This window comes from Flavobacterium hydatis (assembly GCF_000737695.1).
Lineage (GTDB): Bacteria > Bacteroidota > Bacteroidia > Flavobacteriales > Flavobacteriaceae > Flavobacterium > Flavobacterium hydatis.
In genome coordinates, this window is the sequence record NZ_JPRM01000006.1 from 346028 (window position 1) to 403698 (window position 57671).

At 33.0% G+C, this 57671-nt stretch carries 39 protein-coding genes, 1 pseudogene and 1 riboswitch (2 of these 41 running past the window's edge); of the genes and pseudogenes, 22 read left to right on the forward strand and 18 right to left on the reverse strand.

The window, feature by feature from the left end; translation table 11 throughout:
• The 6 genes from IW20_RS06040 to IW20_RS06070 form a co-directional block, all read right to left on the reverse strand.
• Positions 1-798: the 5' portion of an alpha/beta fold hydrolase gene (locus tag IW20_RS06040; protein WP_240478459.1), read on the reverse strand. It extends 165 nt beyond the left edge of the window; only the first 798 of its 963 coding nucleotides appear in the window; its start codon is at positions 796-798; its stop codon lies beyond the left edge, outside the window.
• A gap of 80 nt (positions 799-878) precedes the next feature.
• Positions 879-986: riboswitch (SAM riboswitch) on the reverse strand.
• 188 nt (positions 987-1174) lie between these two features.
• On the reverse strand, positions 1175-1378 hold the full coding sequence (locus IW20_RS06045; protein WP_035619830.1) for a hypothetical protein: 204 nt from the start codon (positions 1376-1378) through the stop codon (positions 1175-1177).
• Positions 1379-2023: 645 nt separating this feature from the next.
• Entirely contained in the window at positions 2024-3124 is a 1101-nt protein-coding gene (locus IW20_RS06055) for a homoserine dehydrogenase family protein (protein ID WP_035619833.1), read from the reverse strand.
• 127 nt (positions 3125-3251) lie between these two features.
• On the reverse strand, positions 3252-4544 hold the full coding sequence (locus IW20_RS06060; RefSeq protein WP_035619835.1) for an O-acetylhomoserine aminocarboxypropyltransferase/cysteine synthase family protein: 1293 nt from the start codon (positions 4542-4544) through the stop codon (positions 3252-3254).
• A gap of 61 nt (positions 4545-4605) precedes the next feature.
• Positions 4606-4794, reverse strand: a complete 189-nt coding sequence (locus tag IW20_RS06065; RefSeq protein ID WP_035619837.1) for a hypothetical protein — start codon at positions 4792-4794, stop codon at positions 4606-4608.
• A gap of 482 nt (positions 4795-5276) precedes the next feature.
• Positions 5277-8123 carry a TonB-dependent receptor plug domain-containing protein gene (locus IW20_RS06070; RefSeq protein ID WP_035619840.1) on the reverse strand — a complete coding sequence of 949 codons (2847 nt, stop codon included), beginning with the start codon at positions 8121-8123 and terminating at the stop codon, positions 5277-5279.
• 542 nt (positions 8124-8665) lie between these two features.
• On the opposite strand from IW20_RS06070, the gene metK reads away from it, so the two are divergent.
• Entirely contained in the window at positions 8666-9916 is a 1251-nt protein-coding gene (metK, locus tag IW20_RS06075; RefSeq protein WP_035619842.1) for a methionine adenosyltransferase, read from the forward strand.
• A gap of 142 nt (positions 9917-10058) precedes the next feature.
• Positions 10059-11834 (forward strand): DUF4153 domain-containing protein, encoded by a 1776-nt coding sequence (locus IW20_RS06080; RefSeq protein ID WP_035619958.1) that lies wholly within the window; start codon positions 10059-10061, stop codon positions 11832-11834.
• 327 nt (positions 11835-12161) lie between these two features.
• On the opposite strand, the gene IW20_RS06085 is transcribed toward IW20_RS06080, so the two are convergent.
• The 3 genes from IW20_RS06085 to IW20_RS06095 form a co-directional block, all read right to left on the reverse strand.
• Complete coding sequence (locus IW20_RS06085; RefSeq protein ID WP_035619844.1) at positions 12162-14381, reverse strand: hypothetical protein; 2220 nt, start codon at positions 14379-14381, stop codon at positions 12162-12164.
• Positions 14382-14463: 82 nt separating this feature from the next.
• A complete protein-coding gene (locus tag IW20_RS06090; RefSeq protein ID WP_051885600.1) occupies positions 14464-17151 on the reverse strand; it encodes a carboxypeptidase-like regulatory domain-containing protein in 2688 nt (895 codons plus the stop codon).
• 15 nt (positions 17152-17166) lie between these two features.
• Positions 17167-18075: a GLPGLI family protein gene (locus tag IW20_RS06095; RefSeq protein ID WP_035619846.1), complete on the reverse strand. Its 909-nt coding sequence runs from the start codon at positions 18073-18075 to the stop codon at positions 17167-17169.
• Between the two features lie 252 nt (positions 18076-18327).
• Here IW20_RS06095 and IW20_RS06100 point away from each other — a divergent pair, with 252 nt between their 5' ends.
• A complete protein-coding gene (locus IW20_RS06100) occupies positions 18328-19131 on the forward strand; it encodes a hypothetical protein (RefSeq protein WP_035619847.1) in 804 nt (267 codons plus the stop codon).
• Positions 19131-19745: a deoxynucleoside kinase gene (locus tag IW20_RS06105; RefSeq protein ID WP_035619849.1), complete on the forward strand. Its 615-nt coding sequence runs from the start codon at positions 19131-19133 to the stop codon at positions 19743-19745. The genes IW20_RS06100 and IW20_RS06105 overlap by 1 nt, the downstream gene beginning before the upstream one ends.
• Positions 19746-19847: 102 nt before the next feature.
• Here the strand turns inward: IW20_RS06105 and IW20_RS06110 are convergent, their stop codons facing one another.
• The 5 genes from IW20_RS06110 to IW20_RS06130 all read right to left on the reverse strand — a co-directional run bounded on the left by IW20_RS06110 (position 19848) and on the right by IW20_RS06130 (position 27719).
• Positions 19848-22403 (reverse strand): sodium-translocating pyrophosphatase, encoded by a 2556-nt coding sequence (locus tag IW20_RS06110; protein WP_035619850.1) that lies wholly within the window; start codon positions 22401-22403, stop codon positions 19848-19850.
• A gap of 112 nt (positions 22404-22515) precedes the next feature.
• Entirely contained in the window at positions 22516-23046 is a 531-nt protein-coding gene (locus IW20_RS06115) for an inorganic diphosphatase (protein WP_035619852.1), read from the reverse strand.
• A 110-nt stretch (positions 23047-23156) separates the two neighbouring features.
• A complete protein-coding gene (locus tag IW20_RS06120; RefSeq protein ID WP_035619853.1) occupies positions 23157-23756 on the reverse strand; it encodes a DNA-3-methyladenine glycosylase family protein in 600 nt (199 codons plus the stop codon).
• Between the two features lie 417 nt (positions 23757-24173).
• Complete coding sequence (locus IW20_RS06125; RefSeq protein ID WP_035619855.1) at positions 24174-26675, reverse strand: DUF5686 and carboxypeptidase-like regulatory domain-containing protein; 2502 nt, start codon at positions 26673-26675, stop codon at positions 24174-24176.
• Positions 26676-26738: 63 nt separating this feature from the next.
• Positions 26739-27719: a pyruvate dehydrogenase complex E1 component subunit beta gene (locus tag IW20_RS06130; RefSeq protein WP_035619857.1), complete on the reverse strand. Its 981-nt coding sequence runs from the start codon at positions 27717-27719 to the stop codon at positions 26739-26741.
• 474 nt (positions 27720-28193) lie between these two features.
• Between IW20_RS06130 and IW20_RS06135 the strand changes: the two genes are divergently transcribed.
• The 8 genes from IW20_RS06135 to IW20_RS06170 all read left to right on the forward strand — a co-directional run bounded on the left by IW20_RS06135 (position 28194) and on the right by IW20_RS06170 (position 41536).
• On the forward strand, positions 28194-28940 hold the full coding sequence (locus IW20_RS06135) for an electron transfer flavoprotein subunit beta/FixA family protein (RefSeq protein ID WP_035619859.1): 747 nt from the start codon (positions 28194-28196) through the stop codon (positions 28938-28940).
• Positions 28941-29720: 780 nt separating this feature from the next.
• Complete coding sequence (locus IW20_RS06140) at positions 29721-32843, forward strand: SusC/RagA family TonB-linked outer membrane protein (protein WP_035619861.1); 3123 nt, start codon at positions 29721-29723, stop codon at positions 32841-32843.
• Between the two features lie 15 nt (positions 32844-32858).
• Positions 32859-34331 carry a RagB/SusD family nutrient uptake outer membrane protein gene (locus tag IW20_RS06145; RefSeq protein ID WP_035619862.1) on the forward strand — a complete coding sequence of 491 codons (1473 nt, stop codon included), beginning with the start codon at positions 32859-32861 and terminating at the stop codon, positions 34329-34331.
• 25 nt (positions 34332-34356) lie between these two features.
• Positions 34357-36288 (forward strand): arylsulfatase, encoded by a 1932-nt coding sequence (locus tag IW20_RS06150; protein WP_035619864.1) that lies wholly within the window; start codon positions 34357-34359, stop codon positions 36286-36288.
• Between the two features lie 191 nt (positions 36289-36479).
• The gene (locus IW20_RS06155) at positions 36480-37553 is read left to right on the forward strand and encodes a sterol desaturase family protein (protein WP_035619866.1); all 1074 of its coding nucleotides are present in this window, start codon (positions 36480-36482) and stop codon (positions 37551-37553) included.
• A 4-nt stretch (positions 37554-37557) separates the two neighbouring features.
• On the forward strand, positions 37558-38268 hold the full coding sequence (locus IW20_RS06160) for a thioredoxin domain-containing protein (RefSeq protein ID WP_035619868.1): 711 nt from the start codon (positions 37558-37560) through the stop codon (positions 38266-38268).
• Positions 38269-38512: 244 nt separating this feature from the next.
• On the forward strand, positions 38513-39775 hold the full coding sequence (locus IW20_RS06165; protein WP_035619871.1) for a YeiH family protein: 1263 nt from the start codon (positions 38513-38515) through the stop codon (positions 39773-39775).
• Between the two features lie 117 nt (positions 39776-39892).
• Positions 39893-41536 carry an arylsulfatase gene (locus IW20_RS06170; RefSeq protein ID WP_035619873.1) on the forward strand — a complete coding sequence of 548 codons (1644 nt, stop codon included), beginning with the start codon at positions 39893-39895 and terminating at the stop codon, positions 41534-41536.
• Positions 41537-41704: 168 nt separating this feature from the next.
• Here the strand turns inward: IW20_RS06170 and rocD are convergent, their stop codons facing one another.
• Positions 41705-42958, reverse strand: a complete 1254-nt coding sequence (gene rocD / locus IW20_RS06175) for an ornithine--oxo-acid transaminase (protein ID WP_035619874.1) — start codon at positions 42956-42958, stop codon at positions 41705-41707.
• 148 nt (positions 42959-43106) lie between these two features.
• On the opposite strand from rocD, the gene IW20_RS06180 reads away from it, so the two are divergent.
• From IW20_RS06180 to IW20_RS06200, 5 genes and pseudogenes are all read left to right on the forward strand, one after another.
• The gene (locus tag IW20_RS06180; protein ID WP_035619876.1) at positions 43107-43559 is read left to right on the forward strand and encodes an Lrp/AsnC family transcriptional regulator; all 453 of its coding nucleotides are present in this window, start codon (positions 43107-43109) and stop codon (positions 43557-43559) included.
• Positions 43560-43601: 42 nt separating this feature from the next.
• Positions 43602-45803 (forward strand): penicillin acylase family protein, encoded by a 2202-nt coding sequence (locus IW20_RS06185; protein ID WP_035619878.1) that lies wholly within the window; start codon positions 43602-43604, stop codon positions 45801-45803.
• Positions 45804-45905: 102 nt separating this feature from the next.
• Positions 45906-46679 (forward strand): dienelactone hydrolase family protein, encoded by a 774-nt coding sequence (locus tag IW20_RS06190; protein WP_035619880.1) that lies wholly within the window; start codon positions 45906-45908, stop codon positions 46677-46679.
• A gap of 46 nt (positions 46680-46725) precedes the next feature.
• Positions 46726-47788 (forward strand): annotated as a pseudogene (locus IW20_RS06195) (DUF3667 domain-containing protein).
• A gap of 7 nt (positions 47789-47795) precedes the next feature.
• A complete protein-coding gene (locus IW20_RS06200; protein WP_035619882.1) occupies positions 47796-48812 on the forward strand; it encodes a M28 family metallopeptidase in 1017 nt (338 codons plus the stop codon).
• A gap of 356 nt (positions 48813-49168) precedes the next feature.
• On the opposite strand, the gene rho is transcribed toward IW20_RS06200, so the two are convergent.
• Complete coding sequence (rho, locus tag IW20_RS06205; protein ID WP_035619884.1) at positions 49169-51019, reverse strand: transcription termination factor Rho; 1851 nt, start codon at positions 51017-51019, stop codon at positions 49169-49171.
• A gap of 185 nt (positions 51020-51204) precedes the next feature.
• Here rho and IW20_RS06210 point away from each other — a divergent pair, with 185 nt between their 5' ends.
• A complete protein-coding gene (locus tag IW20_RS06210; RefSeq protein WP_035619886.1) occupies positions 51205-51618 on the forward strand; it encodes a DUF4293 domain-containing protein in 414 nt (137 codons plus the stop codon).
• A gap of 168 nt (positions 51619-51786) precedes the next feature.
• On the forward strand, positions 51787-52449 hold the full coding sequence (locus IW20_RS06215) for a response regulator (RefSeq protein ID WP_035619889.1): 663 nt from the start codon (positions 51787-51789) through the stop codon (positions 52447-52449).
• 97 nt (positions 52450-52546) lie between these two features.
• Here IW20_RS06215 and IW20_RS26190 read toward each other — a convergent pair whose 3' ends face one another.
• Positions 52547-52720 carry a hypothetical protein gene (locus IW20_RS26190; RefSeq protein WP_165571407.1) on the reverse strand — a complete coding sequence of 58 codons (174 nt, stop codon included), beginning with the start codon at positions 52718-52720 and terminating at the stop codon, positions 52547-52549.
• A 412-nt stretch (positions 52721-53132) separates the two neighbouring features.
• Here IW20_RS26190 and IW20_RS06220 point away from each other — a divergent pair, with 412 nt between their 5' ends.
• A complete protein-coding gene (locus IW20_RS06220; RefSeq protein WP_035619890.1) occupies positions 53133-54827 on the forward strand; it encodes a tetratricopeptide repeat-containing sensor histidine kinase in 1695 nt (564 codons plus the stop codon).
• Between the two features lie 177 nt (positions 54828-55004).
• On the forward strand, positions 55005-56708 hold the full coding sequence (locus tag IW20_RS06225) for a tetratricopeptide repeat-containing sensor histidine kinase (RefSeq protein WP_035619891.1): 1704 nt from the start codon (positions 55005-55007) through the stop codon (positions 56706-56708).
• Here IW20_RS06225 and IW20_RS06230 read toward each other — a convergent pair.
• Positions 56705-57202, reverse strand: coding sequence for a metallophosphoesterase family protein (locus IW20_RS06230; RefSeq protein ID WP_035619962.1), 498 nt, complete (start codon positions 57200-57202; stop codon positions 56705-56707). The genes IW20_RS06225 and IW20_RS06230 overlap by 4 nt on opposite strands.
• Before the next feature lie 468 nt (positions 57203-57670).
• On the opposite strand from IW20_RS06230, the gene truA reads away from it, so the two are divergent.
• Position 57671, forward strand: a 1-nt sliver of a protein-coding gene (gene truA, locus IW20_RS06235) for a tRNA pseudouridine(38-40) synthase TruA (protein WP_035619892.1). Its footprint extends 737 nt past the window's final position; just 1 of its 738 coding nucleotides falls inside the window; only part of the start codon is in view: it crosses the right edge, with 1 base visible at position 57671; its stop codon lies beyond the right edge, outside the window.

The window sequence follows — 57671 nt, forward strand, 5'->3', positions numbered from 1 at the left end:
AATTCCTATGATATGGATATCGGCAGTTGTTTTTGACATTAATGTTTCAAAATCGTCAGTATTCCTTGTAATATCAATTGTTTTAAGCAACTGATTCATTAATTTATATGATGAAATCTGATACCTCTTTTGAAGCTTTTTCCCATGATGACCCAACCAGCTTTCTACATTAAAAATAGCTAGTTCATCATTTTTAGTTCTCTGAAATTTTTCTTTAAAAGATTCTGGCGAGCGATAGCATAACATGGCATGTATTCGCGCATCTTCTATTGGATTTGAAGAATTGTTTAGGATTAGTTCTTGCAAATAGCAATTTGCAATTAACCAATCGGTAGATTTCCAATCGGTTGCAATAGGTATTAAATGTTTAGTGATTTGAGGTTCTAATGCCAGTATTTCCCACGCGATGCCACCTCCAACAGAACCACCTATAATTGCATATAATTGATTGATCTTAAGAAACTCAATCCCTTTTATGAAAATTCGGGCAATATCTCTGGCGGTAAAATCTGTATGGTTCTCAATCGAGATTCCGTTATGTCCATTTCCTGGAACATTAAAAGCTAGAATTGTATATTTTGTAGTATCAATGGTTTTATTCTCACCAATTAAATCATTCCACCAACCGTTCTCGCCTGTAACCTGAGCGTTTCCTGTTAATGCATGATTTACCAAAACTATAGGCGCAGTGTGTAGCGGTAAACCAAAAAGTTCATAACTTAGGTTAATCGCGTTATACGAAGCGCCACTTTCGGTGACAAAATTCTGTAATATAATCGGGATGGTTTTATTTTCCAATTTCAAATCTTTTGTAATTTTTGATTTGTACATGGAAATATTAAAAAGAAAAAACTAGAGCTATGCTAGAGAAATTCTTTGTGTTATCTTTCCACGTTGGGCGTGGTAGAATGCAGCACCTTCTTCGATTTACCGAAGGGTTGCTAAGGATTCATCGGGTCTAATCCCTCGTCCTTTCTTTATAACATTTCAATACGTTTTTGAACTTAATGGCACAAATTAACTACTATTTTCTTAAACGACCAAATTTTTTATTCATTTGATTTTGGTTCGTTTACAAAATAGTTCAAACAAAACAATCACGTACAAGCATCCGCTGGACACGTATATCCAGAAAATTCATATTATTAGCTTGTATTTTATTTAAAGTTTTAATTTAAATAAATAATGTTTCATTCTCTTTTGAATACATCAAGAAAAGCAAAGAATTAGGTGCTTTTTTTTGTGCAGTTTCATCTGTAGCTTCCATTCCAAATCTTGGATGTGCCAATTCATTTACAGTTTGGATTGTAGCTGTTTTCTTAGCTCTAAAAAATCTAAAGAATCCGAACCTTTTTGCGAAGTAGTTTTGTGTGCTCATAACGTGTGTGTTTTATAATTGTTTATTTGTTTTTGTTTTTATTAAATGAACTCGATGGCTAAAAAAAAACCCTTTTGGATAATTATACCAAAAGGGTTTAAGTCGTTTAAACTTATTATACTTTTGGAAATCAATGGACGCGTACGCAAATAAGCGCGACATTCTGCATCATCTTAAACTTCGAGTTTTTATTCATTTTAATAATATTATTTATCATTTTAAAAAATTTCAATATTTGTATAATCTAAAAAAAAAGCCCCCCAATAAAACTTGGGAGGCTTTGCTATATATTTTTTATAGATATAATTTTAAGCAATAGACTTCCCTACGGATTTCTCCGACATGACCTTATTAATTTTACAAATATTAAAATTCATTTTTGGTATCTTTTTGGTTTAACAAATATGCGACGTTTTTTCGACTTAACCAAGCCAGAATCCATATTTTAATGATAAAATCACGTTAAATTTGCATTTAAAAACAAAAAAACGATGAAATGTTACTTTTTTTCGACAAAATGCTCCGAATGAGCTATAAAATTAACACTCAACTCTTTAAAAAACTCCTTCACTAAACATAAATTTCAAAGAACATCTAACTTTAAATCAAAAAAAAATTGAATATAAAATTCAATTTCAAAAATTTCTAAGCCCAAATAGCTTCTTTATTTTTTATTTTTTCGGCAACTTTTAGAATATCTGTTATAACTCCTCTTGCTATAGCTTCTTTTCCTGCAGCGGCACTTTGAATAACTATCGGAATGTTTCCGTAAGATTGTGTGTAGATTTCAAAAATAGTATCTGATCCTTTTAATTGCCCGATTGCTGTTTTGGTAGATTCAGAAACTAATTTGACTTCTAATTTATTTTCTAAAACATTATACTCTCCTACATATCGTAGAACATGATTATCTGATTGAGTAATTTTTGCAATTTTAAAAGATTTGTCTAATAGTTCTTTATTAAGTACACGTTTTGATTTGGCATTTATCTCGTATTGATTGTGATCTAAAAGTGGGGTTATTTTTATGTCGGTAAACTCAAAATCTTTTCCTATTTCTCGAGTTAGAATAAGTAGTTTCTCGGCCGCATCATTACCAGATAAATCTTCTTCGTAATCGGATGTAATTAACTGTAGTTTTTCAGCATCTTTTATAATGGTTGAGAAACAAGTCTCTTCAGATGAAAATCGATTAAAGACATAACTTAACGAATCTGAGAAAACTCCTCGTATTTTAGTTATTTTTTCTCCCGAGTTGTATAAATCTCTAATGGTTTGCAAAACAGGAAATCCTGTATCTACTGAGGTTTCGTATAAAAACTCTTTATCGTGTTTTTTAAGGTTTTCTCTTAATTCTCTATAAAAGTCTATTGGCAATGTATTTGCCTTTTTATTTACTGCAACGATATTAAATCCATTTTGAACTAACGGAATATAATGATCTATTAATTCATCACTTGCAGTTGCATCTACAGCAATTAGGTTTTCGAAATCATTCTCTTTTGCAAAAGCAATAATATCATCTACTTTAAACGGAATTGCAAGATGTACAAAATTAGCTTCCCAGGCGTTCTCAGCTCCTTCTTTTTCAAAAAATGCCAATGTAGAATTGGTAATGATTGGAAATCGCAAATCAATGCTTTTATTTTCGCTAAAAAATGCTTGGCTCTCAATTATCTGATTTATTAAAGTGCTGCCAATATTTCCTATTCCAAAAAGGACGATATTTATTTTAAGCTTTGACATAATTTTTATTTTTATGATATTCTGAGGCAGGTTTATAATACATATTTTTTTGAAAATCACCTTTAACCCTGCTCACGTGGTTAAAGGCAATTTTTCTAACAAAAAACAAAAAAACCTAACTTTTTAATTATGCTAATTGAGCACTCTTTATATTTTTAAATACCGCTTTTAAGTCGGCAATCAAATCGTCTATATCTTCAATTCCTACCGAAAGTCGAATCAAATCTTTTGAAACTCCTGTCGAGAATTGTTCTTCTTCTGATAATTGTTGGTGTGTTGTACTTGCAGGATGAATAATCAATGATTTTGTATCACCAATATTGGCAAGAAGTGAGAATAACTTCGTTTCGTCAGCTACTTTTTTGGCAGCTTCAAAACCTCCTTTTAATCCAAAAGTTATGATTCCGCTTTGTCCTTTTGGTAAATATTCTTGTCCTAAGTCATAGTATTTATTCGATTTTAGTCCTGGGTAATTTACCCAAACAACCTCATCTTGCGCTTCTAACCATGATGCTAAGGCTAATGCATTTTCGCTATGTTTCTTGATACGAATTGGTAATGTCTCTAATCCTTGTATAATCTGAAAAGCATTAAATGGACTTAATGCCGAACCAAAATCACGTAATCCTTCTATTCGTGCTTTGGCAATAAATGCTGCATTTCCTAATGCTTCATGATATACTAATCCGTGATATCCTGCAGATTGCTCTGTAAATTCAGGGAATTTTCCGTTTGCCCAATCAAAAGTTCCTGCGTCGATAATTGCTCCTCCTAAAGAAGTTCCGTTTCCTGAGATATATTTTGTTAGGGAATGAATTACGATATTTGCTCCATATTCTATTGGGTTAAGCAAATACGGTGTCGGAACGGTATTATCTACAATAAATGGAACTTTAAATGCTTTGGCTGCAGCCGAAATTGCTTTTAGATCTAATACATCTAATTTTGGGTTTCCTAACGACTCTACAAAAAATACTCTTGTATTTTCCTTTGCTGCTTTGGTAAAGTTTTCGGCATCTGATGGATCTACAAATGTGGTTGTGATTCCTAATCTTGGCAAAGTAACTTTTAATAAGTTATAAGTTCCTCCGTATAAACTATTAGAAGCTACGATGTGATCTCCCGCTTTTAGCAATGTTAAAAAAGTTGTTGCGATTGCCGATGCGCCCGATGCGGTTACTACAGCTCCGATACCTCCCTCTAGCGCCGCCAGTCGTTGTTCCAGAACATCATTTGTAGGGTTGTTTAATCGTGTGTAAATAAAACCTGCTTCGGCTAGACCAAATAAATTGGCTGCATGGTCAGAATTATTAAAAACATATGATGATGTTTGGTAAATAGGCACTGCTCTTGTGCTACCGTTTTTAGTTACATCATGTCCTGCGTGTAGTGCGTTTGTTGCGAATTTTTGTGTGCTCATGGGTTCTATTTTTTTAATTAGTTAAATGATTGTGTGTTTATGTTTTTAATAATTTTTCTGTTTATATAAAAAGATCTTCGTCTTCGTGGGCATACATCTGAAACAATATTGAGTTTGATTCACTCGAATACAATTTTCCTTTTATCTCGTTTGTATTAATTCTTTTGGTTTGTATTACGCTCAAAATTCTTTTAACGTCTGTTTTCAATAAAGCTTGAATTGCTCTTGAAATTTTATAGAATGTTTTCATGATTTCTAAATTTTAATTATGGAATAAAAAAAAGCCCTTTCGGATGGCTACCAAAAGGGCTTATAGTTTTAACTATAACAAAGATTTTATCTTTCACTTTTGGCAATAGCAAATTGGGATGCACATACACATCATACAACACATCATCATTATTTTATTTGCTATTGTATTCATTTTATAAAATTTGTTTTTATCTGTTTTTATTAATTCTACTAATTCGATAGAGTAAATGTAGTAACTATATTTTTAACTACCAAACTTAAATTCAATTTTTTGTATAAAAAAGATTCTCTAACTACGTAAACCCCTATTATTGCTATTAAAGCATTATATTTTTTTTTAACCATATAAGTAATTTAAGCAGATATAAGTTTATCTAGATAAGTTACTTAAATGAACTTACATTACTTAAATGGTTAGTTTTAATAAAAATCGCTGGGTGCGTTTTCTTTAAATTTTCAAAATAACACCCAGCAATTAAATTATATTTTAAAACTTAAACGGGCAAAACCAAATCTTCCGTTTAATCCGAATTGTGATACTGCTCTTGAGTAAGCAAACTGATTTGCATTACTTAAATCTGTACTTGGTGCAGGAGACAATGTAGGTGTTGTGTTTGTAAAAGCTGGAGTTGATGGGTTATTTCTGTCAGGATAAACATCTCCTATATTATTAACTCCAAGTGTAACTCTTAAATGTTCGTTTATCTGATATCCTAAAGATAAATCGGTAACTAGTTTTGCGCTATATTCTGGGTGCTCATAAACTGAAGAGAAACCATCTAAGTTTACATCTGTCGCTCCTGGATCTGTAACTTTTCCGAAATAGCTATTTCTTAAATAAATATCTAGTTTTTTAATGCTGAAAGTAGTCATTAAATTAGCTTTCAATTTAGGGATTGCTTCTTCTAGATAAATTCTGCTTGACTCTGGGAAAAATGAATATATGTATGGATCTCCACCTGCATTAACAATAGATTGAGGAACATTTAATGCGCCAACTCTTTTTGTTGTATTGTAACTTAAAGCAAAATCATTTCTGATTGTAAAATCTTCGATAACATTATACTTTTGAGAAATCACTAAGTCGATTCCTTTTGTTTCTGAGTTAATTCCGTTTGTCCAGAATGAAGCTCTTTCTACACCTTTTAAATCAAAAGCTTGCTGAAACAATGTTAAGGCATCTTTTTGTTCTGGTGATGTTGCCCCATTTATTTGTGCATCTGTTGGTCTAGCATATTGCCCTGTTAAAACAATTCTGTCGTCGATTCTTGTAAAATAAGCATCTGTAGCAATTGTAATATTAGCAGCAGGAATTTTAAATGTAAATCCTGTACTTATACTTTTAGAAGTCTCTGGTTTTAGGTTCTCTACTCCGATACTTTTTGCAGCTTCTGAATCATTTGTAAAATAACCTACTTGGTATGGCGAACCATTGATAAATTGTGTAGAGCTGCTTTCAAAATATTTTTGTTGTAATGATGGCGCTCTAAAACCTGTTTGCCCAGAAATTCTCCAGTTGATGTTATCGTTCAATTTTAAAAGTGAAGCTAGTTTAAAAGTGACTGTACTACCAAAATCTGAATAGTTCTCGTAACGAGCAGCTCCATTTATTAACCAATCTTTGGTTGCATTTAATTCTAAATCTATATAAGCTGCACCACTTCTTCTGTCTTTTTCTTTAGCATCAGATGGTTGGAATCCTGAGAAACCTTGTGCTCCTGCTCCACGCTTGTTACCAAAAAAGTCAGTTACGATTAATGGTGAGTTGCTTGGCAAAATTCCTGATACTAGATTTCCGTTTACATCATATAAACCATAAGACTCTACATCTCCTTGTTTTATTTGATAATTTTCATATCTAAATTCTCCACCAAAAGCTACGTTTAATCCATTAAGAACATCGTACTTTTTACTTAAATCTAAATTGGTTGTACTTTGCAAAAACGAAACTTTACCTGCATAAAAACTAGAAGCTGAATTTGTTCCTAAAGTAGCATTAATAGTATTGTTCACATCATATTTAAAAGAATTTGATCCAAGGTTTGTACTAATATCAGTATCAAATCCGAATAATTGAGTTGTAAGTCCTACAGCCGATGAAGCATCAATAATATCTGATTCTATTTCTGGTAAAAATCCATTTGCATATACTTGAGTAAATGTTCCTGAACCATTAGGAAGTCTGTTAAATGCATAAGACTTTCCGTTTCTGTATGAAACTCCTCCAAAAGAGTACAAAGAAGTAATCTCTGTTAATGGATATTTAGTATTATAATATAATTGTCCCGAAGCTAGTTCTGACTGTCCAACGCTCATGTTGTAATCACTTCTTTCCTGTCCTCTAAAATTGATTTCATTGTTAGTTACATCAAAATTTAATGCAGTTTGCAACTGGCTAATATTTGTTGCGCCAGCAATTGCTGATTGTTGCGCCGCTGTAAAATAACCAACTTGTGGAGCATATTGTTGTAATGTACTTATAATCTGTCCTGAGTTTGGAGTTGTATTAATGTTACTAAACAAAGAGTTTACATTTACTCCGTTCTGAGCTGCTCTGTATTCGACAGCGTTATAAGCATTAAAAATAGCATTGCTTCTAATTCCAGCTCTACTTGTTGCTTGTCTCGTAACTGCACTACCTGTAACACTCAAGAAACTTCCTTCTTTACCCAAAGATGTTCCGTAATTTAAATCTACTTGTAAAGCCTGTCCATCAGTTCCTCCTTTAAAGTTGTTAGATCCCGAAGACATGTTTGCTCCATATTGTACATCTCCCGAAAGGAAATTGGCATTCTTTTTTAATACGATGTTAATTACTCCCGCAATAGCATCAGATCCATATTGTGCGGCTGCTCCATCTCTTAAAACTTCTATTCTTTCTATTGCAAATGATGGTATTGCATTTAAATCTGTTCCTACGGAACCTCTTCCTGGTGCTCCATTTATATTTACCAAAGAACTTGTGTGTCTTCTTTTACCATTTACAAGTATTAAAACTTGATCTGGTCCTAATCCTCTTAATTGTGCTGGATCGATATGATCCGTTCCATCTGCAGTAGAAGTTGGGTTACTGGTAAACGATGGTGCAACATAATTTAATATTTGGGTTACACTGGTTTGAGGTGCTCCTTTTGTTATTTCCGAGATATTAAAAATATCGATTGGAACTGGCACATCGGTCTTTACTCTGTTTTTACTTCTAGACCCAATTATTGTTACCTCTGATAATTCATTATTTTGTAAAGTGTCTTTCTCCTTTTTATTTTCCTGAGCATAAATACCTGAAAATGTCAAAAGACCTAAAACTAATGCTACATTTTTTTTCATTACTTTTTACTGATTTATTATTATTTTGGTTTAAAATGACATGCTGTTTTGTTTTCTCCTTTAAACAAAAAAACCTCTGCAATTTGCAGAGGCTCTATATATATTTTTGAAAAAAAACTACAATAGTATCTCTGCGGAATAATCCGGCATCTTACAAGACATCATATTGTTAACAGTGAATTTCATTTTTCTTTTTTGTTTTGTTGGGGCAAATTTGCGAACTATTTTTTAGTCTACCAAACAAAAGTCGATTTATTTTCTAAACTCTATAGAACAAGTCGAATATGTTAAATTTTTGTATATATAAATTAAAAAACCAAAAGTTTAATTTGCAATTCAAAATGGTTTTATACCTTTGCACCCGAATACAGAGGAAAAATTTGAACTGATTGCAACCTCTTCATAATGAAATCATTCATTATGGATGCTGAAAGATTTTCATTTCAGTATTAAAAAATGCTAAAGCAGGAATCCTCCTCTAGCATTTCCAGCAATTATTTTTTTTCCTCGCTTAATTTTATAATTTTAATTTAATAAATATTATGGCTTATTTATTTACGTCAGAATCTGTTAGCGAGGGACATCCAGACAAAGTTGCGGATCAAATCTCGGATGCTTTAATTGATAATTTTCTAGCATTTGATGCAGATTCTAAAGTGGCATGCGAAACTTTAGTAACAACTGGACAAGTAATATTGGCTGGTGAAGTAAAATCAAATACATATTTAGATGTACAACAAATCGCTCGTGATGTAATCAGAAAGATTGGTTATACAAAAAGTGAATATATGTTTGAGGCAAACTCTTGCGGAATTCTATCTGCTATTCACGAACAATCTGCAGACATCAATCAAGGTGTTGACAGAGCAAATCCTGAAGAACAAGGAGCTGGTGATCAAGGTATGATGTTTGGTTATGCAACTAACGAAACTGAAAACTACATGCCATTGGCACTTGATTTATCTCATAAATTATTGCAAGAATTAGCTATCTTAAGACGTGAAAATAAAGAAATCACTTATTTACGTCCTGATGCTAAATCTCAAGTTACATTAGAGTACAGTGATGACAATAAGCCAACACGTATCGATGCAATTGTAATATCTACTCAACATGATGATTTTGATGAAGAGGCTGTAATGCTTGCTAAAATCAAAAAGGATATTATCGAAATTCTTATCCCAAGAATTATTGCTAAAAACCCAACTCACGCACATTTATTCAACGATAAAATTCAATATCATATTAACCCAACAGGAAAATTCGTAATTGGAGGTCCTCACGGTGATACTGGATTAACAGGAAGAAAAATCATTGTAGATACTTACGGTGGTAAAGGTGCTCACGGTGGTGGTGCTTTCTCAGGAAAAGATCCAAGTAAAGTAGATAGAAGTGCTGCTTATGCTACACGTCATATCGCTAAAAACTTAGTTGCTGCTGGTATTGCTGATGAAATCTTGGTACAAGTTTCTTATGCTATTGGTGTTGCTAAACCAATGGGTATTTTCATTGAAACTTACGGAACATCTAAAGTAAACTTAACTAACGGTGAAATCGCTAAAAAAGTAGAAGCTATTTTTGATATGCGTCCTTACTTTATCGAACAACGTTTAAAATTAAGAAATCCTATTTATAGCGAAACTGCTGCTTACGGACACATGGGTCGTAAACCAGAAACTGTAACTAAAACTTTTTCTGCTCCAGGTGGAAACGAGAAAACAGTTACTGTAGAATTGTTTACTTGGGAAAAACTTGATTTTGTTGACCAAGTAAAAGCTGCATTTGGATTGTAATTTGAAATTCTTTTTAGAATCTTAAAAATAAATCTTAGTATATATTAAACCCCGAAATCTGCATTTGCAGACTTCGGGGTTTTTCTTTGGCAATTTGCTTCTATTTTCTTTTCTTCGTACAACAAAACCTACCAAAAAAAGCATGGCTAAATTCCCCTCTTTCCAGAACGTTTTAAGTACAACTCAAAAAACAGTTCTTAGATTTCCATTAGAAATTTTAATCTCAATTGCAGGAACTATTCTGGCAATTATTCTCAATGAAGCAGAGTATGATGACCCAAACAAGGAACTTTACGTAAAGGCTTTAATGAGTTGTTCTTTATGCTTGGTTTTATTCCTTTCTGTTAGTTTATTTTTTATAGCTGCAAAAAAGAATAATCTTCTGCGCTACTTAACCAGTATCATACTTGGTTCTTTAATCTTTCTTTTTGTTTTTAATTTTCATGAAAACATTACAGACATAGAAATACAACAATTTTTAGTCCTAAACATTGCTTTACACTTATTAGTTTCGTTTGCAGGATTCTTACCGAGAGCTTACAATCAGGATGAGTTTTGGGAATTTAACAAGCAACTTTTCCTTAGGATTTTAACAGCTGGTTTATATAGTATTGTGCTGTACGCTGGTTTAGCTTTGGCAATATTAGCTATTGACAAATTATTTCATGTAGAATTTTATGACCATGTTTATTTTCATATCTTCTTTGCCATCACAGGAATTTTTAATACTACTTTCTTTTTAAGTGGTGTTCCAGAAACTAATAATGAACAAGTTCCTTTAATTCTTAATTATCCAAAAGGTCTTAAAAACTTTACTCAATATGTTTTATTGCCTTTAATAAGTTTGTACTTGGTGATTTTGATATGTTATGAAGCAAAGATTCTTGTAACGCTATCTTTACCTGTTGGGTGGGTTTCTTATCTTGTTTTGGTGTTTGCTATTTTCGGGATTCTTTCTTTTTTATTGGTTCATCCTATTGCTACCGAAAAGGCCAATCTCTGGATAAGAACTTTTAATCGTTTATTTTACTTTCTATTAATTCCGCTATTGGGATTGCTTTTCTGGGCAATTTTATACCGAATAAATCTATACGGTTTCACGCACGAACGTTATTATGTTCTGTTATTATCAATATGGCTTACGATAGTTGTGGTTTATTTTTTAATCCAGAAACAACCTAAAATAAAGTTCATTCCGATAAGTCTGTGCTTAGCAGCTTTACTTTCGCTAGTTGGCCCTCAGAGTGCTAATTCTATTTCAAAATACAGTCAATTATCAAGATTTGAAATGTATCTGGAAAAGGGTAAGAAAGAAAAACTAACATTTGATCAAGAAAAGGATTTAAGTAGTATTGTTTCCTTTTTACAAGACAATTACGGTATAGAAGTTATGGTTCCTTATGCTAAAGCAAAATTAGAAGCTTTACTTAAAAAAGAAAAATCTCCTAGTGATACTGAAATAATGAATAGCTTGGGGTTTGAATATCGATATGAATATGATCAAAAAGATGATTTAAATAATAGCTTCTACTATTATTTTTATGAAAACGAAGATAATCAAGTAGCAAACATTCACGGGCAAGATTTTTTATTTACAATATCTTATAACAATAATCTTGAATGCGACAATTGTACTTCGATAGACGGAAAGAGTTATACCATAAAATCTAAGAAAACTGATTATGGAATTGCTTTACAAATTAATCAGGACATAATTCCTTTAAAAATAAATGACTTTGTAAACGCAAATTCCAACTTTAGAAAAAACAATCACTCAAATGAAAAAGTAATTCAAAAAGTAGAAAATCCCAAATATACTATCACTTTAGCTTATGTTAGTGCAAATGGCGACATTGTAAACGGAAAAAAAACCTTAACCAATTGTTTAATTAAAGTTATGGTTGGCATTAAAAAATAAAACAAAAAAACATTCATCATATCATTTACAATTATGTTAGGGATACCTATAATTGTTACAGATGAACTACGGATTATTTTTATCAATTAATTCAAGGATTTTTAAACCAAGTAAAATCATAAAAGTTCATTTATAATAACGAAAAACTAAAAAGTTATGAATGATGAACAAAAACAAAAATCATCGTAATTGGTTAGAGCTAATAATCAATGTTATAAAAGGAATCGCTTATATTTCTAAGATAATATATTATTGCATTAAAATACACCAAATACACTTTTAAAAACTAAAAAAGCCTTTGAAGCGAACTTCAAAGGCTTTTTTTATTTAATAGCTTCCGTTTTGCATTTTAACTAATGTTTCCTGCATTTCTGTCTTGGTTTCTTCCTCAACATCTTTAGATAATTCTACAGCTTGTTGTTGCGTTTTAATAGCCTTTTCTTTTTGTCCGTCTTTATAGTACAATTGTGCCAATGTATCTAGATAATAAGGATCATTCTTTTTAACAACCAAACTATATTCTGACCATTTAATGGCTTTCTTTATAAAAGTAGCATCGTTTGAATTTAATACTGTAAACCAAGCAACATCGTTACAAAGGTTTGTATGATATTCCTTAAACTCTTTCCATCCAAAATAAGAAGAAGAAACATCTGCACTATACATTTCGTCTAGCCTTTGGATTACATTTTCCTTCGTTACCAACATCTTATTAAAATAAGCATCAAACTCTTTCAAATACAAATTGTCAGGATCTCCATTTTTTGCTTTTTCTGTCAAATAGTATAAGTAACTTCTATAAGATTCGAAATTACCTTTTCCGCCAGAGATTAATTTCTGGTATGTTTCCATTACTCTTTTCTCATCAGATTTTTCTATAACTTCACCATCAACATACACAATGGTATTGTTTTGCAAAGCATTCGAGATTTCCGAGCTTATATTCCCTATTGCAACATTTGTATCACCTTTGGCATTGTATTCTTCTCTTTGAGCTTCGATGGCATCATAATGCTTAAGCAAATAATCTATCGATTTAAAATCGGTATCGTTTAAAACTTTATCTGTTTTAAAAATTACTTTATTAAATCCTATACTTTTAATTTCTGCCAGAATAGATTCTACAAGCATCAAATTAGGTTTTGTATCTTTCTGATGCGCTATAATAATCTTCTCCCAAGCTGACTCTACTTGCTTTTTATCAAAAGTAGATTTCGTAAATTTAAAATCGCTTTCATCTGACTCCTCGCTATAAGAATCATCTAAAATATCTGCAAATGGCGAAACAGCATTAAACGCTTTTATCAAATCAGCATCACTAGCCTTTTTATTGGTAATGACTCTATTGAAATCTGTCAAAGCACTCGCTTTTTTCAGCTTGTTATAAAGGCCATCATAATACATAAACTGGTATTGCTTATCGATTAAATTTGATTTTGCAGTCGCAAGTACATTACCATCTTTATCCAATATAATTATACTTGGTGAATCGGAAATTTTATTTTTCTTTAACCAGCTTTTATCATTTTTGTTAGTCAAATAATAATTATACACATCGAATTGAGGATCGTATCCATCATAAAAATTATATCCTATCGTCTCTTCCTGGCTTTTAATAAAGGCATCAAAATAGGCTTGAACCGATTTATTATCGATATCATTATAAACAATCAAAAACTTATTATCTGTGGCCTTAGTTGCTTTTATAGCATCTGCCAAAGAACTCTCTGCTTTAAGCTTAAAATCTATTTTTGATCCACCCCCAACAACAGTATCCGCACTATCTATTTCTACCTCCGAGCCATCAACAAAATCCCCTTCTTTTCCCGGATAGGTCCAAGCTGTAATACTTTTAATCTCCAGAGGAAGTACTTTTGTTTTTACTGCTTCCTGATTGATCTTTTTTATGTTTTGAAAAATCAACGGACTTTTACCCGATATTTCAAAAACTGTTAAGTCATTTGTCTTTTTATCAAAGAAACCTTTTAAATCTAGATTATCCGAATAAGGTTGGTGTTTTATAGTTACTCCTGTGGCATTATCTGGCACTGCAAATTTTAGTATTTTACTTGGTGTACCGCTACCATATCCTTCATAAACAAGATATAAAAACGATGCATGATCAATCTCAAAATTAAGACTTGAGTCTTCCGTTTCTCCATCTATTAATTCTATATCAGATATTCTTTGGTACTTAACAGGATCAGTTCCGTTCTGAGTACCAATGTAAAAACCATAATATAAAGATTCAATGAATTTTACTTTAAGTTTACCTACACTTACTGGTGTATTATAAGTATAATCAACATTAAAAATAACGCCATCTCTATTTTTACCTTTCAGCAATAATGAATCATTTTTCACTTCATAATTACCTTCCAGAAATACAAGTTCGTATTTATTATTATCTAGCAAGTTCAGTTTTAGATTCAATCCCTGATCATTATCTTTAGACAAATAAGATCCTTTCTCTATTGTTTGGTTTTGAGCAAATGAGAAAGATGTAATAAAAAAAAGTACCCAAGTACTCCACATAAAATATCGCATACAAATTATAAGTTAGTTACTAATTAGGAACGCAAATATATCCTCTTTTTTTTAGGCTGAAAAGAAATTAACACACAAAAAACTACAAATTATATTTCATAGAAAAAATTATATATCGAGGCTGAACTGTGTATTGCGAAACCCTTGTAGAGAACTGCGAAAAGCTATCATCGTTCAGGTATTTTGTGTTTAACAAATTAGTAGCCGACACTTTATATTCCCATTTACTATTTTCTTTTTGGTAAACCAAACTTGCATTTAAGAAATCATATTCGTTATCGATTGCTTTATTTTTACTGTAATAATGGTAAAATTCATAATCGGCAACAAATGAAAAACTTTCTAAAAAATAGTAATCCAGCTTAACAAAAGGCTTATCGGTATAATACGTAGAACCAATATATTCATTAACCAAAAAGGTATAACCAAATTCGAGATTAGGTAAATCTTTATAATTTGTTGCAGCCTTTACTGTATAGTTTTGACTAAAACTTTCGGTAATCGAAGGCGAATCATTTTGGATATTATTAAACTTAGACCAATTTAAACTCGCATTTACTGAAGCTTTATAATTCTTTAAAAACGATCGCCCATAATTTCCCATTCCCGAGAATGTTTCGTCTGCAAGATTTGAATTATAAGGCATCGAAGATTGATTTATCCCTGTAAAATCTGACTTTGTTTTTACAGCATCTACTTTTCTTGTATAGGTAGCATTGGCAAAAATATTCTCAAAATTGAACATATTGTATTTAAAATAATGTAATGAATGTACCTGTGAAGTCGCATTCTCTAAGAATCTATTTCCTTTAAATAAACTACTATAATTGGACAGAACATAACCCGAAGCTAGCTGATTTATATCGGTAAAATTATTAGTCAATGAGAAATTATACGTCAATGTTTCTGATTTTTTTATCTGATATAAAGCGAACAAATCTGGTAAAACTCTAAAAAATCCCTGTGAATAACCAGAACCTAATTGGTTATTATTCATCGCATACGAATGCACACTCACGCCTGGAGTAAAAGTAAATTTGCCTGTTAAGATTTTATAATGTAACCCTAAAAAAACATCATTAAAATTATAGTTTACCTGATTATTATTCTCCGCATCATCTAGATTATTGGTTGTACCATCATCCAGAATCTGAAATATATGAGAATTAAAATTTTGATGGGAATATGTGTTTCCAATCGTCACGTTTATATTACTCTTGGCCGTTACCATATAATAGTAATCGAATTTGGCATCGAGTTTATTTGTTTTTACAAATCGATTCTGATTTAAATCATTCCTATCCTGACCTGAAATATATCCCGATAAATCAAACGGCTGACTCTGCAAATTGGCATTATAAAACGGATTCTCATCCTGATATAAATACTGGGCTTCAAACGCAAAAATATTCTTGTCATTTTTGGTATAATACAAACTCAGATTTTGATTGATCGATGTTGGATCTTGCTTTTTGTTTGTAAATATATTCTCGGTCGCAGCAATATTATCTACAATCGATTCTCGCAACAAATTACTATTCTCTTCTTGTTTAGAAAACTTGGTTAAAATATCATAATCAAACTGAAATTTTGCGTTAGGTTTATAGGTCGAACTTAATTTAAAAAGCCCAAGATTATTTTTTTGATGTGTAAGTTCATCACTTTTTTGTTGATCTCCAGATTCCAGTATTGTAGTTTGTGACTTAGTTTCAAGATCGGTCGTAGCCGAAGAAATAATTCCGAAACCGCTTAAACTCCAAGATTTAGTAACATTATAAGTAAAGTTAGTAGCTCCAAATTGGGTTTCGATTTCTTTAGCGCGGTTATTTCGCAAAAGCGAAATTCCTAAATCATTAGAAGAAACATCAAAGCTACTTCCGCCCTTTTTCATCATACTCCTAAAACCTCCAGTAAACTTAAAATAATCCTGAATGGTAAGAGGTAATTCGCCTATATTATTAAAATTAGTAATCACGTTAATACTATACTTTGGGCTATAATAAAACACTTTCGGGTTAATTATATATCGACTATCGAGTTCTCCTAGTCCTACACCGGCAGTGATATCGCCAAACCAAAAATTATTCTTTCCTTTTTTAAGTTTAATATTCATAGCAACATTATCCTGATCATTCTCTAATCCTTTTAATGCGCCAACTTCGTTATAATTTCTTAGCACTTGTACTTTATCAATAGCATCAGCAGGGATATTCTTTACTCCTAGTTTTGTATCACCATCAAAGAAATCTTTGCCTTCGACCATTAATTTAGAAACTTTTTTGCCCTCTACTTCTATTTCACCATCGGCATTTACCTCAACTCCTGGTAATTTCTTCAAGACATCTTCCAGTTTCTTTTCTGTTCCTGATTTAAATGAATCTGCATTATACACAATCGTATCTCCTTTTATCGAAACTGGCATTTCCCGTACAATCTCAACTCCCTCAAGTTCTATCCCAAGATTGTCCAATACAATATTCTGAGAAATGTTTATTGCCTGAGTTGTTATTGTTATCTCTTTAGATTTCATTCCGAGATAACTAATTTTTATACTGTAAGACGAATTTGGTTTTAAACTCAACTGAAACTTTCCTTTATCATTTGTAATTCCGTAGGAATCCATTGCTTTAGTCATAGTATTAACAGCCATGATATTTGCCATTTCCAGCGGATTTTTCTTTTCATCCAAGATAAAACCATCGTATTTAATACTTTGGGAGAATGATATGGTTGTAACCAAAAGGGTTAAGCAGGAGACTATATTTTTCATTATAATTTAAATAAATTATCGAACCATAAGAGTTGCAGCTCCGCCTGATCTACCACGATTAGGATGCATTTCTCGAAACTCTTTCATTTTCTTTGTAACAATTTCATCATACGCTTTCTGTGATGTTACTTTACCTGTTGTAGGTGCTTGTATCGCAACTTTATCTTTAGCGTTTAGAACAATTTTAGAACATAGTATAATGGTTCTCCCATCATTAATTTCTAATATCAAACCAGGCAAACCCCAATAATTCTCTGGACCTTGGTTTATCGGGATATCTGGCGTGTACCAAGCAGTTACAATTATATCTTTAGGAACTTCAAAACTCTCCATAAAGTTTGTTGCTTTTTCTTCCTTCTTAGGGGTTTCTTTGTTTTTAGATTCTTCTTTCTTTGCATCAGGCTTTTTGGGTTTAGCATTTCTAATATCAGCTTCGTTAACTGTTTTAACCATCGTTGCCTTGTAACACGTATATCCTCCTATTTGCTTAGTTTCTTCCTCCAGTTTCCATTTTATATTTGGTAATGAATCCACGACTAAAAATTCTTTCCCCATAAATTCTTTATCAACAGTATAATATCTAGTTTTTACATTCTTATAAAAAGTTCCACCATCGCTCATCATTGAACTCGCCATTCTAAGACCTCCATTTTGTTGTTCTCCCATATCGAGTTTTTCTTCTTCTTTATAAATCGAAGCCGACTGATCAAAATTGAGTATAAATGTTTTTTCGAGCATTTTTTTCATTTGCTCTTCCATGTCTTTTTGCATCTCGGGAGTAATATCTCTATTACCTGGCATTCCGTTAAATTTTGGTGCTTGTGTTTTAGACTCATAAATTGCCATTCCCTGAAAATCTTTTTGTGCCTGTGCCTGATAAAATCCAAACATCACAATAAGTGTAAAAAATACTTTATCCGTCATAGCTTTATATTTAAAGTGTTTCTATCTAATTATTAGATTATTAACCAAAGCTATTACTAATCTCAAAGTCTAAAAAAACTAATATATCAATTGCCTAAATCGATAGACAAATGTGGCTTTAAGTAAGATAATCCTAAAAAAGCCGTTCAATATATTAACCGTAATCTAAATATTTATGCTAAAGCAAATAGCAATTGAGTTTTTTTGTAATTTGGTCTATTCAAAATCAGAGCTATTAAAACCAAAACAATAATGTACAAAAACTTGATATTTCTGATTCTTATTTGCTCTTTTTCAGCAGCTTTTTCTCAGGATAAGAAAATCCAAATCTCTACAGTAAATAGTATAACTTTTGATGCTGATCAATTTTCAGGAACGGATTCTTTTAGTTTTGTTTATTTAATAAAAAACAACCGTTTTATAAAAACAAACGGGAAAGATGCTTACGAATATAAAAACATCTCTTTAGGAAAGATTACTAAAGCTGATTTAGAAAATCCGCTTAAAATTGTTTTATTTTATGAAGATTTCAATACGGTAGTTTTACTAGATAATCAGTTTAACGAGACTAATAGAATTAATTTTTCTAAAAACACAACTCCTATTCTTGCTTCTGGAATTGGAATTGCATCACAAAATCAGCTTTGGATTTACAATACATTAAACCAACAAATTGGTCTTTATAACTATTTAAAAGATGAGTATAAAACAGTTTCCACTCCACTTTCGGGAAACATAAAATACTATCAATCGAATTTCAACGTTTTTTATTGGGTAGACGAAAAGAACAATTGGTTTTCTTGTGACATCTTCGGCAAAGTTATTGCTCTTGGGAAAATACCCGATTTTGATGCTTTAACGATTCTTAACAACAATCAATATATTTACAAAAAAGCTAATTTGTTGTTTTTTAAAGACATCAGTAAGTCCGAATCAGAAGATCCTTTGCAAATTGAAATTTCAGAAAAAACGTTTGGGAATTTCTATTACAAAGACCAAATTTTATCTATTTTTACAATTGGAGGAATTACAAATTATAAAATCATAATACCGTAATGCACATAGCAATAGCAGGAAACATAGGCGCAGGAAAAACAACTCTAACCAAATTACTCGCTAAACATTTTAAGTGGGACCCCCATTTTGAAGATGTTGTAGACAACCCATATTTAGATGATTTTTACCATCAAATGGAGCGTTGGTCATTTAACTTGCAGATCTATTTCTTAAACAGCAGGTTCCGCCAAGTGCAACAAATTCGCGAAAGCGGCAAAAAAGTTATTCAGGACAGAACCATTTATGAAGATGCTTATATTTTTGCTCCCAACTTATATTCTATGGGTTTAATGACAAGTCGTGATTTCCAGAATTACACCTCATTATTTGAGCTAATGGAAACATTGGTAAAACCACCCGATTTATTAATCTACCTAAGAAGTTCTATTCCTAACTTAGTAGGACAGATTCATAAGCGCGGTCGCGAATACGAAAACACTATTTCTATTGATTATTTAAGCCGTTTGAACGAACGTTATGAAGCTTGGGTACAAACATACACGAAAGGAAAATTATTAATCATAGATGTTGATAATATAAACTTTGTTGATAATCCTGAAGATTTAGGAGATATCATCAATAGAATTGATGCCGAACTAAACGGATTGTTTTAAAACATAAAAAAATGCCTCTAAATATTTTAGAGGCATTTTTGTTTTATACAACATTGTCAAAGTTTTGAACTTTGACAATGTTAGTTGAGTTAAGTCATTTTCTTATTTCAAAGCATCAATTTGAGCATTAACCTCATCGGCTGTGCCTTTAAAAACTTTCTGTTCAACTTTACCGTTTGTAGTCGTTGTAACCGTTCCTACAACCTGACCATTCACGTTTACAATTTCTACACGCACTGCATCAGTTTTAGTGTATTTAGTTGTATCAAAACAATCCGTTTTTTTATGAAGGTATTTTCCGTTAGCATCATAGTTTGCTAAGCATTTTGCAGTTTCTTCTGGACTGCATCCTTTTTCTTTACACATTTGTGCGCATTCTTCTCTGGTCATTGTTGCCATTTTAGACATATCACATTTAGAATGCCCTCCATGCATTTCTGTTTTAGCGCAACAAGAACCTCCTTCTGCCATTCCCGACGCCGAATGTCCTTCACCTAATATCGGAGCAATTACCAATCCGATTAAGCAAGTTAATTTTATCAGGATATTCATCGATGGACCTGATGTATCTTTAAATGGATCTCCAACTGTATCTCCTGTCACGGCTGCTTTATGCGCATCCGAGCCTTTATATGTCATTTCTCCATTAATAAGCACTCCTGCCTCAAAAGATTTTTTTGCGTTATCCCAAGCTCCTCCTGCATTATTCTGGAAAACTGCCCAAAGAACTCCCGAAACGGTTACTCCAGCCATATAACCTCCCAACATTTCGGCAATTAATTGATTATTGCTTCCATAAACCAATTTCCCTAAAAGTACAATTGCAATAGGAAAACCTATTGTTAAGATTCCAGGAAGCATCATTTCACGTAAAGCGGCTTTAGTCGAAATATCTACACATTTTGCATATTCAGGTTTTCCCGTTCCTTCCATAATACCAGGAATTTCTCTAAACTGGCGACGTACTTCATACACCATGTCCATTGCTGCTTTCCCAACAGAATTCATAGCTAGTGCCGAAAAAACTACAGGAATCATTCCTCCCACAAAAAGCATTGCCAAAACTGGTGCTTTAAAAATATTAATTCCGTCAATTCCTGTAAAAGTTACATACGCCGCAAACAAAGCTAACGAAGTTAAAGCTGCCGAAGCAATTGCAAATCCTTTTCCTGTAGCTGCCGTAGTATTTCCTACTGAATCTAAAATATCTGTTCTTGTACGAACTTCTTTTGGTAATTCGCTCATTTCGGCGATTCCACCTGCATTGTCTGATATTGGTCCGAAGGCATCAATTGCTAATTGCATTGCTGTAGTTGCCATCATTGCCGATGCGGCTAATGCTACACCATAAAATCCAGCTAATGCATACGATGTCCAGATTGCCGCAGCAAATAAAAGTACCGTAGGAAATGTAGAAATCATTCCTGTTGCCAATCCTGCAATAACATTTGTTCCTGCACCTGTGCTAGATTTTTGTACAATTGCCAATACTGGTTTTGTACCTAATCCTGTATAATATTCAGTTACCGAAGAAATAGCTCCACCAACAATTAATCCAACAATCGTAGCATAGAATACACGTATTGATGAAATATCTTTAGAACCTTCGCCAAAGAAACTCATAGTCATGGTTTCTGGTAACATATATTGTACTAAGAAGAAACATGCTATTGCTGTTAAAACAATCGAAACCCAGTTTCCTATATTTAATGCTTTTTGCACTTGTGCTTCTTTTGCATTATCATCGGATATTTTTACTAATGTCGTTCCTATAATAGAGAATAAGATTCCGAAACCAGCAATTGCCATTGGTAACAAAATAGGTCCTATCCCTCCAAAAACATCCTGAATGTTTCCACCCATATCTTTTATCACATAGTTTCCTAAAACCATGGCTGCTAAAACTGTTGCAACATACGACCCAAATAAATCGGCTCCCATTCCTGCAACGTCTCCAACATTGTCTCCCACGTTATCTGCAATTGTAGCTGGATTACGAGGGTCATCTTCTGGAATTCCAGCTTCGACTTTACCAACTAAATCAGCACCTACATCGGCAGCTTTGGTATAAATACCTCCGCCTACTCTTGCAAACAATGCAATCGACTCAGCTCCTAAAGAAAATCCTGCTAATGTTTCCAGAACTTTGGTCATATCATCAGATGAAGTCCAAACTCCATTCATAAATACCTGAAAAAATACTATAAAAAAACCGGTTAACCCTAAAACAGCTAATCCGGCAACTCCTAATCCCATAACGGTTCCACCGCCGAAAGATACTTTTAATGCTTGTGGTAAACTAGTTCTTGCAGCTTGCGTAGTTCTAACATTGGTTTTGGTTGCTATTTTCATTCCCATATTTCCTGCTAATGCAGAGAAAAATGCTCCAAAAATAAAAGCTACTACTATTAATATATGTGTGGTAGGAACTATAAATGAAATTCCCGCTAAAACAATACTTGCTCCAATTACAAAAAAAGTGAGCAATCGATACTCAGCTTTCAGGAAAGCTAATGCTCCTTCGTAAATATGATCTGAAATGGCTTTCATCTTGCCATCACCAGCGTCTTGTTTTAACACCCAAGTCCTTTTTATTGCCATGAAAAGTAATCCTATAATTGCCATAACAATTGGCAAATAAATCATAAATGTATTCATAATTTTTAATGGTATTTTGGTTAGTATTAGTAATGTAACAAAACGAATTTAAACAAAAAAAGCAACACTCTTATCTAAGTGCTGCTTTTTTTATAATAGAATAGGATAAAAATTATTTAATACTAAATAATCCCTCTGGTTTATTTTCGATATCATTAAAACGTTTAGTACATTCTGCAATGATGTTAAATGCTTCTGTTACATCTCCCCAACCTTCTACATCTACTTGTTTGTTTTCAAGGTCTTTATAAACTTGGAAGAAATGCTCGATTTCTTTTAATAAGTGTGGATTAATATCCGAAAGGTTTTCTAATGAATTCCAGATTGGATCAGAAACTGGTACACAAATGATTTTTTCATCTGGTCCTTTGTCATCTGCCATATGGAAAACACCGATTGGTTTTACTTCCATAACACATCCTGGGAAAGTTGGCTCATTTACTAGAACTAATACATCTAGCGGATCGCCATCAAGAGCTAAAGTTTCAGGAATAAATCCGTAATCGGCTGGGTACATCATTGAAGAGAATAACATTCTGTCGAAACGCATTCTTTTTATTTCAAAATCGTACTCATATTTATTTCTGCTTCCTCTTGGTATTTCGATTAATACATCGAAAGTTGTTAGTTTGTCTGCGGTCATTTTCGTTTTTTATTTTTTCTATAATTTCGATTGCAAAAGTAGTCAAAGAATCCTTTTTTACAATGAAAAAATCCATTAATCTATGCACTTTTCTTTTAAAAAACAGGCAGTTAATAGGTAATAGTTCTTTTTCTTTTCTTTAAATAATAATGCCAAAGCAAATATGTAGCATAGGAACGATATGGACTCCATTCTGAGGTAAGCTTTTCCATCTCTGTTTTATCATGAATATCAAGTAATTCTTTAATTGTATTTACAACTGCAATATCTCCAAGAGGAATTAAATCGGGCTCTTGAAGACAAAACATCAAATAAATATCTATGGTCCAATTTCCGATTCCTTTTAGTTTTATAAGTTCTTCCCGAACTTCTTTGGCCGATTTGGTAGCCAGACTTTCAATATTGATTTCATTATTTAATATCGCTAAAGCTAATATTTTAATGTACGCTGTTTTTTGTCGGCTTACGCCTAATGTACGAAAATCTTCATCGGGTAAGATTGCTAATGTTTCGGGACTACAAATCGTATAAGCTTTTATTTTTAAGAATGTAGCTTTAGCTGAATCTATAGATACTTGCTGTTCTAGAATAAGCAAAACCAAAGTCTCGAATCCTTGTGGTCGTTTCGGGATTGGTGGTAAACCATACTCTTGTATGATTGCCTGAAAAATTGGGCTTTTCTCCGAAAGATAATCGATTGCTTCTTGCATACCTGTGAGTTTTTTAGCCCCGATAGAAGTGGAAATCCTTTTGTTTTTTCTTTAAGAAACAAAAGATTGAAACGGATAGCGGGAATAGCTCCTAAAATTAATTAAAAAAATCTCTTGAAATTTTGTTTTCACGCAGATTCGGCAGATTAAGCCGATTTTCGCAAATCTTTATTTGTTATATTCTAAATCTGTAGAATTTGCCTGAAAGTATTGAAGCTATTTAAAAAATCTCACAAAGACATGGAAGCGTAAAGTTTTATTTTCACGCAGATTTGGTAGATTAAAGAGATCTTTAATTAGCATTGGAAAAGAATAAATCTGCATGAAACAAATTATTAATCATACAAAAACGCCAGGTCTTAAGAAATTAAACTTAGTGACTTGGTGTTTTTACGAGATTATTTTTTTATCTAAATATTAGAAGTAGAATCCGAAAGATCCTTTTACTGCAAATTTATTCGCATCTGGTGTATTTAAGTAACTTCCTCTCCAAGAAAAATCGATACGGAATACTTTAAAGATATTCCCGATTCCTGCACTATATTCCCAATACACTTTTTCGGGTGCATTGTAAACTAAGCCTGATGCATTGATTGCTCTATTAGCATCAGAGATTGTTCCGTAAACTGCTTTGGCACCAATAATTTCTCTCCAATTAAGTTTACGCATAAATGGAATTCGAGCAAAAAGTCGTCCACCAAAATTATGATCCCATTGTAGAGTCGTGTATTGATCGGTTACAAACTCATAGAAATTTAAGTTACTAAAAGTATTCTCGATTGTAAAGTAAGTCTGGTTACCCGGGATTACACTCATTAATCCTAACGGAATTGTCCCGAATGTTTTTCCTGTTTCTAAGATAAGATTCGTACGCCCAAGAGGTCCAATAATAATAGGTTGCTTATAATACAACTGAACTTTTTCATATTTAAAATCACTATTCAGCACACCTTTAAAACCATGACTATAGTTTATAAAGAATCGACTAAACGGACTATCTACATTATTTCTTTCGACCCCAAAACCAATTGTTTTACGATTTGGCGTGTATTCTATCTGGATATTTGCTTCAGATTGTTTTACTTCATCTGCTATAACTCCCGCAGGATTTGCAGCAGTTGGTAAAGTCGTATAATAATCTAAACTAAAAGTTGGCGACGCTGACTCTAATGTACGGTATGATAATCCTACCTGAAACGTTAGGTTTTTTATTGGCTCGATTTCGGCAGCAACATTGGTTAAATTAATGTTGGTTAATTTCCCATTACTTCCTGTTGTAAATAAAGCCGATGAAGCAAAACTTCGACCTAAAACATCATTGGTAGTTGTTAAACTAGCTCCAATTTGTTCTACATCGCGCCTGTTCCCTCCCGAGATAATAAGACGATTCTTTTTATCAATCATCCATTTTCCCGAAACACCGTATTTAAATTTATTATCCTCAAACCCATAAGCGGTATATGCTTGTAATCGCCATGGATCATTTGGTCCAAAATACGTTCTTCCTCCTGCTCGTATACGCACTCCTTCGACTTCGTTATATCCAAATGTAGAAAATATAGGCCCAAAATCAAAATTAGGAAATCCTACATAACCACTACCAAGTATAGAAACTAAGTTATACAATTGCTTAAACTTCTTGACAGTTTGTAAGGTATCAAGCATTTTATAAACTCCTTGTTCATCTTTGGTCAGTTTTTCAAATCGGTTTTCTTCCCAATATTCATCGGATTTATTATAAACCTCATTGTCTATATAATTAACTTCTTCTTTATAAAAAGTAGTTGGTTTAGGAATATTAAACTTATGATCTCTATAAGATGTTGTTCGTTTTCCGTAAACCCCTTTAGAACTTTCTTTTTTGTTTAAAGCAAAATCCGACATCATATAATCTCTCGTAAGAAGAAAGATTGAATCACTTACTACATCAAATTCTTGCTCGATGTATACATCTTTTACCCAGTTAATATTGGCACTTTTAGTAACTGCCATATTAATTTTCTTGATTGCAAATGTGGTATCGTTTACCCAGAAATCTCCTTTAAAAGTCAATTCGTTTTTACGTCTTGGATAAAACACAATATTATAACACCATTTATTATCTATAAATGTACTGTCTTTTAAGACGTAGTTGTACACATCGATTCCTGTTGTAGATAATGGACTTGTAAAGCTTTTATCAAAAAATGTAAGGTGATTATCGTAGATATTATACTCGGAATACAAGTCTTTTACAAAAGATAATATTTGCTGGTTGTTATTAAACCCAGAAGTCTTACTTCCTTTTATTATCTCTTTTACTTTCTTTATATTATTATCTCCGTATACATCATACAAAGATTCATTTATAAAAATAGGTAAATATGTTTTTCCTGTAATTTTAGAAGTATCCACCTGTTTAAAGATGAATTCCATTCCTTTAAAAATCTTATTTTTCATGAAGGCACTATCAATGGTATTCATATCGAATTCCACTTTTTCGTACTTCTCCATTTGGTATTGTTTAAACTGATACAATCCGTTTTTACGTTTTCGTTCCCAGATTTTTCTAAGAATATCAAGCGCTGGATTATTCTTTTTAGAAGTTTTACCGGTATAGATTACCACTTCATTTAGGCTTTCGGCTTCGTTCAGTACTACTTTAAAATTGTAGTTTACTGCTTTCTCTAAAGTAATTTCTTTTTCAGAATATCCTGCCGATGCAATAATTATTGTAGTATATGTGTTGGCTGATTCAAGGTAAAAACGTCCATCTTCATTAGAAACAATTCCTATATTGGTTCCTTTAAAAACTACGTTTGCAAACGGAATCGGTTGATTGGATTTATCTAAGACGACTCCACTCACTTTTGTTTGTGCAAAAATGCTATCCACAAATGCGAATAAAAAAAACAGACTGAGTAAAATTATTCTTTTCATAATCCAAAAAAAAACTTCATCAAATAAGAAAATGATGAAGTTTTATTAGTATTGTTAATTTTCTTATTTTTTATACATTACCTTCTTTACTGCTTTTATAACATCACCAGCGTTTGGTAACCAGTCTTTAAGCAATACAGGAGAATAAGGTGCAGGAGTGTCTGCTGTTGTAATACGTTGTATTGGCGCATCAAGAAAATCAAAAGCTTGTTCTTGTACGATATAAGTAATCTCCGAAGATATACTTGCAAATGGCCAAGCCTCTTCAAGAATTACTAAACGATTTGTTTTTTTAACAGAAGCTAAGATTGCATCTTTATCCATTGGACGAACTGTTCTTAAATCAATAATCTCACAAGAGATACCTTCTTTAGCTAATTCATCTGCTGCGATATATGCTTCTTTAATAATTTTTCCAAAAGATACAATAGTTACATCAGTTCCTTCACGTTTAACATCTGCAACTCCTAGAGGAATTGTATATTCTCCGTCTGGAACTTCTCCTTTATCACCATACATTTGCTCAGACTCCATAAAGATTACTGGGTCATTATCACGAATTGCTGATTTTAAAAGTCCTTTTGCATCATAAGGTGTAGATGGAACTACAACTTTAAGTCCTGGTGTATTTGCAAACCAGTTTTCTAAAGCTTGTGAGTGAGTTGCTCCTAATTGTCCTGCAGAAGCAGTTGGTCCACGAAAAACAATAGGCACATTAAATTGCCCTCCTGTCATCTGACGCATTTTGGCAGCATTATTTATAATTTGATCAATACCAACTAAACAGAAGTTGAATGTCATATATTCTACAATTGGACGACAACCATTCATTGCAGATCCAACTGCAATTCCTGTAAATCCAAGCTCTGCGATTGGAGTATCAATTACTCTTTTTTCGCCAAACTCAGCAAGCATTCCTTTTGATGCTTTATATGCACCATTGTATTCTGCAACTTCTTCGCCCATTAAATATATGGATTCATCGTGACGCATTTCTTCACTCATCGCTTCGCAAATGGCCTCTCTAAATTGTATTGTTCTCATATTTTATATTGTATGTTGTAATTTTCTGAAAAGCAAAAATAAATATTTTAAATTACTTAAAAGCATAAATTTAGTTTAAAAAACATGAAGTCCTTGCCATATGGATGTTTTACTAGAACTTTAACTTTTGACTATCAAAATTTTCCAGTTACGAAATCGATATATTAACCTATAAAATAGTTATACCCTTCTTATTTATTTTTTATTTTGTTAGAAATCCCATTTTAAAGAAATAAAATTCAGCCAAAAAGACTCCGATAATTCTTTTTTTTATTTGTTATTGATTCTTTTTAAGTCACAAATATTTGCTTAATCTCCACTTTTTCAGACCTAAAAAACAAGATTCTTCAAAATTCTAGTGTCGTTTTACGAAAACGTAATAGTTTTCAGAAATATTATGCATGCATAGTAAATTATTCGGATTATATTTCTAAATTTGTGGAAACGTATTTAGAAATAATAAAATCTATACTTATGAAAATATTAGTTTGCATCAGTCATGTACCTGATACTACTTCAAAAATCAACTTTACCAATGGTGATTCAGAATTTGATACCAACGGCGTACAATATGTAATCAATCCTAACGACGAATTCGGTTTAACACGTGCAATTTGGTTTCAGGAGCAACAAGGTGCTACCGTTACTGTAGTAAATGTTGGTGGCCCAGACACAGAACCAACTTTACGTAAAGCATTAGCAATTGGAGCAAACGAAGCAATTCGTATCAATGCAAACCCAACTGATGGTTTCTTCGTAGCAAAACAACTTGCTGAAGTTATTAAAACTGGTGGTTATGATTTAATTATTGCTGGAAAAGAATCATTAGATTATAATGGTGGAATGGTTCCTGGAATGATTTCTGGAATCTTAGGATATAACTTCTTAAACTCTTGTACAAATATAACTGTTGATGGAACTAGCGTAAAAGCAGTTCGTGAGATTGACGGTGGAAAAGAAACTGTAAGCACTTCTTTACCATTAATCATTGGTGGTCAAAAAGGATTGGTTGAAGAAAAAGATTTACGTATCCCGAACATGAGAGGGATTATGACTGCAAGAACAAAAGCATTAGCAATTGTTGAACCAGTTGACGCTCCAGTAAATACTAAAGCGGTTAAATTTGAAAAACCAGCTCCAAAATCTGCAGTAAAACTAGTTTCTCCAGACAATTTAGATGAGTTAATTAATTTATTACACAACGAGGCTAAAGTGATTTAAGATTGTAGAATTTAGATTCTAGATTGCAGATTGCAATACTAAATCTAAAAATCAACATTTGATTCACTTCAAAATCTAAAATCAATAATCATTTTAGATTTCAATTTTTAAAATCTGAAATCTAAAATCTAAAATCTAAAATAAAAAAAAAAAAACGGACAACACAAAAACACAAACCGCTAATAAACAACAAATTAAAACATTTAAAAAAGTTACTAATTACCTCGCTCCTATTTATTTTTAAAAATAATTATGTAAATTTTTGGTTTTTATTATATATAATTTAACTTTGTCTATAGAATTAGTAGAGTTTAAATAAAAACAATCTATATTTTGAAAACAATCGAGAGAATATCTAACTACATCCTTCCTAAAGTATACACTTATAACACTTTCTGTTATATGTGCATCTGTTGCTAATTCTCATCGTAATATTTTCGTTTTCGCTTACCCATCATAAAACTATACTCATATATAGTTACAACTAAACGAATTTTATTAAATACCCACCTCAATAATCTTATTGAAAAACAAAATTCTATTCTTTACATCGATCGTAAGGAATGGCTTGGTGGAATAACATGTAAAAAACTAAAATAAATAATTAACTAAAAAAAGGAAAATGAAAACAATGAATAGAAGTTGCTGTAAATAAAAAAAGCCATTTCTGCGGCAACAGAAATGGCAGGCTTAAAAAAAATGTGAATCTCTTTATAAAGGAAACGATAGTTGATTTCTCAGCTTTCGCTATGCCTTTACTATTTAAACCAACACAAAGAAATGAAAAAAAAATTAAACATATACTCATTGCTATTACTTCTGCTTGTATCTGCCGGAATTAATGCACAAGACACCACCCCTCTTATACAATCTAAACTCGACGGAACCATAGTCGATGATATTACAAACCAACCCATTATAGGTGCATCTGTAAACATAAAAGGTACTACGCACGGAGTAGTTACAGATGCCGAAGGAAAATTTTATTTTCAGACAGGTCAAAAATTCCCATACACTTTAATAGTAAGTTATATAGGATATAAAAAAGCCGAAGTAATTGTTGAGAAGAATCCTATTACCATTAGTTTAAAAGAAGAACGCCAAGAGTTAGACGAATTAGTAGTTGTGGGATATGGAGCTCAGAAAAGGAAAGACATTACAGGTTCTGTAGCTTCTGTTCCTAAAGCAAATCTGGCACAGGTTACCTCATCGGCAGATAACTTACTACGAGGCGCAATTCCCGGAGTAGTTGTTACCCAAAGTTCTGGGCAGCCCGGAGCTTCATCTAGCGTACGTATTCGGGGAGGAAACTCGATTACGGCTGGTAATGAACCTCTTTATGTTGTAGACGGAATATTAATTTATAATGACAATAGTAATAGTACTGCCGGAGTAGCTTATTCGGGAGCAACGGTAAATGTGTTATCAACCATTAATCCTGGTGATATAGAATCTATTGAAGTCCTTAAAGATGCCTCTGCAACTGCCATTTATGGTTCTCGTGGTGCAAATGGTGTGGTACTTATTACTACCAAAAAAGGAATAAAAGGACAAGATAACATTTCGTATCAAGGCTATTTTGGATTTCAGAATGTATCTAAAAAATTAAACTTGATGAATGCCAGCGAATGGGCAAGTTTACGTAATGATGTTCAGGCAAGTATAGGACAAGCACCTTCATTCTCGCCTGCTCAAATAGAAGCTTTAAAAACTTCAGGAAATTATGATTGGCAAAAAGCAGCTTTTAGAACTGCAGCTCCTATCCAAAATCATCAATTAACTTTCTCTGGCGGAGATGATCGCTCTAGATATTCGATCTCAGCTGGGTATTTTGATCAAGAAGGTATTTTGCTTGGATCAGATTTTAAACGAATTTCTCTTCGCGCCAATTATGAAAGAAACTATTCTCAGGCTTTTAAGTTTGGTGTAAATGCTAATTATAGCAACTCGATATCTAATGGTGTCGGTTCTAATTCTAGCAGCAGACAACCAAATCCTTTAGTTGCAGCCTTGCTAATGGCTCCTGTAGTTCCTATCAAAAACGCTGATGGATCTTATAATATAACACAAAATCCTTACGCTACATCTGTTAATGGTTATATACCAAATCCGATTAATGATTTGGAAAATACAACCAATGAAACCAAAATTAATAGAATATTGACGAGCTTGTTTGGAGAATATAAAATAACGAAAGAACTAACTGCAAAAGTTGCTGTAAGTGGAGATGTTATTGGAACGAAACAAAATTATTATGCTCCGTCGTATACTACAAATGGTGCAGGAACAAAAGGGTTAGCTTCTGTAGGTGACCGATTAGTAAGTTCTGTATTAAATGAAAACACATTAAACTACAATACAACTTTTGGCGAAGACCACAAATTCTCTGCTTTGGCAGGATATACACTTCAATACACAGAAGGTGAAGTTGTGAATGCAGGTGCAAATACTTTTGTAAATGATGCCAATACTTACAACGCCTTACAAGATGGTGTGCCCGTAAAACCATACAGCGATGCATTCGAGAGTGTATTGAAATCATGGTTAACGAGAGTGAATTATTCTTATAGAGGCAAATATAATTTTACTTTATCTGCTCGTGCAGATGGATCTTCGAGATTTGGTTCAGAATCGCTTTGGGGATATTTCCCATCAGCAGGATTTTCATGGAACATTACCGAAGAGGAATTTGCCAAAAACATTAAAGGAGTAACCGAAGCTAAACTAAGATTAACTGCTGGAACAACAGGAAATCAGGAAATAGGAAATTATCTTTCTTTGGCTTCAATGGGTTCTGTTAATTATGCTTTTGGAGGAACTTTACAAACAGGATTGGCTCCTACCCGACTGGCAAATCCAGACCTAAAATGGGAAAAAACCAATCAATATAATGTAGGTTTAGATTTATCATTATTAGACAGAAGAGTAAATTTTGTTTTTGATGTGTATTACAAAAAAACAAACGATTTACTTATAAATGTACCAATTCCGCTTACATCAGGATATGCAACAGTACTACAAAACATAGGTGGTGTTGAAAATAAAGGTATTGAAATTGGTTTAACAACAGAAAATCTAAGAACAGAAAACTTCTCATGGAATTCTAACATTGTTTTCTCTGCCAATAAAAATAAAGTAGTTTCTATAGGAAATGGAGTTGACCAATTTTTTCCTGTAGTTCCAAATGGTTCTTTATTGCAACAACAACCTGTAATAGTAAAAGTAGGTTCGCCTTTAGGTACTTTTTGGGGATACAAAACCAATGGTATTTTTCAGACTCAGGAAGAGATTAATACGCAACCAAAAATAAATAGTCTTGCGAATACCAAAGTTGGAGACAGAAAATATGTAGATACTAACGGTGATGGAGTAATATCGGCTGCTGATAAAGGAGATCTTGGAAGCTCTCAACCAAAATTTGTTGGAAGTTTTAGTAATACAATTTCTTATCACGATTTCGATTTGAATTTCTCTCTACAAGGATCTTATGGAGGAAAAATATTTAATGCACTTAACCAACAATTAGAAATTTCAACTCTTGGTACTAATGCTGCAGCAACTCTAAATGATCGTTGGACTCCAACAAACCCAAGCAATGAAATTCCTAGAGCATCTAGTTCTCCGCTAGGTATAGTTTCGGAACGCTACGTAGAAGATGCTTCTTTCCTGAGATTAAAACTAATCACTTTTGGGTATACATTACCTAAAAGCCTTTCGTCTAAACTAGGAACAAAGAGCATTAAATTTTATGTATCTGCCGAAAACTTAATCACATGGACTAAGTACACTGGTTATGATCCAGAAGTAAGTTCGTATGAACAAAATAATTTATATCCCGGAATTGACTTTGGAGCTTATCCAAACTCTAAAACATTCATTTCTGGCTTGAACGTAACTTTCTAAGTAAAAAAATAAACGATGAAAAAAATAATAATAACATTACTATTAAGTGTCGGTCTGTTTATATCGTGCACCGAACTTGAGGTAACACCAACCTCATTTGTAACCGAAGACAATTACTTTAAAACCCAAGACGATGCCGTAGCAAGTGTAAATGCTGTATATGCTTCTTTGAGTCTTGATCCGGGAGAACAAAGTTTATTCGGGAGAAATCTTTATTTCCTAACCGATATGGCGACTGATTATGCGGCGGCAGGAGTTTCGGCAACAAATCCTCAAGTAAGAGCATTGAGTAGTTTAACTCATGATGCAACTTCTGATCGTGTGCAAGTAGCTTGGCGCCAAATATACTCAGGAATAAACAGAGCCAATGTATCTATTGATAACATCCCAAAAGTATCAGGTTCTGAAGTGGTAAAAACCAGATTAATTAATGAAGCTAAATTTATTAGAGCCCTATTGTATTTTCAGGCAGTTCGTCTTTGGGGTGGAGTTCCGATAGTTTTACACGAACCAAAATCTATTGATTTAGAAAGTCTAAAAGCAAATAGAGCCACAGTAGATCAAGTATACGCGCAAATTATTACCGACTTAAAAGACGCCGAAGGCTTACCAACTACTTATCCTGCAAATGATGCTGGTCGTGTTACATCTGGAGCAGCAAAAGCTATTTTGGCAAAAGTATATTTGACTCGAAAAGATTGGCCAAACGCAATCCTTAAAACCAAAGAAGTTATTAATGGTGGATATGGATATGCTCTTTTTGAAAATTTTGCTGATGTATTTAATAAAACTAAAAAGAACGGAAAAGAACATATTTTCTCGGTACAATTTGAGCCAAATCAAGCAGGAAATGGATCTAGCGGAAGTACTTTTCAAGGAACGTCTTTTACAGGATTTACAGCCACAGAACCTGCAGATATTATCTCGGATGTAGCTTTATTTTATGATACTTATACCGCTGGAGATACCCGAAGAGATGTAAGTTATGCCAAACAATTACTGAATCCTGCTACAGGAACACTTTATACTTTTCCTAAACCAATATTTAAAAAATACCTGGATCTTACAAATCTGGCGACTCCGGGTAATGTGGCAATTAATTTTCCGATTATTCGCTATGCCGACATCTTATTGTCTTTAGCGGAAGCGACAAATGAACAATCCGGACCTACTACCGAAGCCTATGAAGCTTTAAACCAAGTAAGAAGGAGAGCTTATGGAAAACCAATTAATACACCAGATCCAACGATAGATTTATCAGGATTAACCCCAGTAACTTTTAGAGCAGCAATTCAGGAAGAACGCAAAAAAGAATTTGTGCAGGAAGGACAACGCTGGTATGATCTAGTACGTTGGGGAACATTGGTAACCGAAGTTAAAAAAGTAGTAGCAAAAGCTTCTGTTTCAGAAAGAAATAATCTATACCCAATTCCGCAAAGCGAAAGAAATATAAACCCTGTGGGATTACCACAGAACCCTGGATATTAACTACAAACCATAAAAACTATTTAAAATGAAAAAAATCAATATTAACAGCACAATCAAAAGTTCAAAAAAAGGACTTTTGATTACTGCTCTTCTAGCCACACAATTAGGAGCAGTACAAGGATTTGCACAAACAAATCCAGATACAAACTTTAAAGGCGTAATAGGTAAAACCTTAGCCGACTCTAAAGAATATTGGCCTGAGCCTGTAACAGCGCCAAAAGGTGCTCCAAATATAATCTGGATTCTGCTAGACGATGTAGGCTTTGGTGCTTCTAGCGCTTTTGGAGGATTGATACAAACACCAACATTTGATAATTTGGCAAATAATGGTTTACGCTATACCAACTTTCATACAACAGCTATTTGTGCGCCAACACGTGCAGCATTATTAACCGGAAGAAATTCGGGTAAAGTTCATGTTAGCGGATTTTCGCATACCGTTATGTCAGCAGGTTTCCCAGGTTGGGACGGAAGAATTCCATCTGATAAAGGAACTATCGCTGAGATTTTAAGAGATAAAGGATACAACACTTTTGCAGTTGGTAAATACGGGTTGACTCCTGATGAGGAAGCTACAGATGCTGGACCGTTTGACAGATGGCCAACAGGTAAAGGTTTTGAGCACTTTTTTGGTTTCTTAGGATCACAAACCGATCAATACAAACCAGATTTAGTCGAGGACAATGCTCATGTTACCCCAGATGGCAGACATTTAACAGATCAGATTACCGATAAAGCCATTAGCTATATTACCAAACAACACAAAGCTGCACCCGATAAACCATTCTTTTTATATTATGCACCCGGCGCAGTTCATGCACCTCATCAGGTAGCTGATTCTTGGAGCGATCAATATAAAGGAAAATTTGATGAAGGTTGGGATGTATATCGTGAGAAAGTATTGGCTAATCAGAAAAAACTAGGTGTAATTCCTGCCAATGCCGTATTACCAGAACGCAATCCGCTTATTACAGATTGGAAAAAGTTATCTGCAGATCAGAAGAAAGTATACGCCAGATTCATGGAAGTATATGCCGGATATCTTACTTATACCGATCACGAGATTGGAAGAATCGTAAATCATTTAAAAGAAACCAATCAATTAGAAAACACCTTAATTTTTGTTGCAATTGGAGATAATGGAGCTAGTAAAGAAGGAACTTTGCAAGGTACAATTAACCAATCTCTTTTTTCTAAAACAGTATCTGATGAACAAAATCTTCAGAACAATTTAAACAATATCGGAGAAATTGGTACAGCCAAAGGATTAAATACCAATTATCCTTTAGGATGGGCACAAGCAACAAATTCGCCTTTTAAAAATTGGAAACAAGATGCACAATCAGAAGGAGGAACACGCAACCCATTGATTGTTTATTATCCAAAAGAAATTAAAGAAAAAGGCGGTATCAGAAATCAATACAGCCATGTAACCGACTTACTTCCTACAACCTTAGATATTGCAGGAATTAAAGCTCCTGAATATATTAGAGAAATCAAACAAGATGCTATACAAGGTTCTACATTGTATGCTTCGCTAAATAATGCCAAAGCCGAGTCATTACACAAAATACAATACTATTACATTTTTGGAAACAGAGCCATTTACAAAGATGGTTGGAAAGCTGCTGCAGCACACCTTCCAGATTCATTTGCTATAAAAAATTCATTAGGCAAAAACGAAGCTCCAAAACCAAGCAATTTTGACACTGATGTTTGGGAATTGTATAACCTAAACGAAGATTTTAATGAGCGTGTAAACTTGGCTAAAAAGTACCCAGAGAAATTAGCCGAACTACAGAAATTGTTTGATGAGCAAGCAAAAGAAAACAACGTATATCCGCTAATCGACTGGCAAGATGTATTTAACAGAAGAATACATAATCTTGGAGCCGACAAAGGAAAAACACTTCAGGAATTAGCTAAAAAAGCAACGCAATCTGGAGCAACAAATTAATAATAAATCATGATTCAGGTCTTTTACCAAAACAAAAAAGACCTGATTCTATTAAATAAAAAAATATGAAACGAGTAGACTTTGAAATTATAGGAAAAAAGATTCTTGTTGGTGCAATACTCTTTTTAGTTCCGCTAATCATTTTGGCAGGAGGATTAACCTTGGTAAATCAACTTTTAAAATAAGAAATCATGGCAATAGTACAAAACTCAAATAAAAATTTAAAAAGAGACTTAGCCATCAGTCTTTTTATATACTCCTTGCCAGTATTGGCAATTTACCTTTACTTTAAATTAAGTAACGGCGTTGTAAGCGAATCGCATATTACATTACCATCGTTTTTAGAATTTGCAAAACCTGCATTTTCTAACATAAGAACATGGGGATTAACCGTATTTATGCTTGTTCTGGGAATCATAGAATTCACCGCAGGTTTATATGATGATCAATGGACGGGTGAAGAACGCAAAATAGATATTATAAGCTTCTTGGCTCCTAAGTTAATCCTACCTCCTATTATTGCTTTTTTCAGCTTAACGATTTTACCCGTTGTAATTCCGAATCTAGAAAATGCACTTTCTTGGGTTCCGTTTTGGGGAGGTTTTTTCTTAATTGCAGTAGCCGATGATTTAACCCAATATTGGTATCACCGTTTGCATCATCAAGTACCCTTTTTATGGCGTTTTCATAGAACACATCACTCAGCTCCGTATATGGGAATGGCGATGCTTTCTAGACAAAATTTTATTTACACCGTGTTTTTCTCTCAAATATATCTAACAGCTACATTAACCTATTTAGGATTAGGATTGCCAGCTTTGTTTGTTTTGGTTATAAAAAGTTTTATCACATTGGGAGCACATTCTAGTATTGCTTGGGACAAACCTCTTTATAAATACAAAGTATTACATCCTATCGCATGGGTTCTAGAGCGATTAATTTCGACTCCAGCCACACACCACGCACATCATGCAGATACTAGTGGTGATGGCATCGGACATTTTAAAGGCAACTTTGGGAATATGTTTTTCATTTGGGACGTAATCTTCGGGACAGGTTTAATTACCCGCAAATTCCCAAAATCATATGGAATCAAATCATACAAACAAGAAGAATGGTATGCACAATTTCTTTGGCCAATATTCAAATCTAAAAAAGAAGGAAGTGCACTCGCCGATGGGGTTTTTTCAGTTCCATTAACACAAAAATCAAATAATAACGTAGCTCAAAATCCTGTCTATTTTGAACAGCAAACACAATCCTAAAAACATGAAAAATTCAAACATAAAAAACAGTATTTCAGCATTAATCCTGCTATTTACGATTGTAGGTTTTGCCCAAGATAAAAGTTCGAATATCGTATCGCTAGATGTATTTTATTCAAAGATAAAAAGTCAAAAAAATCCACAGATAATTGATGCCCGAGGCGCAGAAGAATTTGCATTGAATCATATAAATGGTGCAGTCAATTTTAATTTGCAATCCGAGAATTATGCAAAATCTGTGGCTGCTTTAGATAAATCAAAACCCGTATTTATTTACTCCATCGGAGCAGGAAGAAGTGTAGCATTAGAAAAAGAATTATTAAAAAATGGTTTTAAAGAAGCCTATAGTCTAGAAGGCGGAATCGCCAACTGGATCGGAAACGGAAAACCATTTTATGCCAACTCTAAAAGCAAATTATCGCTAGCAGAATACAACAAAATCATTGCCGATAACAATTCAGTTTTGGTAGACATTGGATCTAAATATTGTGGCGCTTGCAAAAAAGTAAAACCAGTTCTAGAAACTATAAAAGCACAATATGGTGAAAACTTAAAAATCGTAGAAATTGACTTAGAAGAAAACCCACAAGTCATAGCCGACTTAAAATCAATAAAAGTTTTCCCAACCCTAATCTTATATCAAAAAGGAAAAATTGTCTTCAAAAAAGAAGGATTAGGCGATTTAAAAAAAGATATTGATGGGGCTTTCAATTAAGGCTCTAAGGTTCTGAGGCGCAAAGGTTCAAAGGTTTTTAAAAAAGGTGCTGAGGTGCTGAGGTTCAAAGGTTTTCCGTAGAGACGCACCGCGGTGCGTCTAACGATACGAAGACTTTATAGAAATAAATAATCCTTCAAATCCTTTTAATCTGTGGTTGAAAAAGAAGCAAAGCTTTTACGCAACATTATCATACCTACAAGGTCAAAAAAGACCTTGCAGGAACAAAATAAAAAATATCAAAATGTCAATTAAAACAAAACAATATACCATTCACGAAGACTGGACAGTCGTTATTTTAGGATTTTTAATAATTGGGATATCCCTATTTATTTTTCTTCCTGAAGTTCCTGTATTCAAATGGACAAATGGAACAGATTTATTAAAAGATGTATTTGCTTCAGGTAATTTACAAATCATCGCATTACAGTTTATATACCTTATCACAATAGGAACAATTGGTGCTTTCTTAATCGGAAAATCAGTAAAAAACTTTTTACTTGGTTTTCCAATAGTTTATATACTAACCCTCATTGCTTTAATAATTGCAGGAAATTCAACAATAAAAGGATTCAATCTCGAAGCCGTAATTTTCAGCTTGATAATAGGTTTAGCCATTGGTAACTTTTTCAAACTACCTCAATGGTTTCGCACCGCACTTGCTACAGAAGTATTTGTAAAAATCGGATTAGTTCTATTAGGTACAAGCGTAATTTTCTCCGACATACTTAAAGCAGGCACATTAGGATTAGCACAAGCACTCGTAGTCGTATTATCAGTCTGGTACTTTGCCTTTTGGTTGTGCAAAAAACTAAAAGTCGATGATGAACTAACAATGATGATTTCCAGCGCCGTTTCCATTTGTGGCGTTTCTGCTGCTATTGCTACATCGGGCGCTATCAAAGGAGATTCCAAAAAACTATCCTATGTTATCTCAATGGTATTAGTAACGGCAATCCCTATGATGATATTTATGCCCATAATTGCTAAATATTTCAACTTCCCCGAAGAAGTAACCGGAGCTTGGCTTGGCGGTAGTATCGATACCTCGGGCGCAGTTGTGGCATCAGGATCGCTAGTAGGAGAAACCGCTTTGAAAATTAGTACAATTGTAAAATTCTCTCAAAACGTATTATTAGGATTAGCCGCATTTGCTATATCTGTTTACTGGACATATACCCATAATAAATCAGCCGAAGCCGTTGCGTCCAAACCAACATTGGGAGTCATTTGGGAGCGCTTCCCAAAATTTGTTATTGGTTTTATAGTTGCATCATTAGTTTTTTCATTCCTGCTAACGCCCGAAGTTCGAGATCAAGTTAAGGATAGTTTAAAGAATTTACAAGGAATTTGGTTTGCTCTGGCATTTACAAGTATAGGGCTTGAAACCAACTTTAAGGATTTACTTAGCAACAATAGCAAAAAACCATTATTTGCCTTTTTAATAGCGCAATTATTCAATGTAATCATAACCCTAATAATCGCCTTTTTACTATTTAGCAATTAATCTAATATCGAGAACCACACGGTTGAAACCGTGGGCTATTCCGAGAACTTTGTCAAAGTTCCAAACTTTGACAAAGTTAAACTCAATGATATTCGACACTTTAAAATACCAATCAAAATGAAAAAAATAATTATCACACTAAACCTTCTACTTACAACAGGCGTTTTAGTTCAGGCGCAAAATAATACTCAAAAACCTAACATCATCCTAATCATGGTCGATGATATGGGATATTCCGATTTAGGAAATTATGGATCTGAAATAAACACACCAAACCTCGATAAACTTGCCAAAGAAGGATTGCGATTACGAGAGTTTTACAACAACTCTATTTGCGCACCAACCAGAGCATCCCTACTTACAGGACAATATCAGCATAAAGCAGGCGTAGGATTTTTTGATGTAAATCTTGGCCTACCCGCCTATCAAGGCTATTTAAACAAAGAATCATTAACCCTCGGAGAAGTTTTCCGTTCTGGAGGTTATAGTACTTTATTATCAGGAAAATGGCACGTAGGTTCCGAAGATCAGGCACAATGGCCAAACCAAAGAGGTTTTGATAAATTTTACGGAATCCTAAAAGGAGCATCAAATTATTTTGATACCAAAGCATTACCTTTTGGTAAAACACCCTATCCCGTAAAACTTCTAAAAAACAATGTCGAGTTACACCCTAAAGACGATTCCTATTATTTTACAGACGAAATCGGGAATAATGCCGTAACCTTTCTCGAAGAACAAAATAAAGAAAACAAACCCTTCTTTTTGTATTTAGCCTTTACAGCACCACACTGGCCATTGCAGGCAAAACCCGTAGATATTGCCAAATACAGAGGCAAGTTTGATGAAGGTTGGGATATTTTAAGAGAAAAAAGAATCCAAAAACTAAAAGAAAACGGAATCCTTCAGGCAGACCAAACCATTGGCCCAAGAGATCCCGAAGTACCAGAATGGAGTAAATTAACCTACGACGAAAAACAATTTTGGAAAGCCAAAATGGAAGTTTATGCCGCAATGGTTGATAACATGGATCAGAACGTAGGGAAAGTTTTAAATGAATTAAAAGCATTAAAAAAAGATAAAAACACCCTAATAATTTTCATTTCAGACAATGGTGCGCAAGGCGGTTTTAATAGCTACAACCCATTAAACAGAGGGCTAGTAAGAAATACAGGCCCAGTAGGAACATCAGGATCATTTGATTATCAAGAACAAAACTGGGCGTATTTATCCAATACCCCATTGCAACAATATAAAAACAACATGCACGAAGGCGGATTTAGTTCCCCATTTATCGCATGGTATCCATCACAAATAAAAGCCGGACGAATAGATAAAGGAACAGGACACATTATCGACCTTGCCCCAACATTCTATGAACTGGCAGGAATACAATATCCCAAAGAATATAATGGTGTGACGACGAATCCTTTGGTTGGAAGTAGTTTGCTACCTGTTTTATTTAATAATGTTTCGCAGGTAGATCGAGGCACACCATTATTTTGGGAAAGAGCAGGAAACCAAGCCGTAAGAGATGGCAAGTGGAAATTAGTTTCCATATACCCGTCCTACGAATGGGAACTTTATAACATCGATACCGATAGAGGCGAAACTACCAATGTAGCCCAGCAAAACCCTGGAATCGTAAATCAGTTATCGGCAAAATATTTTGATTGGGCAGATAAAACTGGTGTAGTCGAATACAGCAAATTCAAACTAAAAACCGAGGTAATGCCCGGCGGAGCCCCATTAAAGAAATAGTTGCTTTTTTTGATATTTTAAGCAATTATAAACGAAAAGCGATAGTCCTCAAACTATCGCTTTTTTATTTTTCAGGAGCAATCTCCTGCTGTACACTATATCTTTTTCTGTCAAAAAAAGCCAGAAAAAGGATGCCGTTCCCATCAGGGCTAGGCTATGAATTAATAATTACTTTTTAAAATCGTTAAGTGCTCTTTCTATAATAGCAAGACACTCTTTAATTTGCTCTTCGGTAATAACCAAAGGTGGAGCTAAACGAATTTTGTTTCCGTGAGTAGGCTTAGCCAATAAACCATAATCTCTAAATCTCAAACAAATTTCCCAAGCAAGATCAGACTCCTCATCACAATTAATTACAATAGCATTTAGCAAACCTTTACCACGAACCAAAGTAATAAGATCATTTCGTTTTGCGATATCATTTAAACCATTACGCAAGATAATCCCCAAACGCTCCGCATTTTCAGATAAATTCTCATCTCTTACAACCTCAAGAGCTGCAATTGCAACAGCAGCAGCAACAGGATTTCCACCAAAAGTAGATCCGTGTTGTCCAGGTTTAATAACATTCATGATAACATCATTACATAATACAGCCGAAACAGGATATACACCACCAGAAATCGCTTTACCTAAAATTAAAATATCAGGTTGAACATTTTCATGATGTACAGCCAATAATTTCCCTGTACGAGCAATTCCCGTTTGAACCTCATCGGCAATAAACAAAACATTATGTTTTTCGCAAAGCGCTTTGGCTTTAGCCAAATACCCTTCAGAAGGAACATAAACCCCAGCCTCACCTTGAATTGGTTCAACAAGGAAACCTGCAATATTTTTAGATGATTCCAATACTTTTTCCAAAGCATCAAGATTATCATATTCTATTTTTATAAAACCAGCAGTATAAGGACCAAAGTTCTTACGTGCACTTTCATCATTAGAGAAAGAAATAATAGTAGTCGTTCTACCATGAAAGTTATTTTCACAAACAATAATTTGTGCTTCATGCTCCGCAATACCTTTTACTTCATACGCCCATTTACGGCATAATTTAATAGCAGTTTCTACAGCTTCAGCACCAGTATTCATTGGTAAAACCTTATCAAAATCAAAAAACTTAGTTACAAACTCCTCATAGTTCCCTAATTTATCATTGTAAAAAGCTCTAGAAGTCAATGTCAATGTTTGCGCCTGATCCACCATTGCTTTCACAATTTTAGGATGACAATGTCCTTGATTTACCGCAGAATATGCCGATAAAAAATCAAAATATTTCTTTCCGTCAACATCCCATACATGAACCCCTTCACCTCTCTCTAAAACAACTGGTAATGGATGATAATTATGAGCACCGTATTTATTTTCTTTTTCAATTAATACAGTAGATTTTGACGAAAGAATTTGTTGAACCTGTTCCATGATCTTTATTTTTAACTTTTTACAAAACTAAGACTATTTTTTAATTTTACAATAAATTTTAATACTTTTGACTTGAATTACACTGTAAAAAGTCAATTTGTATTTATTTACCGAAAAATAAAGTCAATTTATTTTAAAACCAAATTTCATGGATTCATTAGACGAGTTTGACATCAATATCATCAAGCAATTAGAAAAAGACGGTCGAATGGCATTTTCAGCCATTGCAACCAATTTAAAAATTTCCAATACAATGGTGCATCAGCGTATCAATCGCCTAATAGAACAAGGTGTATTATCGGGGATAAAACCAATTGTTAATGAAAAGAAAATTGGATACGATTGGGCATCATTTACAGGAATAACCCTTAATAAAGATTCAGATTCTGACAGAATAATCGAAGAATTAAAAAAAATCCCCGAAATAACCGAATGTTATTATGTAACCGGGTCATTTACCCTTTACATAAAAATCATAGCTAAGAATCATGAACACATGAGGAAAATATTATATGAGAAAATCGACAACATTTCTGGTATTGCCAAAACAGACTCTATTATAGAATTAGGATGTGCATTTAAAAGGAACGTCGTTCTATAAAAATGTGGTAATTTCGAAAGAAACTTAATAGATAAACCAAATATGTCATATTATAAAAAAACAATATCATTTACGTTCCTTTTCTGTTGCCTTTGCTTAACTGTTTTCTCGCAAAACCTAAGCAAAAAAAAGATTACAAAATTTCAGAAAACAGCACAAAAAGTTACTATAATACGTGACAATTGGGGCATTCCGCACATATATGGTAAAACAGATGCCGATGCAGTTTTTGGTTTAATGTATGCACAATGCGAAGATGACTTTAAACGCATTGAAATGAATTATATAGAAAAACTAGGGCGCCTTGCGGAAATAAAAGGACAATCTGTTTTATATAATGATTTAGAAATTAAACTTTTAATAGATGTCGATGAAGCCAAAGCCGATTATAAAAAAGCAGCACCTTGGCTAAAGAAATTATTAAATAGTTATGCCGCTGGAATTAATTATTATTTATATAAACATCCCGAAGTAAAACCACTTTTATTAACCCGTTTCGAACCTTGGTTTCCATTACTCTGGACCGACGGAAGCATTGGAGCAATTAGTACTGCCGATCTTTCGGTAGGAGAATTAAAAGCATTTTATTCTGGAAACAATGACAAAGTAGCTTACCTAGAAAGAGAGAAAAATGTACAAACAGGCTCAAACGGATTTGCTTTTGCACCCACAAAAACCGCATCAGGAAATGCAATTCTTTATATAAATCCACATACAACTTTTTATTTCAGACCCGAGGTACAAGTTACAAGCGAAGAAGGTCTTAATGTTTATGGCGCAGTAACTTGGGGACAATTTTTCGTATACCAAGGTTTTAATGAAAATTGTGGCTGGATGCATACCTCATCCAATGTAGATGTTGCCGATATGTATGCCGAAAAAATAGTTTCTAAAAATGAAAAACTATTTTATGAATATGACAATAAACTAATTCCAGTAATCGAGAAAGAAATAACAATTAAATATTTAGAGAACGATAAATTAATTCCTAAAAAATTTAAAACCTATTATACAAACAATGGTCCAATTATGGCCAAGCGAGACGGAAAATGGATTAGTTTAAAATCTAACAATCGCTCGATGAATAGTTTAGTTCAGAGTTGGGTAAGAACAAAATCAAAAGGATTTGAAGATTACAAAAAAGCAATGGATTTAAAAGCAAACACGTCCAACAATACCGTATATGCTGACAATAAAGGAAACATTGGCTACTGGCATGGTAATTATATCCCCATAAGAGATAAAAACCTTAATTGGTCTAAAGTTATGGATGGCACAACATCGGCTACACAATGGCAAGGATTACATGATGTATCCGAAACCGTTCACTTATACAATCCCGCAAACGGTTGGTTACAAAACTGTAACTCTACACCCTACACAGTAGCTGGAGATAATAGTCCTAAAAAAGAAAATTACCCTGCATATATGGCTCCCGACGGAGAAAACTTTAGAGGTATTAATGCAGTTCGTATTTTTAGTAAAGGCGAAAAATATACTTTGGATAAAGTAATTGCCGATGGATATGATAGTAAACTTTCTATATTCGAAATATTAATTCCTGCTCTACTTAATCATTTTGAAAAAGACATCAAATTAACCGACTTAGAATACAGCGACTTATCAGAACCAATTTCGATTTTGAAAAACTGGGATTATTATGCCAACGAAAATTCTGTAGCAACAACATTGGCAAACGAATGGGCATATAAATTAGACCCAATTATACAAAAAGCATACATAAACGAAGGAGAAAAAGATCAGGTAGAAAATACCCGAAACTTTGCCAAAAATGCTACTGATGAACAATTAATTCCGCAATTACAGGCCACAATAAAAGAATTGACCACAAAATGGGGAACATGGAAAGTTACTTGGGGCGAAATAAATCGTTTCCAGAGATTATCTGGAGATCTGAATTTAACTTACAACGACACTCTTGCAAGTTTGCCAATTGGATACGGGCCAGGATCTTGGGGGAGTTTACCTTCTTATAAAAGTAGTTTCCAGAAAGACACTAAAAAACGTTACGGATATAATGGTAATAGTTTTGTTTGTGCAGTAGAATTTGGTACAAAAGTAAAAGCTAAATCATTACTTGCAGGCGGAAACAGTGGCGATCCTAAATCTAAACATTTTAACGATCAAGCCGAAATGTATCGAAAAGGACAATTTAAAGATGTTTTATTCTACAAAGAAGACGTCGAAAAAAATGCCGAACGTACCTATCATCCGGGACAATAATTTACATAATCTACAACAATCAATATAAACCTCAGAAGAAAAATCTTTTGAGGTTTTTTTCTATTCTAATATTTCTGATATTTGTCTTAAAAAAATACTATTATGAAAACCATATATCTGTTTATTTTAGGAATTATGCTAAATACTTCAATTATGTTTGCACAATTAAAACCCGTAAAATACACCGATGGCAATCAGGTTCTAAACGGACTAGCCATTAATCCCACTACAAAAAGCAATAACAAACCTGGCATATTAATGATTCCGGCATGGTTAGGAATCGATAATGCCTCAAAAGCAATCGCACAGGATTTGGCTAAATTGGGTTATTATGTTTTTATTGCCGATATATATGGAGAAGGTAATTACCCAAAAAACACTACCGAAGCCAACAAAATTGCTACTCATTACAAAACCAACTATACCGAATTCCAGAAAAGAATTAATCTTGCTTTGCAACAATTGGTAAAATCTGGAGCTAATACCGACAATATCGTTGCAATAGGATATTGTTTTGGGGGAACAGGTGTTCTAGAAGCAGCAAGAGGACATCTTAACCTAAAAGGTGTAGTTTCATTTCACGGAAGTTTAGCCAGAGATGCTGCCAGAACCAACGAAACAATTACAACCAAAGTTTTAGTTTGCCATGGTGCTGATGATCCATACGAATCTGCAGAAGAAATCACCGCTTTCCAACAAGAAATGCGCGATACCAAAGCCGATTGGCAAATGATTTATTATGCAAATGCTGTACATTCATTTACAAATCCCGAAGCAGGAAATGATAATTCTAAAGGAGCTGCATACAATGAAAAAGCCGCTAAACGCTCATTCGAACACTTAAAACTTTTCTTAAATGAAGTATTAAAAAAATAAATACAATAACCTATCTCAAGCCAAAAAATACCAAACCAAATAACTTATGTCTAAAAGTCCTTTAAGAAAAGACAAAACCTGCCTGAATTGCAGGCACGTTGTCGAACAACATTTTTGCCCCAATTGCGGACAAGAAAACACAGATACCAGAAAAACATTTCATCATTTATTCATTCACTTTTGAGGATTTAACGCATTATGAAAATGCTTTTTGGCGTACAATTAAAAATCTTTTATTTAAGCCAGCTTCTTTAACCAAAGAATATCTTTCGGGCAAACGATTATCTTATTTAGCACCGGTTCGTCTTTATATTTTTATCAGTTTTGTAACTTTTCTTTTAATTGCCATGTTTCCCCTTCATGTAGATGATGATACAAGCGAAGCTATTAATCCAGAAAACGTTCAAAATCAAACTACAACCATAACCAATACAATAAAAGAAGATAAAAATGTAAAAGCTTTATTAGAATCTAACTCAATATCAAGTCAAGATAAAAAAGCCATTCAGGAAGTTTTAAACAATCCCAAAACAGACAAAGAAAGCTTAATAAAATTCGGATATAAATCGGTTAATCAACTAGACTCTATTCAAAAATACGGATCTAAAGCCGAGAAACTTTCCGACTTTAGTTATTGGCTAAATAGAAAAGTTCAACTTATAAAAGATAAAAATTCGGGCCGAGAAGTAATCAATAAATTCGTAGAGTCTTTTATACACAATTTACCTAAAGTCTTATTTATTATCATGCCATTTTTCGCTTTCTTTTTATGGATTTTTCATAATAAAAAACGTTGGTATTATTTTGACCACGGGATATTTACCCTACACTATTTTTCGTTCTTATTATTAATATTCCTAGTCCTATTCTCCATTGGAAAAATAGGCGACTTAATAAATTATCCTCTCCTTTCTACAATAATTAATTGGTTTACAATTGCCGGAGTACTGTGGATGTTTTATTATTTTTTTCCAGCGCATCATAGATTTTACGGAGAATCAAGAACCGTCTCATTTATTAAAAGTGTCATATTATTTTTCATAAATTCACTTTTTATACTATTTTTACTAATTGCATTCGCTTTTTACACATTTATCAATTTACATTAAATAAACAATGAAAAAAATATTAATCCTATTCGTAATTGCTTCGGCATTTTCATGTAAAAACACCCAAGGTGTTGTTGCAAAGGACAATTCAGATCCAACCAAATACATGAATACTATTACTGCCAAAGATTTAAAAAAACATCTTTACATAGTAGCTTCTGATGAAATGGAAGGAAGAGAAACAGGGTCAGAAGGACAAAAAAAGGCAGGAGTTTATTTAATCAATCAGTACAAAAAAGATAAAGTTACTTTTCCTAAAGGAGCAACCAATTATTACCAACCCGTTCCGGCTTCATATCTTAATGCCAAAAGAAATCAAAATCTACCCGATTCAGAAAATATCTGGGCGTATATCGAGGGTTCAGAAAAACCAGATGAAATCTTGGTTATTTCTGCACATTATGATCACGTAGGAGTAAAAAATGGCGAAGTGTATAATGGTGCCGATGATGATGGTTCTGGTACAGTTGCTCTTCTAGAAATGGCACAAGCTTTTGCAAAAGCTAAAAAAGAAGGACACGGACCTAAACGTTCAATTCTCTTCTTACACGTAACCGGCGAAGAACATGGTTTACACGGATCTCGTTTTTACTCAGAAAACCCATTATTCCCACTTGCAAATACTATAGCCGATATTAATATTGACATGATTGGACGTCGTGATGTAGAGCATGCAAACACAAACAATTATGTATATGTAATTGGTGCCGACAGATTATCTAGCGATTTGCATAATATTGTAGTGGCTCAAAACGAAAAGTTTACCAAATTAGATTTGGATTTCAAATTTAATGATCCAAAAGACCCAAATCATTTTTATGAGCGTTCTGATCATTATAATTTTGCTAAACATGGTATTCCATCAGTATTCTTCTTTAATGGAGTTCACGAAGATTACCACCAAAAAGGCGATGAACCAGAAAAAATTGAATACGATGCTCTAACAAAAAGAACTCAACTTGCTTTTGTAATAGCATGGGATTTAGCAAATAGAGAAAATAGGCCTGTAGTTGATAAAAAGTAGGTTCTTTTGAGGGTCTAAGGTTCTGAGTTACTAAGGTTCTAAGATTTTAATCTTATACATAATAAAAAAGGATGAACTAAAGTTCATTCTTTTTTTGTTTTACTAATTTGCCATAATCTTGTCATTTCGACGAAGGAGAAATCTTCGTTAGTAATTCGACAAAGATTGGAGTTTATTATAGAGATTCACTACTTCTGTTTGCTATCGCTCGGGTCTCCTTCGTCGAAATGATTGCATTGTATCAGTTTTAGTAAATAAAAAAGGGATGAGTTAAAAACTCATCCCTTTTTTTATATTTATAGATTCCAAAAGAAAAACCTTAGAACCTTTGTAACTTAGAACCTTTGAACCTTCCTCTAATCATTCATAGAGATTAAAAACTCTTCGTTGTTTTTTGTTTTCTTGAAACGATCATTGATAAAGTCCATTGCTTCAACAGGGTTCATATCTGAAAGGTATTTTCTCATGATCCACATTCTCTGTAATGTTTTCTCATCTAGCAACATATCATCACGACGCGTACTTGAAGAAGTTAAATCGATTGCAGGGAAAATACGTTTGTTAGCAATCTTACGATCCAATTGTAACTCCATATTACCTGTACCTTTAAACTCTTCAAAAATAACTTCGTCCATTTTTGATCCAGTTTCAGTTAATGCTGTAGCAATAATACTCAATGAACCTCCATTTTCTACATTACGTGCAGCTCCAAAGAATCTTTTTGGTTTTTGTAATGCATTTGCATCAACACCTCCACTTAATACTTTACCCGAAGCTGGTTGTACCGTATTGTAAGCTCTTGCCAAACGTGTAATCGAATCTAATAAGATTACTACATCATGACCACATTCAACTAAACGTTTTGCTTTTTCTAATACAATATTAGCAATTTTAACGTGTTCTTGTGGTTCTCTGTCAAAAGTAGAAGCAATTACTTCTCCACGTACACTACGTTGCATATCTGTAACCTCCTCAGGACGCTCATCTATAAGAAGAACAATTAAATATACCTCTGGATGATTTGCAGCAATAGCATTTGCAATATCCTTAAGTAACATTGTTTTACCTGTTTTAGGCTGCGCTACAATCATACCACGTTGTCCTTTTCCTATTGGAGAGAACAAATCGATTATACGAGTTGAAATAGTACTTTGCTTTTCGGCTAATTTAAATTTTTCTGAAGGAAAAACTGGAGTTAAATGTTCGAATGAAACACGATCACGAACTACTTGTGGGTCATGTCCGTTTATTTTTAAAACTCGAACTAATGGGAAAAATTTCTCTCCTTCTTTAGGAGGACGCACTACTCCTTTTACTGTATCACCTGTTTTAAGACCAAACAATCTGATTTGCGAAGTTGATAAATAAATATCATCTGGAGAGGCTAAATAATTATAATCTGAAGAACGTAAGAATCCGTAACCATCCGGCATCATTTCAAGAACACCTTCACTTTCGATAATTCCGTCAAACTCGAAATCTGAGTCTCTGAAATTATTCTTTTTATTCTTAAAGTTTGGATTTTGATTACCATTATTCCCGTTTTGATTTGGATTCTGATTCGGGTTCTGGTTAGGATTTTGATTCGTATTCTGCTTATTCTGGTTCGGATTTGTCTTTTTTACCTGAACTGGAGCTTCTCCTTTTTCTGATGTTGTATTTGTAGAAGTCTCATTTTGGGTTTCAGCAGAATTTTCATTTGAAATTTCGGCTTCTGGAGCAACCTCTTTAGCGGCTTCTTTTTCCTTTTGTAAAGCAACCTTTTTTTCGTAGGCCGATTTATTGAATTTTATAATTTTTGATCCTTTTTTCTCAGGAACAATTTTTTCTGATGTTTTAACAGGCTCAACTGTTTCTTTGGATTCTGCAACTGGTGCTTCTGGTGCCTCTGGTGTAATTGGAGTATCTAGAATTTCAGTTGTTTTACTTTCTTTTTCTTCTTCAAAAACTAAATTCTTTTGAACTGTATTCTTTTGTATAGCTGCTTTTTTAACTGGAACAATTCTAGCCCTTTTAGGCTTATCATCTTCAACAACTTCATTCACTTTTTGCGCTACCGGTGGCTGAGCAGTTTCTTCTTGATGTGCTAAAATCTGACTTATTAATGTGTCCTTTTTTACACCGTTAAATTTTATTGTTTTAGCTAACTTAGCTATTTCTTGAAGCTCAGAAAGCTTCATTTCTTTTAATGCAGAAATATCAAACATGAATGTTCTATGAATTTAATTAATTTTCGGAAATACTGTAAAAGAATAGGTAGTAATTTTTTTTTTGAATCAACCGCAGTATGAAGTGCTTACGGTATTGTGATGCAATAATACGAATAAAATTTTATCATACAATAGTATTTGTAAAAAAGAAAATATATTTTTGTAAAACAATTACCAGGAAAATGATACAACGAATTCAAACTATATATTTACTTTTAACATTTGCGGTTACTGGCATATTAATGTTTTTCGTTCCGCTTTGGACAACAGCAGATGCGAAGCCTTATTATTTCATGCAAAATCAAGTTTACGTTATTTTGCTAGGTTTAAGTACTATGCTTTCTATCATAAGTATTATTTCATACAAAAAAAGACAAAACCAGTTTGTCATGGGCAGACTAAATATAATATTAAATTTAATTTTATTAGGATTGTTTGTATATCATTCACTAAATGTATCTGGAGAAACACCTGCTGTTTCGGAGAAAGGTATTGGGATGTTTCTACCTATAGTTGCTATCGTATTATTAGTGTTAGCTAATAAGGCCATCAAAAAGGATGAAGATCTTGTAAAATCTGTGGATAGATTGAGGTAAACCTATAAACTTAATTTATTTTGTGCGAAGAAAACCCGAATTGTATAATTCGGGTTTTTTTGTGGGAAATACCAAGATATTTATATCAATATGAATAAAATTAAGACTTACTAACACTTATAGTCCTTTATTTTTTACTAAATTTGAAACCAATAGTTTCCATTTTTTATGAAAGACAAAATACGAGTACATCTAGCCGATGATCATCAGGTACTTATTGATGGGCTTACTAATTTATTACATACCGTTTCTGACTTTGAGGTTGTAGGCTCTTCTTTGAACGGAATGAATATTTTTGACGATGTATCTACAAACAATACTAGTATCTTAGTTTTGGATATAAGTATGCCTCAAAAAGATGGTATCGAAGTTCTTAAAGAATTCTCAGAAAAAGGTTTTCCTTGCAAAGTAATAATCCTTTCTAGTTATGATGATTTAAAAATCATTAAAGAGGTTATGAATCTTGGAGCCAGCGGTTATCTGACCAAAAAATGTGCTGGAGAAAATATTATCGAAGCTATTGAAGCTGTTAATAAAGGTGAAGAATATTTTTGCGATTCAGTAAGAGAAAAAATATTTACCACATTTACAAGAGGTAATCCTAAACTCAATGAACGAACGCGAGAAGAAAATTCAATTTTGAGTTCTCGTGAACTTGAGATTATTACATTGATTTCTCTTGAATATAGTGGTAAAGAAATTAGTGAATTACTTTTTATCAGCACTAATACTGTCGAAACACATCGTAAGAACATTATGAAAAAATTAAAGACCAAGAATACTATTGGTCTAGTGAAATATGCGATTAAAAACAATCTGATAAAATCATAAACATAAAAAAGTGCTTCAGTTTCCTGAAGCACTTTTTTTATTCTTTACTAAATTAATTTACGCCTTTTTATTTAAGTTAATTAGTGATAGATTCATTTTAAGAAGCTGCGAAGCCATCTCCTTTCCCTCCTTTATCAATATCTACAATTTTATCTTCTTTTTCTTCTTCTGGTTGCTCATCATCTTCAGGCGCTTCACCTCCAAGGCTAGTATTTGGTTCTTCTCCAGCTAAATTGTAAATTTCTTCTTCTCCTAAAAATTGTTTTGACATTTGTTATTTTATTTAAATTAGTTATTTTCCAAATCATTTTAAGACACTTTGGATTCTGTCATTATCGTTTAATGAATTACATCTTTTTACTTGTCTCCGTCTTAGCTTTTAACTTCACTTAAACAGAATAACCTTTAATTATTCTATCGTAATTTCCTGAATTCTAAAGTCTTTTAAAAATTATCTAATGACGTGTTTACACCTAAAAAACATCAAAATTATCCTCAAGGCACTTACATCATATTTGTTTAGTAACTAATTACTTACAAATTATTTCGTCCGTAAAAACGAAGGTAATTAGAAACATTACTTGCACAATAATAACTTTTTTTTTTCAAACAGAAAGAGATTTAATTATTAAATTTGGAACAAAATTTTAAGAATTCTTATCTAAAAATAACAATTGTATTAGATGCATAAAACTCAATTTTTCTCCTTTCTTTTTATAGTACTAATTTGTTTTAGCACCAACTGTTATCCTCAAAAAAAGACGCTTCAAAAAGATGAAATTGATAGGTTACTAAAAGAAGCCATTGCCAACTGGAAGACTAACGATTATGAAAAATCATTAAAACAATCAAGGTTTGCCTTAAAACACGCAATCGAAATTAACAACAATTATCTTATCGCATACAGCTACAACACGATAGGCTTAAATTTTGATGATTTAATCATGCTCGACAAGGCTTTAGTCTTTTACCAAAAAGCCTTATATTATATTGACAAAACTGACGATACTACATTAAAAGCAAAAATCCATAACAATCTGGGAAACACTTATTTTTTTTACAAAAAAGAGTACCAGAAAGGAATCAATCATTATGAAAAATCACTTGAATACAGCCAAAAATTACCTGATAATGCAAAAATATACCTTAGAAAACTTAATATTACCTGGGCTTATTTTGAGATTAAGAATTTTAACAAAGGTTTAGATTATTTAAATTATATAAATGAATTTAAACAGTATGGTGATGAATCGACAGAGGTTGCACTTAATATGTTAAATGCGATATACTATGATTATAAAAATGATACTGTAAAAGCAGATGCTTTTTTTAGAAATGCGATTGCTCTAGGAAATGAAAGTTATGAAAAATTTGATTTAGCAAAAACGCATGAAAAATACGCAGATTTCTTATTCAGACAACATGATTACAAAAAGGCTTACGAGAACATAATCCGACTTAATACTCTTGAAAAAGAACTTACTGAATCTATAGAATTAAAAAAGACTAAACTTGTAGGTGTTAATCTTGAATTAGATGAATATAAAAGAGAAGTTGATAAAATAGAATCTCAATATAAAACGAAGCAACAATCTTTAATACGAGAACAATCTCGCAACAAAAAGATTTTTAGCATTATTGTTGCACTGTTCTTTGTTATTATCATCTTGTTTTATTTTTTCTACCAAAACACTAAACTTAAACAGAAAAATAGGCTTAAAGACGTACAAAGTAAAATACAACAAAACATCATTAATGCAAGTATCGACGGTCAGGAAAGTGAGCGTAAAAAAATAGCTTTGTTTTTGCATGATAATATTAGTGCCTTATTATCTTCGGCAGGAATGCATTTAAATGTTTTTTCGACACAAAACGAACCTGTATCTGAAGAAATTCTTAAAACAAAATTTATTCTCGAAGAAGCTCATGATAAAGTACGTGATTTGTCTCATGAACTTTTACCAACATTGTTAGTTCGCTTTGGTATGTTTTATGCGCTAGAAGATTTATGCGAAAAAAACTCAAACTCGACGCTGCTTTTCGAATATTCTTGTACCATTCCGCCTAAGACACGCTATCATGAAAAATTCGAAATGAGAATCTATTTTATAATTTCAGAACTTTTAAATAACATCATAAAACATAGTGAAGCTACCATTGCCAATGTTTCGCTAGTAGAAAATAATTCGAATCTTATTATCAATGTAAATGATAACGGAAAGGGATATAATACCAATGAATTTAATATAGCTGAAGGTTTTGGTCTAAATCAGATTAGAGCAAGAATAAAAAATTTGAAAGGTGAAATCGAAGTTATATCCAAAATTGATATGGGAACCTCAATTAAGATAGACGTTCCGATAATGTATCAGTCGTAATTTATTCATAAAAAACTTATTTATATATAAATTATCAAGCATTAAATTACTTACTATTGTATTCCCAAATTCATACATAACATTTTTGAACGTCTGTTAGATATCAATAACGCTATGAATTAATTATTAAATTTGGGAGATAATCTTAAAATTTACATATAATAATCATTGTATTAAATGCATAAAAACCGAATTGTTTTATTACTTGTTATCTTGCTACTTTGTTTGAGTAATCAATTTTACGCTCAAACTAAACCTATTTCTAAAAAAGAGATACTCAAACTTTCTGACGAAGCGGTAAAACTAATGCGTGAAGCACAATACGAGAGATCATTAACACTATCCCGATTAACTTTAAACTATGCAATTACTGCCAAAGATCCATATCTTATAGCAAAATCATACAATACAATTGCTGCCAACTTTGACGAATTAACAGAACCAGACAAAGCTTTATTTTACTACAATAAAGGTTTAATATATGCCGAAAAAACCAACAATGGTGATCTTAAAAATTGGCTTTATAACAATCTAGGTAACATTTATTGCTTCGATAAAAAGGAGTACGAAAAAGGAATCTCTTTCTACAAAAAATCTCTTTTTCACAGTAGTAAAATAAAAGATTCTGTTCAGATAGTTTTTACAAAACTTAATATTGCCTGGGCTTATTTTGACATTGGCGGTTATAATGATGGTTACCCTTATTTAAGTTATATTAATAAATTCCATCCAAAACATGGAGACGAATCTACTTTGGTAGTATTAAATATGCTTAATGGTATGTATTACAATCATACTAATGAAAATCAAAAAGCTGATTCCTTTTTTCAAAAAGCCATAAAAATCGGTCATGAAGGAAATGAAAAATCAGATTTATGTTTTACCTATCAGGAATATTCTAAGTTTCTATCAAAAATAGGAAAGTTTCCGGAGGCCTTTAAATACCTTTCCCTTTATACCTCTCTAAACGAAGAACTTAACAATGAAGAAAAAACACGAAAAGTTTATGTGGCTGGTCTTAATCTAGAAGTTGATCAATACAAAAGAGACATTGATAAAATAGAATCGCAATACAAATCCAAACAACAATCTTTATTATCGGAACAATCCCGTAACAAAAAAGTGGTTAGTATAATGGTTTCTTTATTTATTGTTAGCCTTATCTTATTTTACTTTTTCTATCAAAATACCAAACTGAAACAAAATAACAGACTAAAAGATATTCAGAGTAAAATACAACAAAACATAATTAATGCCAGTATTGATGGCCAGGAAAGTGAACGCAAGAAAATTGCTTTATTCTTACACGATAATATTAGCGCTTTATTATCTTCTGCAGGAATGCATCTAAATGTTTTTTCGACACAAAACGAACCTGTATCTGAAGAGATTCTTAAAACAAAATTTATTCTGCAGGAAGCTCATGATAAAGTACGTGACTTATCTCATGAACTTTTACCAACTCTGTTAGTTCGATTTGGTTTATTTTATGCGCTTGAAGATTTATGCGAAAAGAACTCTAACTCGACTATACTTTTTGAGTATTCATGTACTATCCCATCAAAAACACGATATAATGAAAAATTTGAAATGAGAATCTATTTTATCATTTCGGAACTCTTAAACAACATCATAAAACATAGTGAAGCCTCTCTTGCAAGTGTTTCTTTAACTGAAGATAATGGCAACTTAATTGTTAATGTTACCGATAATGGTAAAGGATATAAAACAAATAAATTTCATATCGATGAAGGTTTTGGCTTAAACCAAATCAGAGCTAGAATAAAGAATTTAAAAGGAGAAATAACTGTTGTATCCAAAATTGATATCGGAACCTCGATTAGAGTAGAAGTTCCGATAGTAAACCTAAATATAAACTAGTTACGTTTCTCGATTTCTATAATTTCCAAATCTTTTATTTTATCCCCATCAATTACAAATCGTAACATTGTGCGTACCTGATGAAAACCACTTTTACCAGCCGCACCAGGATTCATGTGTAGCAAATTATTCTTTTTGTCGAACATTACTTTTAGAATATGCGAATGCCCACAGATAAATAATTTAGGAGGATTTGATGCCATTTCAGCTTTAATCGCTGGGCTATACTTTCCGGGATAACCTCCAATATGCGTAATCCAAACCGAAACATCTTCGCACATAAAACGATTATTTAACGGAAATTCTAATCGCGCCTTCGCGTCATCGATGTTTCCGTGCACACAACGCAATGGTTTTAGATTTTTTATTGCATCTGTAACCAATAAATCGCCAATATCGCCCGCATGCCAAACTTCATCGGCTTGTGAAACGTATTTTAAGATTGTATCATCAATATGACTGTGCGTATCGGAAAGTAGGAGAATTTTTTTCAATTTTTCAAGAAGGTTCAAAGGTTGAGAGGCACAAAGGTACAAAGGTTTTCTTAAAGCTACTAAGGTTCTGAGATACTAAGATTCTAAGTTTTTTTTACGTAGAGACGCACCGCAGTGCGTCTAACACAACGATTGTCGTTATAGATTTATGTGGCATTAGACACACTACGATGCATCTCTACAGAATTAACCGAAAAAATCGATTACACATCATGTAAACAAAAAAACGTTATCCTTTTGTGTTAGACGCACTGCGGTGCGTCTCTACAGAATAACCGCTAAAAATAATTACACAACATCGTGTAAACAAAAAAAAGTTATCCTTTTGTGTTAGACGCATTGCGGTGCGTCTCTACAGAATAACGCTATGTAAAAAACCTTAGAACCTTTGCCTCTTTGTTTCTTTGAACCTAAAAAGAAAAAACCTTTGTACCTTTACACCTCAAAACCTTTGTACCTTTATTTACCT

Excerpts from the sequence above, each read along its gene's own strand:
- IW20_RS06045 (WP_035619830.1), bottom strand. The coding sequence starts at position 1,378 with ATGAGCACACAAAACTACTTCGCAAAAAGGTTCGGATTCTTTAGATTT.
- IW20_RS06055 (WP_035619833.1), bottom strand. The coding sequence starts at position 3,124 with ATGTCAAAGCTTAAAATAAATATCGTCCTTTTTGGAATAGGAAATATT.
- IW20_RS06060 (WP_035619835.1), bottom strand. The coding sequence starts at position 4,544 with ATGAGCACACAAAAATTCGCAACAAACGCACTACACGCAGGACATGAT.
- IW20_RS06065 (WP_035619837.1), bottom strand. The coding sequence starts at position 4,794 with ATGAAAACATTCTATAAAATTTCAAGAGCAATTCAAGCTTTATTGAAA.
- IW20_RS06070 (WP_035619840.1), bottom strand. The coding sequence starts at position 8,123 with ATGAAAAAAAATGTAGCATTAGTTTTAGGTCTTTTGACATTTTCAGGT.
- metK (WP_035619842.1), top strand. The coding sequence starts at position 8,666 with ATGGCTTATTTATTTACGTCAGAATCTGTTAGCGAGGGACATCCAGAC.
- IW20_RS06080 (WP_035619958.1), top strand. The coding sequence starts at position 10,059 with ATGGCTAAATTCCCCTCTTTCCAGAACGTTTTAAGTACAACTCAAAAA.
- IW20_RS06085 (WP_035619844.1), bottom strand. The coding sequence starts at position 14,381 with ATGCGATATTTTATGTGGAGTACTTGGGTACTTTTTTTTATTACATCT.
- IW20_RS06090 (WP_051885600.1), bottom strand. The coding sequence starts at position 17,151 with ATGAAAAATATAGTCTCCTGCTTAACCCTTTTGGTTACAACCATATCA.
- IW20_RS06095 (WP_035619846.1), bottom strand. The coding sequence starts at position 18,075 with ATGACGGATAAAGTATTTTTTACACTTATTGTGATGTTTGGATTTTAT.
- IW20_RS06100 (WP_035619847.1), top strand. The coding sequence starts at position 18,328 with ATGTACAAAAACTTGATATTTCTGATTCTTATTTGCTCTTTTTCAGCA.
- IW20_RS06105 (WP_035619849.1), top strand. The coding sequence starts at position 19,131 with ATGCACATAGCAATAGCAGGAAACATAGGCGCAGGAAAAACAACTCTA.
- IW20_RS06110 (WP_035619850.1), bottom strand. The coding sequence starts at position 22,403 with ATGAATACATTTATGATTTATTTGCCAATTGTTATGGCAATTATAGGA.
- IW20_RS06115 (WP_035619852.1), bottom strand. The coding sequence starts at position 23,046 with ATGACCGCAGACAAACTAACAACTTTCGATGTATTAATCGAAATACCA.
- IW20_RS06120 (WP_035619853.1), bottom strand. The coding sequence starts at position 23,756 with ATGCAAGAAGCAATCGATTATCTTTCGGAGAAAAGCCCAATTTTTCAG.
- IW20_RS06125 (WP_035619855.1), bottom strand. The coding sequence starts at position 26,675 with ATGAAAAGAATAATTTTACTCAGTCTGTTTTTTTTATTCGCATTTGTG.
- IW20_RS06130 (WP_035619857.1), bottom strand. The coding sequence starts at position 27,719 with ATGAGAACAATACAATTTAGAGAGGCCATTTGCGAAGCGATGAGTGAA.
- IW20_RS06135 (WP_035619859.1), top strand. The coding sequence starts at position 28,194 with ATGAAAATATTAGTTTGCATCAGTCATGTACCTGATACTACTTCAAAA.
- IW20_RS06140 (WP_035619861.1), top strand. The coding sequence starts at position 29,721 with ATGAAAAAAAAATTAAACATATACTCATTGCTATTACTTCTGCTTGTA.
- IW20_RS06145 (WP_035619862.1), top strand. The coding sequence starts at position 32,859 with ATGAAAAAAATAATAATAACATTACTATTAAGTGTCGGTCTGTTTATA.
- IW20_RS06150 (WP_035619864.1), top strand. The coding sequence starts at position 34,357 with ATGAAAAAAATCAATATTAACAGCACAATCAAAAGTTCAAAAAAAGGA.
- IW20_RS06155 (WP_035619866.1), top strand. The coding sequence starts at position 36,480 with ATGGCAATAGTACAAAACTCAAATAAAAATTTAAAAAGAGACTTAGCC.
- IW20_RS06160 (WP_035619868.1), top strand. The coding sequence starts at position 37,558 with ATGAAAAATTCAAACATAAAAAACAGTATTTCAGCATTAATCCTGCTA.
- IW20_RS06165 (WP_035619871.1), top strand. The coding sequence starts at position 38,513 with ATGTCAATTAAAACAAAACAATATACCATTCACGAAGACTGGACAGTC.
- IW20_RS06170 (WP_035619873.1), top strand. The coding sequence starts at position 39,893 with ATGAAAAAAATAATTATCACACTAAACCTTCTACTTACAACAGGCGTT.
- rocD (WP_035619874.1), bottom strand. The coding sequence starts at position 42,958 with ATGGAACAGGTTCAACAAATTCTTTCGTCAAAATCTACTGTATTAATT.
- IW20_RS06180 (WP_035619876.1), top strand. The coding sequence starts at position 43,107 with ATGGATTCATTAGACGAGTTTGACATCAATATCATCAAGCAATTAGAA.
- IW20_RS06185 (WP_035619878.1), top strand. The coding sequence starts at position 43,602 with ATGTCATATTATAAAAAAACAATATCATTTACGTTCCTTTTCTGTTGC.
- IW20_RS06190 (WP_035619880.1), top strand. The coding sequence starts at position 45,906 with ATGAAAACCATATATCTGTTTATTTTAGGAATTATGCTAAATACTTCA.
- IW20_RS06200 (WP_035619882.1), top strand. The coding sequence starts at position 47,796 with ATGAAAAAAATATTAATCCTATTCGTAATTGCTTCGGCATTTTCATGT.
- rho (WP_035619884.1), bottom strand. The coding sequence starts at position 51,019 with ATGTTTGATATTTCTGCATTAAAAGAAATGAAGCTTTCTGAGCTTCAA.
- IW20_RS06210 (WP_035619886.1), top strand. The coding sequence starts at position 51,205 with ATGATACAACGAATTCAAACTATATATTTACTTTTAACATTTGCGGTT.
- IW20_RS06215 (WP_035619889.1), top strand. The coding sequence starts at position 51,787 with ATGAAAGACAAAATACGAGTACATCTAGCCGATGATCATCAGGTACTT.
- IW20_RS26190 (WP_165571407.1), bottom strand. The coding sequence starts at position 52,720 with ATGTCAAAACAATTTTTAGGAGAAGAAGAAATTTACAATTTAGCTGGA.
- IW20_RS06220 (WP_035619890.1), top strand. The coding sequence starts at position 53,133 with ATGCATAAAACTCAATTTTTCTCCTTTCTTTTTATAGTACTAATTTGT.
- IW20_RS06225 (WP_035619891.1), top strand. The coding sequence starts at position 55,005 with ATGCATAAAAACCGAATTGTTTTATTACTTGTTATCTTGCTACTTTGT.